Here is a 55,002-nt window from a genome sequence, read left to right as displayed (position 1 = left end):
CCGGATCCCTTCGGCACCTCGGCGCCCGCCTCGAACGCCGTGAGCGGCAGGGTCGGCGTGACGAGCAGGTCGTAGGTGTCGTGGAAGCGGCCCATGCGGCGGCCCAGGTCCATCCGGACGTCCACCGCGGCCAGATAGTCCAGTGCCGAGTACCGGGCACCCCGCGCGCAGATCTCCCGCAGGCCCGGGTCCAGCAACTCCCGCTGGTGTGGGCGGAGATGCTGCGTCACCCGGGCCGCCCCGCTGAACCACAGGGTGTGGAAGGCCTCCACCGGGTCGGTCAGGTCCGGGTCGGTCTCCGTGACGTACGCGCCGAGTTCCGCCAGCCGCTCCACCGCCCGCCGTACCGCCCTCGCGACGGCCGGCTGCACCGCCACCTGCCCGCCCAGTGACGGCGAGTACGCCACCCGCAGCCCGCGCACCCCGCCCGCCAGACCGTCCGTGTACGGACCGGCCGGGGCCGTGAGCGCCGACCAGTCGCGCGAGTCCGGGTGACCGATGACGTCCATCAGCAGCGCCGCGTCCGCCGCGTCCCGGGTCATCGGCCCGACGTGCGCCAGCGTGCCGAACGCGCTCGCCGGGTACAGCGGCACCCGCCCGTATGTCGGCTTCAGCGCGAAGATCCCGCAGAACGACGCCGGGATGCGGACGCTGCCGCCGCCGTCCGTGCCCAGCGACAGCGGCCCCGCGCCGAGCGCCACGGCCGCCGCGCTGCCGCCGCTCGAACCGCCGGCGGTGCGCGAGGGGTCGTGCGGATTGCGCGTCACACCGCTGAGCGGCGAGTCCGTCACGCCCTTCCAGCCGTACTCGGGGGTCGTGGTCTTGCCGAGGAAGACCGCCCCGTGCTCGCGCAGCCGGGCCACGGACGGAGCGTCCTCGTCCCAGCGCCCCGCGGGGGCCACGGCCTTCGACCCGCGCAGGGTCGGCGCCCCGCGCAGCAGCAGGATGTCCTTGACGGTGACCGGCACCCCGTCGAGCAGCCCCCGTGGCTCACCGCGCCGCCATCGTTCCTGCGACTGCCGGGCCCGCTCCAGCGCGTCCTCGGCGGTCAGCCGGACGAAGGCGTTCACCTCCGGCTGGATCGCCTCGGCCCGCTCCAGCGCCGCCCGGGTCGCCTCCACGGGACTCCACTCGCCCTTGCGGTACCCGTCGAGGAGCCGTGCGGCGGTCAGCTCGGTGAGCTCGGTCATCAGACCTCCCAGAACGTCAGTGACCAGGTACGTACCCACGCTGCTTGTCGACCACGTTCCCCAGTGGCTCCCCGGCCGCCCACCGTTCGTACAGCTCCACGAACTGCGCGCCGAGTTCGTCGCGCCAGCCGACGGTGTCGCCGCTCATGTGCGGGGACACGATCAGGCCCGGGGCCCGCCACAACGCGCTGTCGGCGGGCAGGGGTTCGGCCTCGAAGACGTCCAGGGCGGCGCCCGCGATCCAGCGCTTGGCCAGGGCCTCGGCGAGAGCGTCCTCGACGACGAGCTGCCCGCGGCCGATGTTGACGAACCGCGCGGACGGCTGCATCAGGCCGAAGCGGCGGGCGTCGAACATCCCCCGCGTCTCGTCCGTGAGCGGCGCCGCCGCGATCACCCAGTCGGCGCGGGCCAGCAGCCGGTCCAGGTCCTCCGGGCCGTGCACGCCGGAGCGCGCGGAGCGGCCGACGAGCGCGGTCGTGATGCCCAGCGCCCCCAGCGTGCGCGCGATCGCCCGGCCGATCGGCCCGGAACCGACCACGACGGCCCGGCTTCCGGCGATCTTGTGCGTCTCGCGGTGCCGCCAGGTCCGCTCCCGCTGGAGTGCGAGCGTCCCCGGCAGGTCCTTGGCCATCGCCAGCACGAGTGCGGCGACGTACTCGGCGATCGGCTGGTCGAAGACGCCGCGCGCGTTCGTCACCACCGTGTCCGAGGCGGCGAGCTCCGGACACATCAGATGGTCCACACCGGCGCTCGCCGTGTGCACCCAGCGTGGCCGCGGCCCCTCGCCCGGCCAGGCGTCCCGTACGGCGCGCGAGGTGAAGTCCCACACCAGGAGTACATCCGCACGCGGGAGGCGCTCGGCGAGATGCGCCGCGTCGGTGTGTTCGATACGGGCGCGACCGGTGAGGCGGCCGAGGCGGGGGAGGGGTTCGGCGTCCAGGACGAGGAGGGTGGGGGTGGGCATGAGCAGCCGTTTCTCCAGCCGTTCGGCGGGGGCGGACGGCCTTGACGCGACCGCCGGTGACGACGAGTTAACCCGGTGTTGACCAAGGAGTGATCCGGGCGGATTGACCACGCTCGCACCCGAACCTACCGTCGTCAACACGGGCGTTCCCACGATCCGTTGCACACTCGTTGCCCAGCGTGAGGCCGGTGCCTGCCATGGACGTCTCATTTCTCGGCGGGCCCAGCCCGCAGCGTGGGGTCGGCGTCGTCGCCCCCTTCGACTTCGCCCTCGACCGTGAGCTGTGGCGCTGGGTGCCGGACGAGGTCTCCCTGCACATGACCCGCACCCCGTTCGTGCCGGTCGAGGTGAGTCTCGACCTGGCCCGCCTGGTCAGCGAGCACGAGACCCTGAGCGAGGCGGTCCGCACGCTCAACGCGATCGCCCCCGAGGTGGTGGCCTACGCCTGCACGTCGGGCAGTTTCGTCGGCGGCATGATGGGCGAGCGGGCGATGTGCGAGGCGATGAGCCGGGCCGGTGCCGTACCGGCCATCACCACCTCCGGCGCGCTGCTGGAGGCCCTGGTCGAGCTGGACGTACGGCGGGTGGCCCTGGTGACGCCGTACACGGTCTCGGTCACGCAGTCGCTGGAGGAGTACGTCGCCCAGGCCGGTGTCACGATCTCCGGCTGCGCCTTCATGGGGCTGACCCGGCACATCTGGAAGGTCCCCTACCGGGAGGTGGTGGACATGGCGCGGCAGGCCGTCCGGGACGACGCCGACGCGCTGTTCATCAGCTGCACCAACCTGCCCACCTACGACGTGATCCCCCAGCTGGAGGCCGAGCTGCGCATCCCGGTGATCTCGGCCAACCAAGTGACGATGTGGGCGGCATTGCGCCGACTGGGTACCCGTGCGGTGGGGCCGTACCAGGCGCTGATCAATCCGGCGGCGCGTTCCGGTCCCGTAGCGCCGGGGGCGGACCCCGGTCCCGTACTGCCGGAAGAAGAGCAGCAGCAGGAAGGCTGGACATGACAGCGCTGGGATTTCTCTACCCGGGCCACTCCGCCGAGGACGACTATCCGCGCATCGAGCAGTTGCTGGGCAGCGACATCCGGGTGGACCTGGTGCACACCGACATCGGCGCGGACGCGCACCGGGTGGACGCGCTGCTCGAGATGGGCTCCGCCGGCCGGCTGGCGGCGGGGGTGCAGGAACTGCGGCACGCCGGTGCGGACGCCGTGGTGTGGGCCTGCACGAGCGGCAGCTTCGTCTACGGCTGGGACGGCGCGCAGGAGCAGGTCCGCGCCCTGGCCCAGACGGCCGGCATGCCCGCCTCCTCCACGTCCTTCGCGTTCGCGCACGCGGTGCGGGAGCTGGGGGTGCGGCGGGTCGCCGTCGGAGCGACCTATCCGGAGGACGTGGCCCGGCTGTTCGCCGAGTTCCTCCGCTCGGCCGGCGTGGAGGTCGTCTCGGTCAACAGCTCCGGCATCATCACGGCCGCCGAGGTCGGCACGTGGGGCGAGGCGGAACTCCTCGCCCTGGCCCGGAACTCCGACCACCCCGACGCCGAGGCCCTCCTCCTGCCCGACACGGCCCTGCACACGGCGGCCCACATCCCCGCCCTGGAGAAGGAACTCGGCAAGCCGGTCCTCACCGCCAACCAGGTCACGGTCTGGGAGGCCCTGCGTCTGGCGGACCGGCGGGTGAACGCGCCGGAGCTGGGCGCACTCTTCACGAGGGAGCCGCTCGTCCAGGTCTGAGGCCGACGGTCAGGACCCGCGCCGCCCGCGACGACACCGCCGCGGGCGGCGCGCAGCGCTACGACCGATCACGCCGCTTCGCAGCGACGATCATCCACACGCAGACGAGCACGATGATCGCGACCGACACCCAGTCGGGCATCCCTCCCAACCCCTTGTAGGCCCAGGTGACATCGGCATGAGCCGGCACTTCCGGCATGGTTCATCCCCTTCGTTCCGGTGGTGGGGGCGGGGGGTACGGCGGTGGCGGGACGGCCGGCCGCTCCCGGCGGCGACACGGAAGGACGGCAGGGAAGGCGAAGCCGACGGCTCCGCCGGCGGCCGCCCCGACCGCCGAGGCCAGAAGGAAGTCCCCTCCGACACCCGAGTCGAGCAACCCCTGCGGCCCGGCGACCACCGCTCCGAAGAGGCCCGCCGCCCAGGCGCCTCGCCGGCGGTCGCGCAGACCGGGCCTGTTCCTGCTCATGGACGCCCGGTCCTCGTGCGACGCCACGGCAGCACACGCAGTACGACGTAGGTGACGAGGGCGACGGTGAAGATCATTCCCGCTGCCGACCGGGCCACCCGCCAGGCGATTCCGCCGGGGTCCCCCACGGCCTCGGCCAGATTCATGCCGACGGCCACCGTGAACGCCGCCTTGAGACATGCGGCCGCTCGCGCCACCCGGTAGGCCGGGGGCGCCGTACGCGTCGCGCCCCCTCCGTCGTGAGACTTCCCCCCGGCCGTCATGGAGTCCGGGTGCCCCCGGCGCACGGGCTGAAAGGCGCCATGCCCTCGAACGCGCGCTCCATACGGGCCGGAATCGGTCCCACCCCTTCTTCGGGGCGAAGCGGGGCATAGGTGCTCCAATACGCCACCCGGAGCTGAGGAATGTTCAACTCCGCCGCATCAGACGGCCCTTGGGTTGACCGAAAGCGCGTTCCCCTTTCGTTGTCCATCCCGTGCACACTGGCCACGTCCGCAGCCAGTCGTGCCGTGAAGGACTCCCCGATGGCCGAAACGGGCCCGTTCAGACCCTCTGCAAGCGCTGTCCAGCTGTCCGGTCGCCTGCTGTGCTGGAGTCTGGCCGCGGCCATGGCCTCCGCCGCAGCGGATGCCTTCCTCGACCCCCGGGTCGACTGGTGGGGCGCCGTGTGGCCGGTGCCCTGGTGGCTCGTCGGCGCGACCGCCCTCGCGTGGACCGTCCTGCGGGCCCGCGAGAAGGCCCACCGCCCACCCCCGCAGGGCAGTGTGCGCGGCGACTGGGAGCAGGCCGCCTGACGCCCGGGAGCAGCCGCCCGGAATAACCGGAGACAGTCCCCTGTTAGAGCCGGAACGACAGCACACGGCCCACAGCAGGAGGCACCCCACCGTGGCGGCAGACGAGATTCGCGGCGCAGCACAGGGCAGCGCCCCCGTCCCCCTCTCCGTACTGGACCTGGTCACCGTAGGGGCCGGCCGTACCGCCTCCGACGCCCTGCGCACCAGCGTCGACCTGGTCCGTCTGGCGGAGAACCGCGGCTTCCACCGGTACTGGGTCGCCGAGCACCACTCCATGCCGGGCGTGGCCTCCTCGTCCCCGGCCGTGATCCTGGCCCACCTCGCCGCGCACACCGACCGCATCCGGCTCGGCTCGGGCGGTGTGATGCTGCCCAACCACGCCCCGCTGGTGATCGCCGAGCAGTTCGGGACGCTGGAGGCCATGGCCCCGGGCCGGGTCGACCTCGGTCTCGGCCGCGCCCCGGGCACGGACGGCGCCACGGCCGCGGCCCTGCGCCGCACCGAACGGCTCAACGAGGGCGCCGACGACTTCCCGCAGCAGCTCGCCGAGCTGACCCGGTTCCTCGACGACGACTTCCCCGACGGGCACCCCTACCGCCGCATCCACGCGGTCCCCGGCCCCATCCAGGCCACGTCCCCCGGCGGCGTCCAGTCCCCGCACCGCCCGCCGATCTGGCTGCTCGGCTCCTCCGGCTTCAGCGCCCGCCTGGCCGGCGTCCTGGGGCTGCCCTTCGCCTTCGCGCACCACTTCTCGGCGCAGAACACCGTCCCGGCGCTCGACCTGTACCGCGAGTCCTTCCAGCCCTCCGCCGTGCTCGACGAGCCGTACGCCCTCATCGGTGTCTCCGCCCTCGCCGCCGACGAGGAGCGCGAGGCCCGCCGGCAGGTGCGGGCCGCCGCCCTGAGCATGGTCCGGCTGCGCACCGGGCGCCCCGGCCTCGTGCCCAGCCCGGAGGAGGCGGAGGCCCACGAGTTCAGCCCCATGGGGCGCGACTTCGTCGACTCCTGGAACGCCAACGTCATCCATGGCACCCCCGACGAGGTCCGCTCCGGCCTGGACGACCTCGCCAAGCGCACCGGCGCCGACGAGTTGATGATCACGGCCAACGCGCACGGCGGAGACGTCCGCGTCCGCTCCTATGAACTCATCGCCGACGCCTACGGGTTGCCGACGCCCGCCTGAACATCCGGCGTGCCCAGCAGCTCGGAGATGCGATCCGGCGGCACCGGACGTGAGTAGAGCCAGCCCTGTCCGGTGTCGCAGCCGATGCGGCGCAGCCGGGTCGCCTGGGCCGAGGTCTCCACGCACTCGGCGGTGACGGTCAGCCCGAGCCGGTGCGCGAGCTGGATCATCGCCTCGACGACGACCTCGTCGGCCGGGTTGGCGCGGGCGGCCGCCTCGCGGTCGTCGTACTGGAAGCCGCGCACGAACGATCCGTCGAGCTTCAGCACCGACACCGGCAGCCGGCTCAGGTAGGCGAGGTTGGAGTAGCCGGTGCCGAAGTCGTCGATGGCGATGCGGACGCCCATGTCGCTGAGGGCCTTCAGGGTCTGCAGCGGGCGGCCCGCCGAGCCCATCACCGCCGACTCGGTCAGCTCCAGCTGGAGCAGATGCGGCGCGAGTCCCGTCTCGGCCAGGGTCTCCGCGACGTCGGCCACCAGGTCGGAGTCCCAGACCTGGCGCACCGCCACGTTCACGCTCACGAAGATCGGCGGTTCGTCCGGGTGGTCCAGCTGCCACCGGCGGGCCTGCTCACAGGCCGTGCGCAGCACCCAGCGGCCCAGCGGGACGATCGAACCGTCCTCCTCCGCCAGTCCGATGAACCGATTCGGCGTCAGTACGCCGAACTGAGGATGATTCCAGCGGATGAGCGCCTCGACCCCGTGCAGCCGGTCGTCCTCCATGCCCACCAGCGGCTGGTACTCCAGCCGGAACTCACCCCGGTCGATGGCCGGGCGGAGTGTGGAGGCGAGGGCCTGGCGGGTCATGCGGTGGGCGTTGCGCTCCGGGTCGAACAGCGTCCAGCGGGCCTTGCCGTCGGCCTTCGCCCAGTAGAGCGTCGTGTCCGCCGCCTGCATCAGCGCGGTGGGGGTGGTGCCCGCCGCGTGCCGCTCCACGACGCCGATCGACGCCGAGACCGACAGGCGCTGGCCGGAGATGTCGAACGGGTCCTGGACCGCCCGCAGCGCCGACTCGGCCAGTTCGGCCAGCTGTTCGGTGCCCGTGGAGTCCTCGACGAGCAGCGCGAACTCGTCACCGCCGAGCCGGGCCACCAGCGGGATGCTGGTCCGTGAGTGGCCGGCCTCGTCCGCGCAGCGCGTCAGGCGCTCGGCGACGGCGGCCAGCAGCCGGTCGCCGACACGGTGGCCGAGGGTGTCGTTGATGGCCTTGAAGCCGTCCAGGTCCAGGAAGCACAGCCCGATCCGGCCCGTGCCGCTCTGCTCGTACGACTCCGCCTCCAGCGCCGCCGACAGCCGCTCGAAGAACAGCGTGCGGTTGGGCAGCCGCGTCACCGGGTCGTGCATCTGCAAGTGCCGCAGCCGGGCCTGGAGTTCCCGGCGGGCGCTGATGTCGGCGACGGACAGCAGCACACCGCTGTCCTCGGCGGGCAGCGGGGCGATCATCACCTGCACCCACAGCGAGTGCCCGTCGGGGTGCTTGAGCCGGCGCGTGCAGCGCAGCCGTGACTGCCGGCCACGCAGCACCTCGCGGTACGCGTGCCAGGTGCGGGCGTCGGAGGTCAGGTCGACCAGGTCGGCGGCGACGGACCCGGCGAGCTCGTCCGGGGTGCCGCCGAGCAGCGCGGCGAGCGCGTCGTTGGCGCTGACGACCGAGCCCTCGCGATCCACGACGGCCATGGCGAGCGGGGCGGCCGTGAAGACGGAGCGATAGGGCTGCCGGGACGGGGGCTCGGTACGAGGAGACGTGTCGATCTCACTGCCTGTGACGACCGGCCGGTCCAGGTCTGCCGCGGGCGCCGGCCCTTCGGAGGTTCCGCTCACCGCTCGCTCCCGCATGTATTCGATCTCTGTCCGTGCAGGAAAGGTCAGGAAAGTGTGCCGATCATAGAGGCTGGCCCCAGGGCCTTCCAGCCGGTGTTCAGTCTTCCCGGCCAACCGGCCCTTCTGCCAGATCGTTTCTGCACGCGCCTGGACGGCTCCTTCAGGGCCCCGACCAGTTGTGACGTTCTGTGAGTGCTTCGGGGGTGTCGGCTTCCGTGATTTTTCGCCCCGTTCACCCGACCGGTGCAGGCAAACAGGACGCGGTAGGACAAATCATCACAGGCTGGGTGCGGTGTCCCGCGAACCGCACCCGGAGGTCCCCGTGCCGCGTCCGTTTCCGCGCGCCCGACTGCGCAGCACCGCGGCCGTGTTCACCACCATGTCCGCGCTCGCCGCCACCTCCCTGGGCGCCGGTCCCTCGGCCGCCGGGCCCGACTCGGCCGTGCCCTGCGCCCTGACGCGCACCGACGCCCACCACTCGGAGGGCCTGGACACCTGGAACGCCGCCTATCCGCGCCCGGCCAGGGCCCTGGACGCGGTCATGGTCTTCCTGTCCTTCCCGGACTCCCACCCGCTGACCACCCCGCAGGAGCTGACCGCCGACCACTTCCCGGCCACCACCCGCTTCTTCGAACGCGCCTCCTACGGCCGCTTCACCCTGCGCCCGCATGCGCTGCGGCACTGGATCGGGATGCCGCAGCCGTCCACCGCCTACGACATACGGCGCGACTGGAGCCCCGAGCACCGGGCCGCGTACCTGCGGGACGCCCTCTCCGTGGCCGACCCGCTGGTGGACTTCTCGCGCTACGACGTCGTGTACTTCGTCGCCGACCCGGACGCGCCCGGCGTGGACTCCGACGCGACCAAGGTGGTGAACCTGACCAGCCCGCTGCGGGCCGACGGCACCGACCTGCGCCGGATCGTCACGGTGTTCGAACAGCACCCGCCGGACCGGCTGGTCCTCGCCCACGAGACCGGGCACGTGTTCGACCTGCCCGACCTGTACCACCGGCCCGTGGACGGCAAGGGCGACTGGGACACACACGTCGGCGACTGGGACCTGATGGGCAGCCAGTTCGGACTCGCCCCCGACCTCTTCGCCTGGCACAAGTGGAAGCTGGGCTGGCTGGACCCGCGGCAGGTGCGGTGCGTGCAGGACGCCGGGCCCACCCGGCTGACCCTGGAACCGCTGGCGGCGGGACCCGGAGGGCCGATGACCGGGACCGCGGGCGCGCAGGCCTTCGGTCTCGGGCGGGGCACCAAGCTGGCGGTGGTGAGGACGGGGCCCGACAGTGTGCTCGCCTTCGAGGCGCGGGGGCCGGTGGGCAATGACGTGGCCGCCTGCCGGCAGGGGGTGCTCGTGTACCGGGTGCGCGGCGGGGCGCAGTCCGGGGGCGGACCCATCGAGGTGATCGACGCCCATCCCCGTACCGAGGCCTGCTGGGAGGACTCCGTCTACCCGCCCCTCGCGGACGCGCCGATCGGCATCGGGGAGAGCTTCACGGTGCCGGGGGAGGAGGTGCGGGTCGAGGTGGAGGGGCGTACGGCGTCGGGGTCCTGGACGGTGAAGATCGCGGTGGGGCGCTGAGGGGGCGGCGGTGCGGCGCCGAGAGGCGGGGGTGTGGGTGACGCGGCCCCGCGGCGCGCGGCGAAGCCGCGGACAAACGACGGTGGCGGGGGGGGGGGGGGGGGGGGGGGGGGGCGGGGGGGGCGGCGGGGCGGGGGGGGGGCGGGGGGGGGCGCGGGGGGGCGCGGTGGATGGGGGAGGGGGGGGGTGGGTGTTGGCGGGGGGGGGGGGCGCCCCCCGGGCCAAACTCGGGGGGGGGGTGTTTGTGGGGGTTTTCCCCCAAAACCCCCCCCGCCACCGTTACAGTGCGCCGCCAGGGACTCGAACCCCGGACCCGCTGATTAAGAGTCAGCTGCTCTAACCAACTGAGCTAGCGGCGCCTGCTGACGTCGTAGACCTTAGCACCCTGGTCGGCGGGAGGAAAAATCGAAATCCGCACGGTGGAGCGGGCCGCCCGGACGGCCGCCCAGAGCAGTACCTCGGGGCCGGGGAGCCAGGGCTGACGGGTGTCCGGGGCGACGAGCCAGCGGGAGCCGGAGCGGGACGGGGTGGCGGCTCGGCCGGACCCCGGCCCGGTGTGCGCGGCGGGCGCCGGGCCGGTGGCGGAGGTGCTCTGCGACGGGGCCGGGACGGTCACCGCGTCGCCGATGCCGTGGCACAGCAGCGGCGGCACCGCGTCCGTGCGGTTGGTCTCCCGGCCGTCCCGCGCGCCCCACTCCTCCCACTCCAGCAGCGCAGGGAGCCGCTGAGCCGTCCCCGGGGCGGCGAAGAGCAGCATCCGGCCCCGGAACTCCGCGACCGGCCCCGAGCCGGGCCCGTCGTCCCAGAGCCGGTCGAGCATCCGCCGGCCGAACGTCGCCGGTGCGCTGACCACGTCGAAGACCGAGCCGCAGGGCAGTACGACCGGCGCGTCCGGCCGCTCCTCCCAGAGGGCGAGCGTGCTTCGCGGATACGTTCCTGCCGAGGCGAGCCAGGCGGCCCCGTCCGGGGTGACATCGGAGGCGTTCCATGCGCTGCTCATGGCATCCAGGTCTACCCGCCGTGAGCGCCCGGTTTCCCTGGGTTGCGGGAAACCGGGACAGGAGGGGGCGGCGAGGGGTATCTTGCCCGCCTGGCATATGCCATGTGATCGGGAAGGGTCGGTGTCAGGCGGTCTCGCCGGGGCCCCGGCCCTCGGCGTCGCCCCGCATCAGGTCCCGCCCGAACTCGACCATCTTCTTGGCGTAGTCCTCGGTCCACTCGGCCCGCTCGGCGATGTCCGCGGTCGTCAGCCGGTCGAACCTGCGCGGGTCGGCCAGCTGCGCCGCCGCCATCGCCTGGAACTCCACCGCCCGGTCCGCCGCGGCCCGGAACGCCAGCGTCAGCTCCGTCGCCCGGGCCAGCAGTGCCTGGGGGTCGTCGATCGACTCGAGGTCGAAGAAGTGCTCAGGGTCGGAGGCCGCCTCCGCGGGCTCGAAGAGCAGGGGCGCGGGGCGTAGCCGCGGTTCGTTCCGACGCGGCGTGGGCTCCGCCATGTCTTCTCCTCCTCGTACGTCGCGCTGACCCTCCCGGTGGAGTGGGCCACCGTCCATTGTCTCGCGGGCGCGCAAGTGGGCATCGCGGTAGTGGGTACGGCCGCCCCACCACCCGGTGTTCGCCACGGCTCCCGGGACAGGCGAAGTCCGGCCACGCGGAAGGTGCTCGCGGGCGCCGGTCACGGGCGCCACACCACGCGGTGCTCCGCCAGATGCGCGAGCACCGCGTGATTGGCCTCCCAGCCGTCCGGGAACTTCACCACCGTCCCCAGCTGCACCGGCTCCGTCGACGGATAGTCGTCCAGCAGGTCGGTCACCCCCGCTCGGCAGACCACGATGCAGGCGTGCCGGTGGCGGGAGGCCAGGACACAGAGGCGGCCGGTTTCCAGGTGGAAGGCCGTGGCGTCGGGACGGCCGGACAGGGGGTGGAGGACCACCGTCACGTCGTACTCGCGGCCCTGCAGCCGGTTGGCCGTGTCCACGACCACGTCGGTGACGCCGAGGCCGGCCAGGGCCGCGCGGACCGCCGCCGCCTGGTCCCGGTGGGCCGTGCCGACGGCGATCCGGTCGGCGGTCAGCGCGGAGGGAACGGGAGAGCGCTCGGAGGTCGCCGCGCCCGCCCGGTCCAGCAGGCGCCGTACGACCGCGGCCACCGCCCGCACCGCCTCCGGGTCCGTGCGCGGGGTGTGCCGGGCGGGCAGTTCCAGCAGGCCCCAGCCCGACCCGGCCGCCTCGTCGATCACCCGGTCGGGGCCCGAGCCGTCCGACGGCACCCCGAAGGCCAGGGTCCGGTCCCCGTGGCCGGTGCCGCTGCGGAACGGCGTGTAGGGGTAGAACGCGTCCGAGACCAGGGGCGCCGCGGAGGCCGGGAGCCGCCAGGAGACCGGCAGCCGGTGCTGTGGAAGGTCCGGGTTGTGCGCCAGCAGGGTCGTCACCGCCGAGGCCGACGGGTCGTACGTCAGGCCCGCCCACTGTTCGCTGCCCACGATCGCGAACGGATCCAGCTGCCCCGGGTCGCCCACGAACAGCGCCCGCTCGAACAGCCCGGCCACCGCGAGCAGCGCGTCCGAGCGCATCTGGTAGGCCTCGTCGACGATCGCGTGCCGCCACGGTTCGTCGACCTTCACATGCGCCCACTTCGCGGCGGTCGAGATCACCACGGCCAGTCCGGCGAGGTCGGCCGCCTTGGCCGACTTGCGCACGCTCGGCAGCTCGTCGAGCGCCTTGTCGTACGGGTCCGAGTCGCTGCTGTGCAGCCGGCCCACCGGCAGCTCGGGGTTCTTCTCGGCGAGCCGCAGGACCAGGTCGTCGACCTGAGCGTTGGTTTGCGCGACCACCATCAACGGGTGGCCCGCCTCGGCCAGTTCCAGGGCCGCGCGGACCACCAGCGTGGACTTGCCCGCGCCCGGCGGGGAGTCCACGACGACACCGCGCGCGGTGCCCCGCAGCGTGTCGCGCAGGATCGCGTCGGTCGCCTGCGCCGCGGCGGCCGAGGGGTCGAACACCGTGGTCACAGCACATCCTCCTCGGTCGCCGGGTCGGCGGCCTCCAGGGTCGCCTCACCGGGCGGCCCGCCGTGCGTCCACGGCGTCTGGTCCGGGTCGGGCAGCTTCGCGCCGCCCCGCTGCTCGTGCTCGAAGAGCGTGAAGCACACCCGGTCGCCCTTCTCCGGCACCGAACCCGGTTCGGGCTCCTTGCCGCGGCCCATCTTGTCGAGGACCCGCAGCACCACGTACGCGCCGTCCTCCTCGGCCGCGACGAACTCCGCCGACTGCGGCTTCCCGCCCAGCGACCGGTACACCTTCGTCCGCTCGCCCAGATGCGGCCGGTCGTCCGTGCGGACCGTGACCAGGGGGCGCGGGCTGGGGCGCTTGCCCTCGCTGTACGCCATGACGACGTCGGTGACCTCACCCGCGAACGCCTCCCCGGACAGCCGGCGGCCCGCCATCACCAGCGGGTCGTCGAGGGCCTCCTGCGCCTCCAGCCGGGCCTGTTCGCGCTCGCGCGTGGCGAGCTTGTTCGCCGCGGTGACGGCGTCGTCGCGGCGTGGCTGCGGGGGCTCGCCGGCCAGGACGCGGTCGCGGTGGCCGGTGAACGACCAGCGGTCGCGGGTCCACCGCTCCTCGACCCGCGTCCCCTCGGGCAGCTCCCGCAGCAGGTCGAGGCCGCGCCAGACCGCGTCCCAGGTGGGGCGGGTGCGGCTGAGCACCAGGTCGCGGATCTCCCGCTCGGCGGCGGTCAGCGCCCCGAGCCGGTCGTCGGCCTCCAGGCCGTCCCCGGCGGCGGCGAGGGCGGTGCGGGCACGGTCGTAGCGCTCGATGGCCGGGGCGAGCAACTTGTTGTCGAACGCCGGGTCGGTGGCCGGGCCGGCCGGCGGGCAGATCAGCTGGCCCCGCGCGTCCCTCTCCAGCTCGGCGCGCAGCGCGGCCTCCGCGCCGGTGACGCCCTCCGGCGGGTCGATCCAGGCGAGCAGCGCCCCCAGGTGCTGGTCCTCCAGGGAGGACTGTCCGGTCACCCAGTGCCGGCCCAGCACGTCGGTCATCGCCAGCAGCAGCGAGGAGCCGGGCACCCGGGCCCGCTCCCCGAAGTGCGTCAGCCACCGCCCGAGCAGCGGCACCCGGGGCGGCGCCGGATAGGGGGCCTGCGGATCCTGCTCCGCCGTACGCCGGAACCGCATCGAGCGCCCGAGCAGCCGCACGAGGTCGATGCCCGCGCGGCTCGGCACGATCAGCTGGGGCGCGTCGGCGCACAGGTCGACCTCGACCTTGACGCGCTTGCCGGTCTCCGGGTCGGTCTCGGTGCGCTCGGCGGCCTCCACGGCCTCGGCGTACGCGTCGACGTAGGGCAGCACGATGTCGGCCAGCTCGGCCAGGAACGCGAACCTGAGGTCGCGGTCGCGGGGCTGCGGGACGGCCAGCAGGCGCGGCGCCTCCCGGTCGGTGCCCACCAGCGCGCCGAGCGGGGCACCGGCCTCACCGGCGGTGGTCAGCGGCACGAACACCAGGGGGCGCTCGCCGAGATGCCGGTGCCGGACGGTGGCGGCGGGCTGGGCACGGCCGGTGCTGACGGCTTCCAGGCGGGCCAGGGTGGAGATCAGCGACACGCCGCCTCCAGCGCCTCGGCGCGCAGCGCGGCCGCCCGCCGCAGGGCCGCCACGGCCGGGTCGTCGGGATCGCCCGCCTCGCCGCGCGCGGCCGCGAGGACGTCCTCCACGGTCGTCAGACCGCCCAGCTCCGCCCGGACCGGACGCCCGAGCGTGGTCACCGCGCCCTCTCGGCGGGACCGGGCCCGGCAGTGGAAGGCCAGCTCGCACGCGGACAGGCACTCGGGCGCGTAGGCCGCCGGGACCGACTCCACGGCCGCCGACAAGTCCTCCGCGGGAAGCTCGGGCGAGAAGCAGGTGCCCTCGGGGAGCGCGTCGGCGATCTCCTCGATACGGGTCAGCCGGGCCAGCTGGCGGGCCGTCACCGCCCGCTGCTTGCGGATGTCGACGGCGGACGCGGCCGGCAGGTTGGAGAAGTCCCGCGGGCAGACCAGCAGGATCCGGTGCCGCACGCGCGGGGCCGGGGCCCCGTCCGGGGCGCGCCCCTCCCGCTCCGCGCCGAGACGCGCCGCGACCTCCTCCAGGGCCAGCACGTACACCGCCGCCTGCCGGGCCGCCGCCCCGACCTTCGCCGGGTCCGCCGAACCGTCCAGCAGCGGGAACGACTTGATCTCCACCACCGTCCAGCTGCCGTCCGGATGCACCACCACCGCGTCGGGCTCCAGGAAGGCGGGGGAACCCGCCACGTCCAGCGCGAGCATCGGATGGTCGAGCAGCGTCCACGCGCCCGGGTGCGCGGCGGCCTCCCGCAGCTCCAGCTCCGTACGGGCCGTGCGCCCCTGGGGGCCGGTCGCCGTCAGGTCGGGCACGCGCGCCTGTGCGGGCGGCTCGGCGGACCGGTCGAGCTTCTCGTGCACCAGCCGCAGCAGCTCCGCGCCGCCGTCGGCCTTGACCTTCGCCTCGAAGGCGTTGCCTCTGGTGAGCGCGAACTGGGACTGCCCGAAGGCGGACGGCGAGCCCAGGGCGCTCGCCAGCGCCGCCTTGTTCACCCCGGCCCCGTCGAGGATCGCGCGCCGCGCACAACCGGGGTTGGCGGCCAGGGCGGCCAGGGCGCGCGCGTCCAGCGCCTTCGCGGGTACGTCGGGGCCGCGCAGCTCAGCGAGCCGGTGCCGGAGCGCCGTCCCCCGCGTCCTTGGGAGAGGCACCCGGCTCGGCTCCCGCTCCGACCGACTCGCGCTGCCGTGGAATTCGCTCACCCGCGGAAGTCTGGCATCCGGCACTGACAATCGAGGAACCCGCGGCGGAAGAGTCCGCCGCGACCGGTGCGGCAGACGGCACGAACCGTGCCTTGACCCGGTCCGCGGTGCGCATCACGAGGGGGGCCAGCAGCAGCCCGACGCCCATGACGGCCACGCCCGCGACCGCGTCGAGGAAGTAGTGGTTGGCGGTGCCCATGACCACGATCGTGGTGATCAGGGGGTAGCCGACACCGGCCGCCTTCGTCAGGCGCGTCCCGCCGTGACGCCACAGCATCACCCCGCACCACAGGGCCCAGCCCACGTGCAGACTCGGCATGGCCGCGTACTGGTTGGTCATGTCCCCCATGCCGCGCGGCGCGCTCGCCGCGCCGCCCCACCAGCCGTACGAGCTGTACTGCGCCATCGTGTCCACGAAGCCGTGGTTCGCGTCGAGGAGCCGGGGCGGGCAGGTCGGCAGCAGCGTGAAGCCGATCAGGCCGATGAGGGTGGACGTCATCAGCCAGGTGCGCGCGGCCCGGTAGCGCACGGCGTGGGAGCGGAAGAGCCACACCAGGACGGCCGGTGTGACCAGGTAGTGCAGCGAGGCGTACCAGAAGTCGGCGGGTATGCCGATCCACGCCTCGCGTGTGAAGAGGCGGTTGAGCGGGTGCTCGAAGTTGAGATACAGCGCCTTCTCGAAGCGCAGGATCGTCAGACCGTGGTCGACCGCGCCGGAGACGTCACCGCGGGCGAGGAGCCGGCCGGCCGAATAGCACGCGTACACCAGCAGGATCAGCGGCAGCTCGGTCCACCAGCGCAGCCTGGGCGCGGGGGCCGCCTCGGTGCCCGGTGTCTCGGTGTGCGGCATCCGATCGTCCTCCCCCTTCAATCTCACGCGTAGCCCGGTCGGCCGTGCCACTTTACGGTGTGCGCGCCCGTCACGGGGGGCGCCTCCGGACCTCAAAGACGCGGAGATCGCCCCCCGGGTTGCCCGCGGCGGGCGTGCGCGATGATGGAGGGGTTCCCCTTGCGTTCCTCTTCCGGAAAGGTGCCTCATGGCCGCGCGCATCCTGCTGGCCCGCCACGGACAGACCGAGTGGTCCCTGTCCGGCAAGCACACGGGCAGGACCGACGTGCCGCTCCTGGAGGAGGGCCGGCGCGGCGCCAAGCTGCTCGGCGAGCGCCTGCACCGGGCGCCCTACGAGGGCCTGGCCGGGGTCGAGGTGCGCACCAGCCCGCTGGCACGCGCGCGTGAGACCTGCGAGCTGGCCGGCTTCGGCGAGCGCGCCCGGACCTGGGACGTGCTGCTGGAATGGGACTACGGGGCGTACGAGGGCATGACCCCCGCGGACATCCAGGCCGTCCGGCCCGGCTGGCTGATTTGGCGCGACGGCGTCCCGGACGGGGAGTCGCTCGCCGAGGTCACCGCCCGGGCCGACGAGGTGGTCTCCTGGGCACGCTCCGAGGACCGCGACGTCCTGGTCTTCGCCCACGGGCACATCCTGCGCTCCATCGGGGCGCGGTGGCTCGGCCTCCCGGTCGACTTCGCGGCCCGGATACGGCTGAACCCGACGTCGCTGTCCGTGCTGGGCTGGGCCTACGGGGAGCCGGCGATCGAGAGCTGGAACGACCTGGGGCACCTCGCCTAGGGCGTGCCCGCGACGCCCTCTAGGTCATCCGCGGGGCCGAGGCGTGCCTCTCCAGGAACGCCGACACCCCGGACGCCCTGCGATGCGGCAGCAGGACCCGCGCCGTGGCCGCCAGCATGGTCTGCACGCGGGACGACTGGACCTCCTCCAGCAGATCCAGCACCCGCATCCCCGCCACCGCGGCCTCGTCCGGCCGGCCTCCGCGCGCGAGGTCGTCCGCCAGCTCCGCCGTGTACAGGGCGATGTTCCGGGTGAAGTGCGGATCCTGGAGCTCGGCCGCCCGCCGTGCGTGCCGGGCCGCCCGGGGCCAGTCGCCGAGCGTGGACCAGCACTGCGCCTCCAGACCCTCCAGTTCGGCCTCCCCGTAGAAGCTCATCCACTCGGGGTCGGCGTCCGCGGGGCCCCGTTCGAAGAAGGCCTGCGCCCGGGCCAGCGCCTGCTCGCAGCCCACCCGGTCGGCGAGCCCCGCCCAGCCGCCCGCCTCGCGCAGGGCGAGCAGCGACATGAGCCGGGCCGAGCCCACCGGCCGGGCCACGCGCTGCGCGGCCTGGGCGGCCCGGACCGCCTCGCGCGGCCGGCCCGCGTCGCGTGCGAGGAACGCCGTGTTGCAGAAGGCGTGCGCCTCCAGGCCCGGGTCGCCGGTCATCCGGGCGGTCGCCAGCGCCTCCGCGTAGTGGGAGCGGGCGTCGTCGAAGCGCCCCGAGTCGTGGGCCAGCCAGCCCACGGAGATGGCCAGTTCACCGGCGCCCGAATAGAGCCGGTCCGCGGTCGTCTGCCGGGTCGCGCCGGCGTCCAGCAGGGCGTAGGCGGCCCGCAGCGGGGCGGCAGCGCGGCGGTAGAGACCGTCGGCCCCGTGCCGGTCGTCCAGCAGCCGGATCCGGCGGACGGCTTCTTCCAGGGCGCCCGCGTCACTCGCCCCGGCGCGGTGCACGGGGCGCTGCGCCGCCGTCGCGTCGAGGGCGAGGCCGACAGGCCCCAGTGAGGCGGCGGCCACGGTGGCTCCTCCGCCGGTCATGAACGCGCGACGTAGCACGTCGCTCTCCTCGTAGGTGTCGTGCGGGTGGTGCGGGTCGTACGGGTTCTGCGTTTCATACGGTTTGCACGCTCCGCTGGTCTCACTCGTGGCGTTCGCCGGGTTCGCGGTGCGCGTCAGGGGCGCGTCCTCGGTGTCGCGCGCCCGGCGTCCGCGTACCGACGAGCGGGGCGCGAACCCGAGATCGGTGAGCGTGCGGCCTGGGAACATGTGCAGGAACACCCGTTCGTACGCGTAGTTGGGGCAGCGGATCTCGCCCGCCTCCACCCGGCCGATGTACCGCGCGTCACAGCTGACCTGCTCGCCGATCTCGAGTCCGGCCCGGCGGATCGCCGCGGCGAACTCGGCCGGTGAGCGCTGTCCGCGCAGTCGCCGGAAGACGAGGTTCGGCCGTGCCGGTCGATCGGGTGGAGACGAGGTCAGTGGTGACGACGCCATGGCCGGGTCCTCTCGTGCGAACCGTCGAACCATGCCGGATTCGAGGCGAACTGCTGTGAGTTGTCCCACATGGTCTGCCCCGTGTCCGGCGGGCAAGAACGTACCTGCTGTGATGGAGCCACCACGCTGGGTTTGGCTACAAACCGGATATCTCATCCGTGATCTGCCATGAAGTGCCATCCTTTGCGGCTGACTTCCGCCGTAGCCGTTGACGGTCTGCCGCGTTGAACTCTGCGGACCGGGAGGCCCCCGACTCCCGACCGCTCGTCCAAGCAGGGGTTTTCGTGGTGGAGGCCGGGATGAAGACCAGCCGGATCAACGATCCTCGTCCGCAACCGGGCAGACCGCCGGGCGCACCGGCCGTCGGCTGCGATGTGGTGACGGTGCCGGCGCGGCAGGGGCTGGAGGCGGTCGACATCCTGCGGCGCGGGCCGGGCGACGCCGTGGGACCCGTACTGCACGACGACGGCGGTGACACCCTCGGCTTCCTGGTCCCGCCGGGGACGGCAGCCGCGTGGGACGTGCCGGGGAGCACCTGCACCGAGACCGACGGACGCGGACCGACCCTGACGCCCGAGCCCCCCGTGGAGGGTTCGGACTGGCTGCTGCCGCCCGGCGAGGCCGACCTCGCGACGGACCCCGCGGTGCTGCGCGAGGCCCTGGGGGAGGCGGCCCGGATGATCAGGGCGGCGGACAGCTGCCGCTGAGGCCTCCTCCGATGCCGGGCCGCCGGAGCGTGCGCCGCGCTCGGCGGCCCACCCCGATAATGACCCCATGGGAAAGTCCAGGGGCGGCCGGCGCAGACAGGCCGAAGCGGAGGCCGTCGTCGAGAGCGTCGACGGCGGGCTCGCCGAGCTCGTCCCCGACCGCGAGCGGGCCCGGGCCTGGACCCTGGTGATCGACGGGGCCCCGCAGTCGCACGTCGACCTGGACGATCCGTCCTACCTGTCCTTCGAGTACCAGCGCCGCCTCGGGCACGTGATCGACCTCGCCGCCCCGCCCGGCCGGCCCGTGCACGCCGTGCACCTCGGCGGCGGCGCGCTCACCCTCGCCCGCTACGTCGCCGCCACGCGGCCCCGCTCCACCCAGCAGGTCGTCGAACGGGACGGCGCCCTCGTCCAGTTGGTCCGCCGCGCCCTGCCGCTGGACCCGAACGCGCGCATCCGGGTGCGGTCCGCCGACGCCCGCGAGGGCCTCGCCAAGGTGCCGGACGGCTGGGCCGACCTCGTCATCACCGACGTGTTCAGCGGGGCGCGGACACCGGCACACCTGACCTCCACCGAGTTCCTCGACGACGTGCGCAGGGCCCTCAAGCCCGGCGGTGTCCACGCCGCCAACCTCGCCGACGGACCGCCGCTCGCCCACCTGCGCGGCCAGATCGCCACCGCCGCCGCCCGCTTCGAGCAGCTCGCGCTGGTCGCGGACGCGGCGATGCTGCGCGGCAAGCGCTTCGGCAACGCCGTCCTGGTCGCCTCCGACCGTCCGCTGCCGGTCGCCGAGCTGACCCGCCTGGCCGCCTCCGACCCGCACCCCGCCCGCGTCGAGCACGGCAGGACGCTCACCGACTTCACCGGCGGGGCCGCGCCCGTCACGGACCTCGCGGCGGTGGCGTCGCCGGTCCCGCCCCCGTCGGTGTTCGGATGACCGGGTACGGCACTCGGGGGCCGATGACCGCCCGCGGCGGTCAGTAGGTCCCGATCTCCACCCGGGGCGGCCCGTCGTGCCAGGTGCAGAACACCGACACCCGGTCCGCGCCCGAGGCGAACTCCACGCGGATCCACGACTCCGTCTTCCACACCTGCATCGACCAGCCCGCCCCGGGCGTCGCCGAGACGAGCGTGGCAGAGGCCTTCCCCAGGTCGAAGACCGCCCGCCCGCCGTCGGTGTCATAACTCCTGACCCGGCTGGTGGAGCCGGGGGCGGTGCTCGGCGAGGGCGAGGGCGACGGCGAGGACGTGGGGGCGGGGCTCGGTTTCGCGGACGTGGACGGCGGAGGCGTGCTCGGCTCCCGCCGCTTCGGCGAAGGCGTCCGTTCCGGAACGGTGGCCGGCGCCTTCGGCTCCCGCGTGGACGCGTCGGCGGCCTTGACGGGCAGGGCGCGCGGCGGATCGTAGGCCGTCCCCGCCATCACGGTGTGGACTCCCCACCACGACAGCGTGACCGCCGCGCCCGTGGCGAGCAGCCAGGCCAGTACGTGTACGAGTCCTCTGCGCATCGCGGGCCATACTGCCGCACGGGCCCCACGCGTTGTCCACAATCGGCCTCGTACGGGGGCCGGTTGTCCCCGGGCGGGGAGTTGTCCACAGGCCCGCACCCGGCTGTTCGAGATGGCGTACGGTGCGGCGCATGGCAAGTGTGCTCGTGGTCGAGGACGACCAGTTCGTACGTTCGGCGCTGATCCGGCACCTGACCGACGCCGCGCACACCGTGCGCAGTGTGGGGACGGCACTGGAGGCGCTGCGCGAGGTCGCCCATTTCCGCTTCGACGTGGTGATCCTGGACCTCGGACTGCCCGATCTCGACGGGTCCGAGGCACTGAAGATGCTGCGCGGGATCACGGACGTGCCGGTGATCGTGGCCACGGCCCGGGACGACGAGACGGAGATCGTCCGGCTGCTGAACGCCGGGGCGGACGACTACCTGACCAAGCCGTTCTCCGTCGAGCACCTGTCGGCCCGCATGGCGGCCGTGCTGCGCCGCGCCCGCTCCGGCGCCGGGGACGGGGAGCCGTCCCCCGTGATCCGGGTCGGCGGCCTGACCGTCGACCCACTGCGCCGCCGGGCCGAGCTGGACGGCGCGCGGCTCGACCTCACCCGCCGCGAGTTCGACCTGCTCGCCTTCCTGGCCCGCCGGCCCGGCGTCGTCGTGCCCCGCAAGGAGCTGCTCGCCGAGGTGTGGCAGCAGTCGTACGGCGACGACCAGACCATCGACGTCCATCTCTCCTGGCTGCGCAGGAAGCTGGGCGAGACGGCGGCCAGTCCGCGTTATCTGCACACCCTCCGGGGCGTCGGAGTGAAGCTCGAACCACCGGGGGCGGGGGCGCCGCGATGAGATGGGCCCTGGTCAAGGTGTCGCTGGCGGTGACCACCATGGTCGTGGTCGCCTTCGCGGTTCCGCTCGGACTCGTCATCCGCGAGATGGCCCGCGACCGCGCGTTCTCGGGCGCCGAGCGGGAGGCCGCGGCCGTCGCCCCCGCCCTGTCCATCACCACCGACCGCGACCAGCTCGAACGGGTCGTCGCCTCCGCCGGCTCCGACGCCGGGATGGCCGTGCACCTCCCCGCGGGCGACGGCCAGGAGGCCCTCGAACTCGGGCGGCGCCGCGCCGCCGACGAGGACATCGCGGCCGTACGGAAGCTGGGCCGGGCCTCCACCACCGGCGTCCCCGGCGGCTCGGCGCTGCTCCAGCCGGTCGCGCTCAGCACCGGCAAGATCGCGGTCGTCGAGGTGTACGTGCCGGAGTCCGAGGTCACCAACGGCGTGGGCACGGCCTGGGCGGTGCTGGCCGGGGTCGGGGTGGCGCTGATCCTCGGCTCGGTCGCGGTCGCCGACCGGCTGGGCGTCCGCATGGTCCGCCCCGCGCAGCGCCTCGCCGAAGGCGCGCACGACCTGGGGGAGGGCCGCCTGGGCGCCCGCGTGCCCGAGGAGGGCCCGACCGAGCTGCGGCTCGCGGCGGTCGCGTTCAACTCGATGGCCGACCAGGTCGTCCAGCTCCTGGCGAACGAGCGGGAGCTGGCGGCCGACCTGTCCCACCGGCTGCGGACGCCCCTGACCGTGCTGCGGCTCAACACCGCCTCGCTCGGCGGGGGACCGGCCGCCGACCAGACCCGGACCGCCGTCGAGCAGCTGGAGCGCGAGGTCGACACCATCATCCGTACGGCGCGGGAGGCCAAGCCGCAGACGACCGCGGCCGGTCCGGGCGCGGGATGTGACGCGGCCGAGGTGGTCCGGGAGCGGATGGCGTTCTGGTCCGCGCTCGCGGAGGACGAGGGCCGCAAGTGGCGGGTGGCCGGGGCCGACCGGCCGGTGCGCATACCCGTGGCCCGCGCCGATCTGGCCGCCGCGCTCGACGCGCTGCTCGGCAACGTCTTCCGGCACACCGCGGAGGGCACCGCCTTCGCGGTCGACGTGCACAACAGCGAGGACGCGGTGATCGTCCTCGTCTCCGACGCGGGCCCCGGCATACCCGACCCCGAGACGGCGATGGCGCGGGGCCGCGGCTCCGGGACCGACGGCTCGACCGGACTCGGCCTGGACATCGTGCGCCGGCTCGCGGAGTCCACCGGCGGAGACGTACGGATCGGCTCCTCGGTGCTCGGCGGCACCGAGGTGCGGATCTGGATCCAGCTGGACGGCCGCGCCCCCGCGGGCCGAGGGCACCGTCAGATGCGGCGTCGCCGCCCCGGCAGGCTCACTGCCGTATACAGCCGTTCCCGGTCCCACTGACCGCTCTCGTGAGGGCCTTCACGTGTCGGTCACGTTTCGACAAATGAAGGGAACGGCTCTTGACGCATGACCGGACATGGGGCTGTCATTGCGCCACCGTGTTCGGTCAAGTTGATTTCTGGTCGATTGCGACTGGAATCACGCCACACCCTCGTGGCCGAACCCTGCCTTCAGGAGCCGTTCATGCACGACCTCTCTTCCTCCGGTTTCTCCCTCCCCGCACCCAGCCGCCGCACCCTGCTGCGCGGAGTGGGCGGTGCGGCTCTGCTCGGCGCCGGCATACCCCTGCTGAGCGCCTGCGGCGGCAGCGGTTCGTCCGCCGACCCGAAGACGGTCAGCCTCGGCTCCAACTCGTCGGACGCCGTGCCGAAGAAGGCGTTCGCCGAGATCTACGCCGCCTTCACCAAGAAGTCCGGCATCAAGGTCGACGTGAACACCAAGGACCACAACACCTTCCAGGAGCAGATCAACTCCTATCTGCAGGGCACGCCCGACGACGTGTTCACCTGGTTCGCCGGCTACCGCATGCAGTTCTTCGCCTCGAAGAAGCTGGCCACGCCGATCGACGACGTGTGGCAGAAGATCGGCGGCAACTTCCCCGAGGCGATGCACAAGCTCAGCAAGGGCGAGGACGGCAAGTACTACTTCGTGCCGCTGTACACGTACCCGTGGGCGGTGTTCTACCGCAAGAGCGTCTTCGCCCAGCACGGCTACAAGGTCCCCACCACCTGGGACGACTTCGTCGCCCTGTGCAAGCGGATGCAGAAGGACGGGCTGGTCCCGATCGCCTTCGGCGACAAGGACGCCTGGCCCGCGATGGGGACATTCGACCAGATCAACTTCCGCACCAACGGCTACGACTTCCACGTCGAGCTGATGGCCGGCAAGGCCTCCTGGACCGACCCCAAGGTGCGCAAGGTCTTCGACCACTGGACGGAGATCCTGCCCTACCACCAGGAGGGCGCGGTCGGCCGCACCTGGCAGGACGCGGCGCAGACACTGGTGGCCAAGAAGGCCGGCATGTACCTCCTGGGCACCTTCGTCGGCCAGCAGTTCACCGACAAGGCCGACCTGGACGACCTGGACTTCTTCGCCTTCCCGGAGATCGACCCGCAGTTCGGGCAGGACACCGTCGAGGCGCCGACCGACGGCTTCATGCTCTCCAAGGCGCCGAAGAACCGCGCGGGCGCCGTCAAGCTCCTGGAGTACCTGGGCACGCCCGAGGCCGAGCAGATCTACCTCAAGGCCGACTCCAGCGTGGTGGCCGCCTCCACCAAGGCCGACACCTCCTCCTACACCGCGCTGCAGAAGAAGTCCTACGAGATGATCTCCGGCGCGAAGAGCCTGACGCAGTTCATGGACCGCGACTCCCGCCCGGACTTCACCTCCACGGTGATGCAGCCCGCGCTGCAGAACTTCGTCCGCAACCCGAAGAACATCGACAGCATCCTCTCGTCGATCGAACGACAGAAGAAGACGATCTTCGCCTCCTCCTGACCGGAAACGGAGACTCGACGACTCGGATCTGACATGACTGCCACCCCCGCGAAGGCTCCGGAGCCGGCCACCCCGCCGGCTCCGGAGCCCGGCCCCACGTCCCCGCCCGCCAAGACGCCCCACGGGCACCGGCGCCTGCTCACCCGCCGCGACCGCATCACGCTCGGCCTGATGGCGGGCGTGCCGACGATCCTGCACGTCGCCCTGGTGTGGCTGACGGCGCTGGCCTCGATCGCGCTGGCCTTCACCACCTGGAACGGCATCGGCTTCGACTCCATCCAGTGGGTCGGGCTGCAGAACTTCAAGGAACTGTTCACCAGCAACCCGCAGTTCTGGCCCGCCGTCGAGCACAACGTCATCTGGTTCGTGGTGCTCATCCTGCTGCCCACGCCCTTCGGCCTGTTCCTCGCCGTGCAGCTGGACAAGAAGATCCGCTTCAGCCGCGTGTACCAGACCGCGTTCTTCCTGCCGGTGGTGATGTCGCTGGCGGTCATCGGATTCGTGTGGCAGCTGATCTACAACCCCGACACGGGCCTGATCAACAGCCTGATCGGCGCCAACAAGCCCGGCCACTACATCGACTGGATCGGCGACCCGGACCTCAACCTGTGGGCCGTGCTCGTCGCCGCCTCCTGGCGGCACGCCGGCTACATGATGATCCTGTACCTGGCCGGCCTGAAGAGCGTCGACCCCGCCCTGCGCGAGGCCTCCGCGCTGGACGGCGCGAGCGAGTGGCAGACGTTCAAGAACGTCATCTTCCCGACCCTGCGCCCGACCAACACCGTCGTCCTGGTCGTCACGATCATCGAGGCCTTGCGCGCCTTCGACCTGGTCTTCGTCTTCAACAAGGGCGCCCAGGGCACCGAACTGCTGTCGATCCTGGTCACCAACAACATCATCGGCGAGTCCAGCCGCATCGGGTACGGCTCCGCGATCGCCGTCGTCCTGCTGGTGATCTCCCTCGCGGTGATCATCCCGTACCTGATCGCCACCTTCCGGAAGGAGCGGCGCGCATGAGCTCCCACCCGTCGCCCACCGCCACCCTGAACGTGGCGCTTCGCGCCGCCCCTTTGAACTCTGGCGCCCCGCGCAAGCAGCGCGCCCCGATCCGCCCCGCCCGGGTCCTGCTGCACACCTTCCTCGTCGTCACCGCGCTGGCCTGGCTCGCGCCGCTGCTGTGGGCGCTGCTCGCGGCGATGCGCCCGTACGCGGAGACCAGCACCAAGGGCTACGTGTCCTGGCCCGACAAGCTCACCTTCGACAACTTCACAGGCGCCTTCCAGCAGTCGGAGATGCTGCACTACTTCGGCAACACCCTGCTCATCGCGGTCCCGGCCGTGCTGCTGACACTGCTGCTGTCGTCGATGGTCGCCTTCTACGTCAGCCGCTTCGACTTCCGCCTCAACCTGTTCCTGCTGCTGGTGTTCACGGCCGGCAACCTGCTGCCCCAGCAGGTGATCATCACCCCGCTGTACCGGCTCTACCTGCTGATCGACCTGCCCGGCATCACCATGAGCGGCAAGCTCTACGACTCCGCGCTCGGCCTGGTGCTCATCCACGTGGCGTTCCAGTCCGGCTTCTGCGCGTTCGTGCTGAGCAACTACATGCGCTCCCTGCCCCACGAGCTCACCGAGGCCGCCCTCGTCGACGGCGCCTCCGTCTGGCGGCTGTACTGGCAGGTCGTGCTGCCGCTGTGCAAGCCCGCGATGGCCGCCCTCGCCACCCTGCTCTCCATCTGGATCTACAACGACTTCTTCTGGGCCATCGTGCTGATCTCCACCGGCGAGAACATGCCGATCACCTCGGCCCTGAACAACCTCTCCGGCCAGTACTTCACCGACCCCAACCTGGTCGCCGCCGGCGCCCTGCTCACCGCCATCCCCACCCTGATCGTCTACTTCGCCCTCCAGCGCCAGTTCGTCAGCGGCCTCACCCTCGGCGCCAACAAGGGCTGACGCCCACGTTCCGAAAGAGAACCCCGTGCACCACCCCTTCACCCCGGTCGCCTCCGTGCCGGTCGATCCCCGCAGGGCGCGCGTCCACGAGGAGGGCTGGCAGTCCTGGAGCCCCAGCGGCGCCTACGCCCTGCACGCGATGCCCCACCGGCCGACCGACGCCAACTGGGCCACGGTCTGTTACCGCCCCGGCGTCACCGTCCCCGCCGGCACCTTCCAGGGCGAGGGCCTGCTGGCCCTCGACCCCGGCGACGGCTCACCGGTCCGGCTCTGGGCGGCGGCCGAACCGACGCGAGAAGTGCCGTCGATCCGGCTGGCCCGCGGGGACGGGCGGATCGCCGAGATCAGTGCCGACGGGCCGGTGAAGGAGTGGACGGGCACAGACCTCCAGTCGGTCCTGGGCGACTGGGCCGAAGGCCTCGGTCTGGACGCCCCCCGCCCGGCACCGACCGTCTGGTGCTCCTGGTACGAGTACTTCACGGCCGTCACCGAGGACGACATCCACGAGAACCTCCGCGCCATGGACACCCTCGACCTGCCCGTCGACGTCGTCCAGATCGACGACGGCTACCAGCGGGCCCTCGGCGACTGGCTCACCCTCTCCGGCCGCTTCCGCTCCCGCGCCGGCATCGCCGAGAAGATCCGCTCCCGCGGCCGCCGCGCCGGCATCTGGACGGCGCCGTTCCTCGTCGACCCGGCGAGCGAACTGGCCGCCGGGCACCCCGACTGGCTGGTGCGCGACACCACCGGCGGCTTCGCGCACGCCGGCCGCAACTGGGGCCACGACCTGCGCGTCCTGGACACCACCCACCCGGACGCGGCGGCGTACCTCACCGAGGTCTTCACGACCCTGCGCGCGGAGGGCTACGACTACTTCAAGACCGACTTCCTCTACGCGGGCGCCCTGGACGGTGTACGCCACGCGGACGTCGACGCCCTCACGGCCTACCGCAGCGGCATCGAGCTGATCCGCGCGGCGATCGGGCAGGACGCGTACCTGCTGGGCTGCGGCGCGCCCGTCCTGCCTTCCCTCGGCCTGTTCGACGCGATGCGCGTCAGCCCCGACACGGCTCCCCACCGCCGTCCCGAGGCCGGTGACTACAGCCAGCCCGGCCAGGACCCCGCCGAGTTCACGGGAGCGGCCCGCCAGTGGCAGCACAACCGCCTCTGGATCAACGACCCGGACTGCCTGATGGCCCGCCCGGCGGTCGAGACGCGCGAACGGTGGGCGGCCCATGTGGAGGCCACCGGGGGCCTGATGGCCTCGAGCGACCGGTTGCTGTCCCTGGACGGGTGGGGCGTGGAGACGACCCGCCGGCTCCTGTCGAGCACTCCCCACTGAGACGGAGCGGGGCGCGGCACTCCCCTAAGCGCGCCGCGCCCCCCATCCCCCGTCGGTCAGACCGCCTCCACCTCGGGCAGCGACCCGGTCCGCGCCGCCCGGCCGTACCACAGGGCGCTCGTCTTCGGCGTGCGCTCCAGCGTCGCGTAGTCCACGTAGACCGCGCCGAAGCGCTTGCCGTAGCCGTACGACCACTCGAAGTTGTCCATCAGCGACCACAGGTAGTAGCCGCGGACGTCCGCGCCGTCGGCGATCGCCCGGCGCACGGCCGACAGGTGGCCGTGCAGGTAGGCGACACGCTCCGGGTCGTGCACCCGGCCGTCGGAGTCGATCTTGTCGTCGTAGGCCGCGCCGTTCTCCGTGATGTAGAGCGGCAGGCCCGGCGCCTCCCGGGTGTAGCGCATGATCAGCTCGTGCAGTCCGGTCGGGTCGATCGTCCAGCCCATCTCCGTACGGTCGCCGGGCGTCTGGTGGAAGGCGACGTCGTCGGCGGCCGGCCACGGCGAGTGGTCGCTCGACCCGTGGCCGTCGGCGCGCGGCGCCTTCGCCGACGCGTCCGCGGCCGAGACCAGGGCGGGCGTGTAGTAGTTGAGACCCAGCGCGTCCAGCGGCTGGTTGATCAGCTCCAGGTCGCCGTCGAGGACGTAGTCCCAGTCCGTCAGGCCCGCCGTCGCCACGTACAGCGACTCCGGGTAGGCGCCGTGCAGCATCGGTCCGTGGAACACGCCGTTGGCCAGGTCGTCGATCCTGCGGGCCGCCGCCAGATCCGCCGGGTTCTGCGAAAGGGGCCGCACCACCGAGGAGTTGAGGCTGATCGCGACCGTGTTGCGGGCCGGCATCACCGACCGCAGCGCGGACGCGCCCAGCCCGTGCGCGAGGTTCAGATGGTGCGCGGCACGCAGCGAGGCCGCCGGGTCCGTACGGCCCGGGGCGTGCACTCCGGAGGCATAGCCCAGGAACGCGCTGCACCACGGCTCGTTGAGCGTGATCCACTGCTCCACCCGGTCGCCCAGCGCCTCGCCGACGATCTGCGCGTACTCCGCGAACCGGTACGCCGTGTCGCGCTCGGGCCAGCCGCCCGCGTCCTCCAGCTCCTGCGGCAGGTCCCAGTGGTAGAGGGTGACGGCCGGCTTGATGCCCTTGGACAGCAGCTCGTCCACCAGCCGGCGGTAGAAGTCCAGGCCCTTCTGCACGGCCGGGCCCCGGCCGGTCGGCTGCACCCGCGACCACGAGACGGAGAAGCGGTAGGCACCCAGGCCCAGCTCCGCCATCAGCGCCACGTCCTCGCGGTAGCGGTGATAGTGGTCGACAGCGATGTCACCGGTCTCACCACCGGCCGTCTTGCCCGGCGTGTGGCTGAAGGTGTCCCAGATCGACGGCGTCCGGCCGTCCTCCCGTACCGCACCCTCGATCTGGTACGCGGACGTCGCCGCGCCCCACAGGAAGGCGGGCGGGAAGGACACCGCGGTGGCCGGGTTCTCGGAGTCAGGCATGGAAGCGCTCCCAAGGGGGTCGTGTGGACCGACGAGTGGAGGGGGAAAGGGGCCGAGGAGGCTGTGGCTCGGCCCCCGGGAAGGCAGGACTCAGCCCTTGACGGCGCCCTGCATGATGCCGCCGACGATCTGCTTGCCGAAGATCGCGAAGACGATCAGCAGCGGCAGCGTGCCCAGCAGGGCACCGGCCATGATCAGCGACTGGTCCGGGGTGTAGCCGCGCCCCAGCCCCGCCACCGCCACCTGCACGGTCGGGTTGCCGGTCTGGGTCAGGACCAGGAAGGGCCACAGGAAGTCGTTCCAGGTCTGCACGAACATCAGCATGCCCAGGACGGCCATCGCGGGCCGCGCGGTCGGGAACACCACGTGCCACACCACGCGCCAGCTGCTCGCGCCGTCCACCCGGGCCGCCTCGATGATCTCGTCGGGCAGCGCCTGGATGAGGTACTGCCGCATGAAGAACACACCGAAGGCGCTCACCAGCGACGGGAAGATCACCGCCTGGAGCTGGTCCGTCCAGTCGAGCTTGGCGACCATCATGTACAGCGGGATGATGCTGAGCTGGGGCGGCACCATCATCGTGCCGATCACCACCAGCATCGCCGCGCCACGGCCCTTGAAGCGCAGCTTGGCGAAGGCGAATCCGGCGATCGTCGACAGGAACACGATGGTGAACGACGAAATGCCGGCCACCAGGGTGGTGTTGAGGAACGCCTCGCCCAGGTTGGCGTCCGTCCATGCCACTTCGAGCTTGTCGAAGAGGCCGGAGCCGAACCAGAACGGCGGCGGGGTCTGCGCCAGGCGCTGGTTGTCGCGCGAGGCGGCGATCGCCGTCCACACCAGCGGGAACAGCGAGATGACGGTGAAGAGGGCGAGGATGACGTAGGCCACCGGGCCGGCGTGCAGCTGCCCGCCCGCGCGTGCCGCCTTCATGCCACGTGACCGCTTCGGCGGCTCGGGGACCGCGTCGGCCGGGGGTTTCGTCAGGGTCGTCGTCACGGCCGGTTCTCCTTAGCTACTGGCGCGCAGCCGGCGCGAGATGACGTAGTTGACGACCCCGATCACGATGAGGATCAGGAACATCGTCCAGGCGATGGCGGAGGCGCGGCCCAGGTGCTGGTTGACCCAGCCCTGCTCGTACAGGTACAGGCCGAGCGTCTGGAACTGGTGCTGGGATCCGCCGGAGGCGCCCTTGTTCGCGTCGAACAGCAGCGGCTCACCGAACACCTGCGAGGCGCCGATGGTCGACACCACGACCGTGAACAGGATCGTCGGACGCAGCGAGGGCAGCGTGACGTGGAGGAACTGCCGCCAGCGGCTGGCTCCGTCCAGTGCCGCCGACTCGTACAGGTCCTGCGGGATCGCCTGCATCGCGGCCAGGTAGATCAGCGCGTTGTAGCCCGTCCAGCGCCAGATGATGATGCTGGACACGGCGATCTGGGACGGCCACTTGTCGTTCTGCCAGTCGACGTGGTCGATGCCGACGGCGTTCAGCACCCAGTTGATCATGCCGTAGTCGCGGCCGAAGAGCAGCACGAAGACCAGCGAGGCGGCGGCGATCGACGTGGCGTAGGGCGCCAGCATCACCACGCGGTAGAAAGTGGAGCCGCGCAGCTTGTAGTTGAGGATGTGCGCCAGGCCCATGGCCATCAGCAGCTGCGGAACCGTGGAGATGATGCCGATGGTCAGGGTGTTCTTCGCCGCGTTCCAGAAGAAGTCGTCGTCGAAGATACGGGTGTAGTTGCGCAGGCCCACCCAGGACATGTCCGTGGGCGCCGTCAGCTCCACCTGGTGCAGCGAGGCCCAGCCGGTGTACAGCAGCGGGAACAGGCCGAACGCGAGGAAGAGCAGGAAGAACGGCGAGACGAACGCGTACGGGCTCCACCGCATGTCGCGCTGCCAGCGGCGGGAGAGCCGGGCGCGCTTCTTGTTCGCCGCCTCGACGTCGGCCGGCGGGCGGCCCGGGGCCGCGCCCCCCTCCTTCACGGGGGACGCGGCGGTGTCGTGCCTGGTCGCCATTCCGGTCACTGGTCCAGGTTGTTGTCGATGGTCTTGACGGCCGTGTCCCACGCCTCCTTGGGCGACTTGCCCTGGGTGACGAGGATGACGCCGTTGTCCGTCAGGCCCTGCTGGATGATCTGGTCCTTCGGGCCGATCGTCTGCACCGGGCTGCTCTTGGCGGCGGCGGCGAAGATGGTGCCGATCGGCGCGTCACCGGTCATCTCGTTCTTGGCGCTCTTCACCGCGTCCGACTCGTAGGCGGCCGGGGTGCTCGGGAAGCTGCCCTGCACGGCGAACAGCTTGGCCTGCTGCTCGGGCGCGGTCAGCCAGGCGGCCAGCTTCGCGGCCTCCTCGGCGTTCTTGCCCGACTTGGGAACCGCCAGGAAGGAACCGCCCCAGTTGCCGGACTTCGGCGACGCGGCCACGTCCCACTTGCCCTTGGCGTCCGGCTTCGACTTGCCCTTGATGTAGCCGAGCATCCACGGCGGGCAGGACATCGCGGCGAACTTGCTGTTGGCGATCGTGGTGTCCCAGGCAGGCTGGAACTGTGTCTGGTTTCCGATCAGTCCGTCCTCGGCCGCCTTGGCGGTGAGGTCGAAGGCGGCCTTCACGGCCGGGTTCGACTTGTAGATGACCTTGCCGGAGGAGTCGTAGAAGCGGTCCTTCTCGCTGCTGAGGATCGCCTGGAGCAGACCGCCGGGGGAGTCCAGGAAGGTGGTGCCCTTCGGCGCCTTCTTCTTGTAGTCCTCGCCGACCTGGATGAGCTTGTTCCAGTCACCGGCCCACAGCTTGGCGACCTCCTCGCGGTCGGTGGGCAGACCGGCCTTCTCGAAGAGGTCCTTGCGGTAGCAGATGGCCATCGGGCCGACGTCCGTGCCCAGGCCGACGGTCTGACCGCCCTCGGTGGTGGCCTGCTGCCACTTCCACTCCAGGTAGTCGCTCTTCTTGCCGTACTTGGAGAGGTCCAGCAGCTTGGCGGACTGGGTCTTGACGATCTCGGCGATGTTGCCGACCTCGACGCCCTGGATGTCCTGCAGACCGCTGTTGGTGGTCAGGTGGTTGACCAGGGTGGGGTAGTAGTTCTCGTTCCGCTCGACGACCGTCTGCTGGATGTCGATGTCCGGGTGGAGCTTCTCGTACTCCTTGTAGAGGCCGGCCTCCTCGAACCCGAAGGTGCCGAAGAGCCCCAGAGTGATCTTGGTCTTGCCGCTGCCGCCGCCGCTGCCGCCCGACGAGGAGCCGTCGTCTCCGCCGTCGTCGGCACAGCCGGCCAGCAGCCCGGCGCCCAGCGACGCGACGGCCGCCACGACCATCGCCTTGCGGGCGGTTCGGATGCGTGCTCGCATGTCGTCCTCCTGTTGCCCTGACGTGCCGACCCCCCGGCCACCTGCATGGTCGGACCGTTTTACGCGCTTAAGGCTCGGGTGGGGAACGTGCGGGTTGTGTATGTGTCAGGTACTGTGGGAGCGCTCCCACCGGTGATGTGTTGAAGAGTCCCCGGTCGCGGCGGGGGTGTCAAGGGACCGGACAACGAGAGATGCGTTCAGTTATCGGGCTGTTAACTGGACCGGGCCCGGGACCGGTTGGGGTGCCGGGCCGGTGGTATCAAGCCAGCCGGGGCGCCGGTCGCAGCGGCTCGTCCGGCCGAACCGGAGGGCCGGAGGCGGCGCGCCCTCGGCGGCGGTCATACGGCTGACGAGCCTGTTAAATTCCAGGCCAGTCGCAGAGTGCGGGTGTGGACGGGAAGGCGGAGCCCATGGCAACCCACGGAGCGCGGGGCCGAAGCGGTGGCCGGCCCACTCTCGAAGAGGTGGCGGCGCGCGCCGGTGTCGGACGCGGCACCGTCTCGCGGGTGATCAACGGCTCGCCCCGGGTCAGCGACGCGACCCGCGCGGCCGTCGAGGCGGCGGTGGCGGAGCTCGGCTACGTCCCCAACACCGCGGCCCGGGCCCTGGCCGCCAACCGTACGGACGCGATCGCGCTGGTCGTCCCCGAGCCGGAGACCCGGTTCTTCGCGGAGCCGTACTTCTCGGACATGCTGAAGGGCGTCGGAGCGGCGCTGTCCGACACGGAGATGCAGCTGCTGCTGATCTTCGCGGGCAGCGACCGGGAGCGCCGCCGCCTCGCGCAGTACCTGGCGGCGCACCGGGTCGACGGTGTCCTGCTGGTGTCGGTGCACGCGGACGATCCGCTGCCCGACCTGCTGGCCCAGCTGGAGATTCCGGCGGTGATCAGCGGCCCGCGCTCCTCGGCGGAGACCCTGCCGTCGGTCGACTCGGACAACTACGGCGGCGCCCGCCAGGCCGTCGAGCATCTGCTGTCCCGGGGCCGGAGCCGGATCGCCCACATCACCGGCCGCCTCGACGTCTACGGCGCGCAGCGCCGGGTCGACGGCTTCCGCGAGGCCCTGATCGACGCCGGCTGCTGGGTGGACGAAGGGATGATCGAGGCGGGGGACTTCACCGAGGAGGGCGGGCACCGGGCCATGACCGCCCTGCTGGAGCGTCACCCGGACGTCGACGCGGTCTTCGCCGCCTCCGACGTCACCGCGTCCGGCGCCCGCCGGGCGCTGCGCGAGGCGGGCCGCCGCATCCCGGAGGACGTGGCGCTCGTCGGCTACGACGACTCCGCCATCGCCCGCCACATGGAGCCGCCCCTCACCAGCGTCCGCCAGCCCATAGAGGAGATGGGCCGCCGGATGATAGACCTCCTGCTCACGGAGGTCGCCGACCGCCGTCCCCTCGCGTCCCGGGGCCTGGAGCGCCGGCAGATGGTCCTGGCCACGGAGTTGGTGTCCCGGTCGTCGTCGTGACGGGCCGTGTCGTACGGGGTCCTGCCGGCGAACGGCGAGCGCTGGTTCGTGATCCGGACCCGCCCGGGTGAACGGTTCACCGGCCTGCGGGAGTTGACCACGGCCTGGCGGCGGCCGGCGGGCCGAGGTCGGGATGCCGCCGCAGGGCCTCCACACCGTCCGGTACGAACAGCCGCGTCCGGAGCGCCGCGTGAAGCTCCGCCGCGCCGAACCAGCCGTGCCAGGCGATCTCGGACGGGTCGGGGGAGAGGGGCTCCGAGACGACGGCCTCGTGCACTCCGAGCCAGTACGGGCTGATCGCCCCATGGCAGAAGAACGTGAAGAGAAGCCGCACCGGGGCCCGCACGCCCAGCTCCTCCGTCAGTTCCCGGGCCGCCGCCTCCTGGTACGACTCGCCGACCTCGACGCCCCCGCCGACCAGCCAGTCGTAGTGCCCCGGGAAACGCGACACGTGCTCCGGCCTGCGGTGCACCAGCACGCGCCCCCGCGGATCACGGCACACCGTGGTCGCGACCCGGTGCGGCCAGCCGTTGCGGATCGCCTCGTCGCGGTCGACCACGCCGAGCACCCGGTCCCGCTCGTCGACCCGCTCCACCAGCTCGCCCATGAGCTCACGATCGCACGTGCTCACGCCCGAGCCGGTGCCAGGCGGCGTACCAGGTAGGCCGCCGCCGTCACGACCAGAAGCGCCATGCACGCGATGAACACCAGCCCCGCGCCCTCCAGGCCGATCGGGCCGGTCAGGAGGCCGACGCCGATGACCGGGAGGGAGATGCCCGCGTAGGCCACCACGAACAGGGTCGAGATCACCGCCGCGCGCTGGTGCCCCGGAGAGGCCTCGGCCACGTCGGACAGGGCACCGCGGAACGCCAGGCCCTGGCCGATTCCGCCGACGAGGGCGCTGGCGATCAGCAGGGGCATCCGGTCCCACCACAGCGCACCGGCGAGCAGCGCCAGCCCGGCCAGGAGCCCGGCGCAGCCCAGCGGGAGGGAGCGCCGTACGCCGACCCGCCCGACCGCCAGTTGCCCCGCCGTCGACGAGAAGAAGGCCAGCGCGACGATCAGCCCGCTCACGGCGTGGTCGTCCACGTCCAGGGACTCCGCGAGGAAGGCCGGGCTGACCGAGGTGAACACCCCGAACAGGGCGAATCCGACGAAGGAGGCGGTGGCCGCGGGACCGAACACCGCACGCACCCGCGGGGGCAGCGCGGGCCGCTGCGGGCGTACGACGCGCAGCGGCCGCCGCTCCCGTACCCGTCTCCGCGAGCCGCAGCAGGACGGCGGCCGAGGCGGCCACCAGGGCGAGGTGGGCGACGAACGGCAGGTACAGCGGCCAGGGGGCGTACTCCGCGAGCACCCCGGACAGCAGGGGACCGCAGCCCAGTCCGCCCATGTTGGCGGCCGTCGCCACGAACGTGGCCCGCGAGGCACCGCCCTGCGGCGCCAGCTCCATCACGTACGCCGTGGCGGCCCCGGTGAACAGCCCGGCGGACAGTCCGGACAGCAGCCGCCCCGCGTACAGCCAGCCGAGCCCGGTGGCGCACAGGAAGCAGACGGCGCTCACCGCCGCGAAGCCCAGCCCGCACAGCAGCACCGGGCGCCTGCCCACGGCGTCCGAGGCGTTGCCGACCAGCAGCAGCACACCGATCACGGCGAAGGCGTACAGCGCGTACACCACGGTGACGGTCAGCTCGGAGAAGCCGAACTCGTCCCGGTACAGGGGATAGAGGGGAGTCGGCAGCGTGGTGCCGGCCATGCAGACGGCGAAGACCGCGCCGCCGAGCACACACGCGCGCCATCCCGGGCGTCCACCGTCCATGGCGCCGACGGTAGCCGCGCCCCGCGGACGTCACGTCCATCGGCGCGCTGGAAAACGCTTCAGCCGGTGGCCTCTTTCGAGGCCACCGGCTGAAGACTCAGGGTGAGTGACGGGACTCGAACCCGCGGCATCCTGGACCACAACCAGGTGCTCTACCAGCTGAGCTACACCCACCATGACCGGCTTGGGGATCAGTGTTGTCCCCGACCGGCCGAGAAAAAGTGTACAGGGTCCGAAGGGGTGCTCGCGCCAGGCTTTCGCGGCGGCCCCCGACGGGCCCCTCTCCCGCCTACTGAGCAGGCAGGACGTGCTTCGCGGCGATCGTCCGCGCCGTGTCCGAGTCGGGTCCGGGCTGCGGGACGAACACGGCCTCGCGGTAGTACCGCAGCTCCGCGATCGACTCACGGATGTCGGCGAGCGCGCGGTGGTTGCCGCTCTTCTGCGGGCTGTTGAAATACGCCCGCGGGTACCAGCGACGCGCCAGCTCCTTGATCGACGACACGTCGACGATCCGGTAGTGGAGGTAGTTCTCCAGCGTCGGCATGTCACGCAGCAGGAAACCGCGGTCCGTGCCGACGGAGTTCCCGCACAGCGGGGCCTTGCCCGGCTCCTTGACGAACTCCCTCACGTACGTCAGGACCTGGTCCTCGGCGTCCTTCAGCGTCGTGCCCCCGGCCAGCTCGGTGAGCAGCCCGGAGGAGGTGTGCATCTGACGCACCACGTCCGGCATCGTCTCCAGCGCCCGCTCCGGCGGCCGGATGACGATGTCCACGCCCTCGCCGAGCACGTTCAGCTCGGAGTCGGTCACGAGGGCGGCCACCTCGATGAGCGCGTCGTCCGACAGCGAGAGGCCGGTCATCTCGCAGTCGATCCACACCATGCGATCGTTCATGTGTCTCACCCTACGGCCCACCGCGTCGGCCGGGCCGCGGTGGGCCGGGAAAGCCGCGGGGCCCGCGAGGAGGCGTGCTCCTCGCGGGCCCCGCCGACCGATCACGGCGCGCTGCGCTGCCCGGGCAGGCTCGCCGACAGGGCCGGGGACTGGCCGACCGCGCTCGCCGCCGCCGTACGGCGGGACTGGAGCGGGACCGGGTGCTCCGGGTGCAGCGGCGACGGCACCTGGCCGGGCTGGCCCGGATGGTGTCCCGCGTGGCCCGGCATGCCGGACCCGGGACCGCCCGGTGCGCTCTCGGTGTCCTGAGGCCGCTCGCCCTGCGGGCGCCGGGCACGGTACGCCGCCCGGTACGCGGCCGGGGACGAGCCCAGCTGGCGGCGGAAGTGCCCGCGCAGGGCGACCGGTGACCGGAAGCCGCAGCGCCCCGCCACCTCGTCCACCGAGTAGTCCGACGTCTCCAGCAGGCGCTGCGCCTGGAGCACTCGCTGGGTGATCAGCCACTGCAGGGGAGCGCTCCCGGTCAGCGAGCGGAAGCGGCGGTCGAACGTACGCCGGCTCATGTACGCGCGTGCCGCCAGGGTCTCCACGTCGAACTGTTCGTGGAGGTGCTCCAGCGCCCAGGCGACGACCTCGGCGAGCGGGTCGGCGCCGATCTCCTCGGGTAAAGACCTGTCGAGGTAGCGCTCCTGCCCGCCGCTGCGGCGCGGCGGCACGACGAGCCGCCTGGCCAGGGCCCCGGCCGCCTCGTTGCCGTGGTCCGTGCGCACGATGTGCAGGCACAGGTCGATGCCCGCGGCGGTGCCCGCCGACGTCAGCACGTCGCCGTCGTCGACGAACAGCTCACGCGGGTCCACGTGCACCGACGGATAGCGCTTGGCCAGTGTCGGTGCGTACATCCAGTGTGTCGTCGCGGGACGGCCGTCCAGCAGGCCGGCCGCCGCGAGGACGAAGGCGCCGGTGCACAGGCCGACGATGCGGGCGCCCTCCTCGTGGGCACGGCGCAGCGCGTCGAGCGCCTCCTCCGGTGGCGGAGAAGTGATCGAACGCCAGGCCGGTACGACGACCGTGCCCGCGCGTGAGATCGCTTCCAGGCCATGTGGTGCGGTGAGTTCGAGTCCTCCTGTGGTCCGCAGCGGACCGTCCTCGCCCCCGCACACCAGTAGTCGGTAGCGCGGTACGCCGGCGTCCTGGCGGTCAACCCCGAACACCGACAGTGGTATGGAACTCTCGAAAATGGGGCCGCCGCTGAACAGCAGCACCGCGACGATCTCCTTGCGGCGTCGCCCGGACAGCTTCCGGGCCGCGGCTTCCGGCGCGGCAGTGGAGTCGTGGCTCATACTGCTAAGCCCCCCTCGGTGGTCGCGGCTCCTCGGTTGTGTCGCTCCTGCACGTTTCCCCTCGGTCCTGCACGAGTCCCCCGCCGTAGACAGTCAAGATCGAATCTACTGTGTCCCGTTGCGCCGAAGTGGCCGGTTCGGCACTCGGCACATTGTCGACTTGGCAACTTGGCGTGAAGCATTCGATCACGAAGCGTTGCACTCGTGGGGCGTGCAGGGAAGTGCGCCTTGTCGCGGTGGCCAATCCACGTAGGGTGCGCCGACCCCCTGAGGCCCTTTCCGTGCAGGTCGAACGGGGGTTGGGGGGTGGGGGGACCCACCGATGCACAGGTTCGAGAAGTTGGCTGAAAAGTAGCGTGCGCGTGCGCGGAAACCGGTCAGCCGACCGGTGTATCTCCTCCAGTGTGCCGTCCGCCACGGTGCGACCCCGTTCCGGTGCGGTGGCGCCGGCCCCGGTGGGGTGCCCGGTCCTCGGCCGCGAGCCGGGCCGCGCCGCGCTCGGACTGGCGCAGCAGGACCCGGCAGGCGCCCGTGACGGCCGCGAGCCCGAGGGCGGTGCCGGCGGCTCCGGCCAGAGAGGCGCCGTAGCCGAGGAGTACCACCGGGACGAGCAGGCAGCTGAAGGCGGCCCAGCGAACCACATCCGTCGCGGTGTCCCGCGGCGGCGGGGTCGCGCGGTCCGCCTCGGCGGCGGGGCGTGGTGCGGACATGCGTGCTCCCTGTGGCGTGACTCACGGGGTTCAACGCGCGGCGGGGGCGTCGGTCACTGGCTGTCCCGATCACCGCCACGGGTAAGTGAATCCCGTGCAAACCGCCTGTACAGCGCAGCAACCATTGCGTTACGGGCGGTGCCTCGTGCATGCTCCCTGGAACCCGCACGCACTGTGAGCGGGATCTGGGCTAAGGAGGCGTGCCGCCGTACCCTTGGGGGTATGGGGTTGGGAAGACCATTCCCGGACACAGCTCCGCCGCACACTGTTGTCCCTCCCGTATAAGGATCACAACGCCGAGACAGCCATGGCCGGTCACGAATTCTTCGAACCCGCGGACCGCAAGCGGCCCGTCGCCGATCCCACGGCGGCCGAGCCCCTGGCGGCGGAAGAGCCACGCCATTCCTGCGACCCCGCTTTCAAGCACGGGGTCGTCGTCGGCTTCGACGGCTCCACGTCCAGTGAGCGCGCCCTGGCGTACGCGATCGGCATGGCCCATCGCTCCGGGTCGGGCCTGATCATCGTCCACGTCGCCAACCGGCTGCCGACCACGGTGTGGGCCGGCTGTGAGCCGCCCGTCTTCGTGGACGTACCGGACCACCGGACCGAGGTGCTCGGCCTGGAGCTGGCCTGTGCGGACTATCTCGCCGAGGTGCCCTGGATCCTGGTCGAGCGAGGCGGTGACATCTGCCACGAACTCGAAGAGGTCGGCCGGGAGTACGAGGCCGACGCGATCGTCGTCGGGTCCACCCACGGCCTCGTGGGCCGTCTCTTCGGCTCGGTCGCCGGGCGGCTCGCCAAGCGGGCGCAGCGGCCCGTCATCGTCATCCCCTGAGCTTCAACTCCTTTCGTGCCGCGTGAATCCACCCACGCGTAGAGGTGTTTGTGCCCTTGTGAAGGGCATATACGGAACACCGCACAACTGCACATGCACGAAGGGAGCCCGCCGTGGACAAAGACGTCTCCGCGGGAAGCGGAATCACGACCGTGGCCGGTCGACTCGCCCTCGGAATCACCCTGTTGGCCTTCGGGCTGGGCAACACCGCCGTGCTCGACGGCGTGTCAGCCGCTGACGCCACGTCAATCGCCCAGTACGTGGGCGGAGTCGCCCTGTTCGTCGCCGGGATGGTGGCCCTGCGCGAGGGCGACGCCGCCGGTGGTACGGCGTTCTCGGTGCTCGGGGCGCTGTGGTTCACCTGGGCCGTGTCCGAGGTGGCGTCCGGCAACGGGGCAGGGTTGTTCCTGCTGTTGTTCGCCCTCGTGGCGCTGTCTCTCACGCTCGCGGGCGGGGACCAGCTCGGACAGGGCGTGTACGGGCTGTTCTTCGTGTCGCTGGTGCTGCTCGCGATCGCCGTGTTCGCGGAGAGCGACGGGCCGGCGAAGGCCGGTGGGTGGTTCGCCGTGGCCGCGGGGGCTGTGGCCTGGTACGCGGCCACCGCGGCGCTCGCGCACTGGCCCACGGCGCTCCCGCGACGCGCTGCCGGCCGGGGAGTGACGGCCACCGGTTAGCCGCGCCGGCCGGGGAGTTGGGCGGCTCCTCGGCGATGAAGACGGACCCCCCGTGGGCACGGGGGGTCCGTCCTCTTCGTTCGGCCTGCGGGTGCGTCGGGGTCGCTTGCCCCTACGCGGCGGAGCCGCACATCGATACAGCCCCGCGCCCCCGAGAAGAAGGCCTCTACTCCACCGTCACCGACTTGGCCAGGTTCCTCGGCTTGTCGATGTCGCGGCCGAGGGCCAAGGCCGTGTGGTAGGCCAGGAGCTGGAGCGGGATGCCCATCAGGATCGGGTCCAGCTCGTCCTCGTTCTTCGGGACGACGATCGTCTCGTCGGCCTTCTCCTGGTGCTGGTGGGCCACCGCGAGGATCTTGCCGCTGCGGGCCTTGATCTCCTCCATGGCGGCGCGGTTCTTCTCCAGCAGGTCGTCGTCGGGGACGATCGCGACCGTCGGGAGGGCCGGCTCGATCAGGGCCAGCGGGCCGTGCTTGAGCTCCGAGGCGGGGTAGGCCTCGGCGTGGATGTAGGAGACCTCCTTGAGCTTCAGGGAGGCCTCGCGGGCCACCGGGTAGCCCCGGACACGGCCGATGAAGAGCATCGAGCGGGCATCGGCGAACTGCTGGGCCAGCTTCTTGACGTCCTCCTCCTGCTCCATGATCTCGGCGATCTGCGCGGGCAGCTTGCGCAGGCCCTCGATGATGCGCTTGCCGTCGCGGACCGACAGGTCGCGGGTGCGGCCCAGGTGGAGGGCGAGGAGGGCGAAGGCGACCGTGGTGTTGGTGAAGCACTTGGTGGAGACCACGCAGACCTCGGGGCCGGCGTGCACGTAGATGCCGCCGTCCGCCTCGCGGGCGATCGCCGAGCCGACCACGTTCACCACGCCCAGGACGCGGGCGCCCTTGCGCTTGAGCTCCTGCACGGCGGCCAGCACGTCGTAGGTCTCACCGGACTGGGAGACGGCGACGTAGAGGGTGTCGGGGTCGACGACCGCGTTGCGGTAGCGGAACTCCGAGGCGGGCTCGGCGTCGGCGGGGATGCGGGCCAGCTCCTCGATCATCTGGGCGCCGATCATGCCCGCGTGGTACGAGGTGCCGCAGCCGAGGATCTTCACGCGGCGGATCCGCCGGGCCTCGCGGGCGTCCAGGTTCAGGCCGCCCAGGTGCACGGTGGAGAAGCGGTCGTCGATGCGGCCGCGCAGCACGCGGTCCACGGCGTCGGCCTGCTCGTGGATCTCCTTGTGCATGTAGGTGTCGTGGCCGCCCATGTCGTAGGAGGCGGCCTCCCACTCGACGGTGGTGGGCTCGGCGGTGGTGCGGGTGCCCTCGGTGGTGTACGTGCGGAAATCGTCGGCCTTGAGGGTGGCCATCTCGCCGTCGTCCAGGGTGACGATCTGGCGGGTGTGGGCGACCAGCGCGGCGATGTCGGAGGCGACGAACATCTCCTTCTCGCCGATGCCGAGGACGACCGGCGAGCCGTTGCGGGCGACCACGATGCGGTCGGAGAAGTCGGCGTGCATGACGGCGATGCCGTACGTGCCCTCGATGAGCCGGAGGGTCTCGCGGACCTTGTCCTCCAGCTTGGGCGCCTGCGAGCGGGCGATGAGGTGGACCAGGACCTCGGTGTCGGTCTCGGAGAGGAACTCGACGCCGTCCGCCTCCAGCTTGCGGCGCAGGTCGGAGGCGTTGTCGATGATGCCGTTGTGGACGACGGCGACCTTGCCCTCGGCGTCCAGGTGCGGGTGGGCGTTCACGTCGGACGGGGCGCCGTGCGTGGCCCACCGGGTGTGGGCGATGCCGGTCGTGCCCTTGAAGCGGGCCGGGACCTTGGCCTCCAGGTCGCGCACGCGGCCCTTGGCCTTGACCATCTTCAGGCCGGACGTCTTCGGGGACGTGACGACGATGCCCGCCGAGTCGTAGCCGCGGTACTCCAGGCGCTGGAGGCCCTCCAGGAGCAGGGGCGCGACGTCACGCTTCCCGATGTAACCGACGATTCCGCACATGTATACGTATTCCTAGCCGTAGACGATGCGCCGCAGCTGCCGGAGCGAGAGCTCCGGCGGGGCCACCGCGCGGTATTTGAGATCCGCCTCGATCCGCTCGAAGATCGCCGCGTTGACCAGGCCCTGGGCCTGGAGCTCGCGGTGGCGGCGACGGACGTACTCCTCGGTCGTCTCGTCGAAGTAGGCGAGCACGTCCTGGATCACGCGCAGCGCCTCGCCCCGGCTGAGGGCGGTGGACCGCGTCAGATGATCAACGAGTTCGTCGTGCACTCGCTAGATCCTGGGGCACCGGCGCCGCTTTCGCAAGAAATCTGCCCGGTTTCGGGCAGAGGGCCGTGGGGAGCCTTTGGGGGAACGTTGAACGTGTCATGAGGCCTTGTTCGTGACGCGTCCACCGGACGTCCGGCATCCCGTTGCCCGGGGCGTCGATTTTTGGACGCCATGGACACACCTCGTATGGGCGTACCCGAGCGGCTCGCCGCGCGCATGAGCATGGCCGAGCAGCACGAGTACCTGCGCGCCAGGTTCTCCCGGCGCACGATGATCAGAGGCGGTGCCGTCACCCTCGGCGCCGTCGCGGGTGGCGCGTTCGTGCCCGGCGCCACCGCCCAGGCCGCCGTTCCGAGCGGCCGCCCCCGCACCGAGACCGTCGACGGCGCCCACGCGGCCCCCTTCGGCCGCCACCTCGCCTACGGCACCGACCCGCGCACGCAGATGACCGTCTCCTGGCAGGTCCCGGTCGCCGTCAAGAAGCCGTTCATCCGGATCGGCGCCCACCCCTGGGACCTCTCCCGCAAGATCGACGCCGAGGTCCGCACCCTCTTCACGCCCGCCGGTGTCGGCGCGAGCGGCAACCACACCCAGTACTACGTCCACGCCAAGCTGACCCACCTGCGTCCGGGCCGGACGTACTACTACGGCGTCGGCCACCAGGGCTTCGACCCGGCCGAGCCGCACCTGCTGGGCACCCTCGGCACCTTCACCACCGCCCCCGCGCACAAGGAGCCGTTCACCTTCACGGCCTTCGGCGACGAGGGCGTCAGCTATCACGCGCTGGCCAACAACAGCCTGCTGCTCGGCCAGAACCCGGCCTTCCACCTGCACGCCGGTGACATCGCGTACGGCGACCCGACCGGCCAGGGCAGGACCGACGACACCGGCTTCGACTCGCGCGTGTGGGACCAGTTCCTCGCCCAGACCGAGTCGGTCGCCAAGTCCGTGCCGTGGATGCCCGCCTACGGCAACCACGACATGGAGGCCTGGTACTCGCCCAACGGCTACGGCGGCGAGGAGGCCCGCTGGACGCTGCCGGACAACGGCCCCGACAAGAAGAACCTGCCGGGCGTCTACTCCTTCGTCCACGGCAACACGGCCGTCATCTCGCTCGACGCCAACGACATCTCCTTCGAGATCCCGGCCAACCTCGGCATCTCGGGCGGCACCCAGACGAAGTGGCTGGAGACGCAGCTCAAGAAGTACCGGGCCGCGCACGACATCGACTTCATCGTCGTGTTCTTCCACCACTGCGCCTACTGCACCTCGACCTCCCACGCCTCCGAGGGCGGGGTCCGGCAGGAGTGGGTGCCGCTGTTCGAGAAGTACACCGTGGACCTGGTCATCAACGGTCACAACCACCAGTACGAGCGCACCGACGTGATCAAGGGGAACAAGGTCACCAAGAAGCTCCCCATCGGCGGTACGGCCTACCCCGAGACCGACGGCGTGGTCTATGTGACGGCCGGTGCGGCGGGCCGCAGCCTCTACGCGTTCAGCGCCCCGCTGTCCTACGAGGGCAACGAACACGACGTGGACTCCGTGGCCTCGTTCGTCAACGTCAAGGGCGGCAAACAGAACGAGACCGTCACCTGGTCCCGCGTGCGCTACCTCGACTACTCCTTCCTGCGCGTGGACGTCACCCCCGCGCCGAAGGGACACCTGGCCACGCTGACGGTGCGCGGCATCGCCGAGACCGGTGACCAGGTCGACCACTTCACGGTGGCGCGCCGGGCGAAGTAGCGCCTCCGGCCGCCCCGGGGCGTCACATCCGCTTGAGGACCGCCTGCTTGGCCAGGGCGAACTCCTCGTCCGTCAGCACGCCGGTGCGGTGCAGCTCACCGAGCTCGCGCAGGCGGCGCAGCAGGGCGTCGTGGTCGTCCTCGGCGGACGCGACCGGAGGAGAGGGCAGCTCCGGTCGCGCGTCCACCGGGTGGATGGCGGCGGCCCGGGCCGGGTGCGGAAGCCTGGCCTGGACCGCCGCCGCCACCAGCGCCATCAGCGGGTCCTTCTTGAAGCCCCACAACTCCACGGCGTTGGGGTCGTACTTGGGCGGGGTCTTGGTGGGCGCGTGCCGCACGGTGAAGCGCAGGTGGCCGTTCTCCAGGCCGGCCGCCGGGTGCCACTCCACGCCCGTGATGTCGGCGAGCGCGAGCGTGCGGGCGCCGGCGGCGGCCTTGGCGTCCTCCGTCTTCCAGTTCCACTCCAGGCGTATGCGCTCTCCGTCGAAACCGGCCGTGCCGTCCCCGGCGGAGACCGACAGGGGGACGGAGGGGCCCGGCAGCAGGTACGCGTCGACCGGGCCGGCGGGGACCTGGTCGAGGAGCAGGGCACTGCGGACCTCGTCCACGAAGTACTCGGCGACGCCGTAGCGGTCGGACTCCACGATCAGCTGGTACGGGTCGTGGGGCTCGGTGAGCCGGCCGCCGGTGGCGAGCAGCAGCGGGTCGGCGCCGTCGCGCAGCCGCAGCCTGAGCCGCCCCGCCTTCTTGCCCTGCTCGAAGGAGATGCCGGCCAACGCCCCCAGCGGCACGACCAGTTCACCCAGCTCCTTGCGCAGCAGGCTGACGTTCTTGTCCCGCCCGGGAGTCAGCCGCAACGCGTCCCCGTCGAAGGCCCACGTGCCGTCCTTCTGGATGATTTCCGCCATGGGGTGGATTGTTCCACCCGTCTCACGAGAGAGTGGTCCAGACCTCTTGGAGCTCAACGGCTCGTGAAGGGACACGCTTGTGAGAGATGGCCGTAGACAGCCCCACAGAACGTTTCGCCTTCTCGGTTCCCTGCTGCTGGTCGCGATGGCCGCCTCGGTGACCGGGGCCGCTCCCGCGCCGGCGGCAACGCCCACCCCGCTCGACCGGGTGGTCCCCGCGCCCGCCTCCCTCGCCCCGGGCGGATCCCCGTACCGGATCACCCGCGGCACCCAGATCCGCGTCGACGGCTCCCGCGAGACGCGCGGCGTCGGCGAGTACCTCGCGGGCATCCTGCGCCCCTCGACCGGCTACCGCCTCCCCGTCACCGCCCACGGAGCCGGTGGCATTCGACTGCGGCTCACCAAGGGCCCCTTCGGTGCCGAGGGGTACCGGCTCGACAGCGGCCGGGGCGGCGTCACGATCACCGCCGCCCGGCCCGCCGGCCTCTTCCACGGCGTGCAGACCCTGCGCCAGCTGCTCCCCGCGGCCGTCGAGAAGGACTCCGCCCAGCCCGGCCCCTGGCTCGTCGCGGGCGGCACGATCACGGACACCCCGCGCTACGGCTGGCGCGGCGCCATGCTCGACGTCTCGCGCCACTTCTTCACCGTCGACCAGGTCAAGCGCTACATCGACCAGCTCGCCCTCTACAAGATCAACAAGCTGCATCTGCACCTCAGCGACGACCAGGGCTGGCGCATCGCCGTCGACTCCTGGCCGCGCCTGGCGACGTACGGCGGCTCCACACAGGTCGGGGGCGGTCCCGGCGGCTTCTACACCAAGGCCGACTACCAGGAGCTCGTGCGGTACGCCGCCTCCCGCTACCTGGAGGTCGTGCCCGAGATCGACATGCCCGGCCACACCAACGCGGCCCTCGCCTCCTACGCCGACCTGAACTGCGACGGGGTGGCGCCCCCGCTCTACACCGGCACCGAGGTCGGCTTCAGCTCGCTGTGCGCCGGCAAGGAGATCACGTACGACTTCGTGGACGACGTGATCCGGGAACTCGCCGCGCTCACGCCGGGCAGGTACCTCCACATCGGGGGCGACGAGGCGCACTCCACCAGCCATGAGGACTACGTGACGTTCATGGACCGGGTGCAGCCGATCGTCGCGAAGTACGGCAAGACGGTCGTCGGCTGGCACCAGCTGACCGGGGCGGCCCCGGTGAAGGGGGCCCTCGCGCAGTACTGGGGTCTGGACGGCACCGGCGCCGAGGAGAAGGCCCGGGTCGTGAAGGCCGCACAGAGCGGGACCGGGCTGATCCTGTCCCCGGCGGACCGGGTCTATCTCGACATGAAGTACACGAAGGACACGCCGCTGGGGTTGTCCTGGGCGGGGTACGTCGAGGTGCGGCGGTCCTACGACTGGGACCCCGGCGCGTATCTGTCGGGGGTGCCGGACGGGGCCGTGAAGGGGGTCGAGGCGCCGATGTGGTCGGAGACGCTCGAGAACTCCGGGCACATCGAGTTCATGGCGTTTCCGCGGTTGCCCGGTGTCGCGGAACTGGGGTGGTCGCCGGCGGCCTCGCACGACTGGGAGCGGTACAAGGTGCGGCTTGCCGCGCAGGCTCCGCGGTGGGATGCCCTGGGGATCGAGTGGTACCGGTCGCCGCAGGTGCCGTGGGGCTCCGCCGGGCAGTGATGTGTCCGCGGGCCGGTGGGGGCTTGTCGCGCAGTTCCCCGCGCCGCTGAAATACCGCGCAGATCCCCGCGCCCTACAAAGACGCGCACCCCGGAGGACCGTACTCCGGGGTGCGCGTCTGTCTGTGGGTCAGAATCCCGCGATCGGGTTCTCCAGGGTGCCCACCAGCTGGAGGGCGCCGGACGGGTCCGACAGGTCGACCATCTGCTCGTTGTTGCGGAGTTGGAGGCGGTTGAGGCAGGAGAGGGCGAACTCGGGGGCGAACATGTCGTACTGCCTGAACCTGTCGGCGAGTTCCGGCTTCGACTCCTGGTAGGCGCGGGTGACCTCCGCGACCGTGCGCCAGAAGTCGTCCTCCTCCAGGATGCCCTCCGTGGCGAGGTTCGCCGCGAGGAAGCGGAAGAAGCAGTCGAAGACGTCCGTGAAGATCGACAGGAGCTTCTTGTCCTCCGGGACCTCCACCCGCAGCCGCTCCACCGTCGGCGGCAGCACCGCGTCCGGGTCCATGACCGCGATCTCCTCGGCGATGTCCTTGTAGATCGCGCGCTGCACGACCCCGTCCTTCAGCACCAGGATGACGTTCTCGCCGTGCGGCATGAACACCAGGTCGTAGGCGTAGAAGCTGTGGAGGAGAGGCGTGAAGTAGGCCTGGAGGTAGTGGCGCAGCCACTCCTTCGGGGTGAGGCCCGACCGTTCGATGAGCGCGCCCGCCACGGACGCCCCCTGGTGGTCGACATGGACCAGGGCCGCCATGGTGGCCAGGGACTCGCCCTCTTGGAGGGAGGGCACCGGGCTCTCCCGCCACAGCGCGGCGAGCATCTTGCGGTACGGCGAGTAACGGTCCGTCGCCTGCTCGTACTCCAGGTGCCGGTAACCGACCGCCGCACGCTCCCGGATGATCGACAGACCCGTGGACTTCAGCACCGGATCGCCCTCGATCAGCTGGGCCAGCCAGTCGTTGATCGCCGGGGTGGCCTCCATGTAGGCCGCCGACAGGCCGCGCATGAAGCCCATGTTGATGACCGACAGGGCCGTTTTGACGTAGTGCTTCTGCGGGCTCGTCCTGTTGAAGAAGGTCCGGATGGACTGCTGGGCCAGGTACTCGTCGTCGCCCTCGCCCAGGCACACGAGGTGCTTGCGGGCCACCTCGGCCGCGAAGGTGACGGTGAGCTTGTTCCACCACTGCCAGGGGTGGACCGGGATGAACAGGTAGTCGGCCGGGTCCAGGTCCTGGTCGCGCAGGACGCCGTGGAAGCGCTCGACCGTCTCCGCGCCCAGCTCCTCGCGCAGGAAGGACTCGTACTCGATGCCGACCCCGGCCGTGAACGCGGCCCGTGACCTGTGCGCGGCCAGCCACACCAGGCGGACCGGGCTCGCCGTCTCCGGCGCGTACGACAGGTACTCGTGGATGCCGAAGCCCAGCCGCCCGTTGTTGGCGACGAAGCAGGGGTGGCCCTCGGTCATCGAGGTCTCGATGGTCTGGAAGTCGCCGCGCGCCAGCTCGGCCGCCGTGGTGTCCGGCTTGGTGAGCTTGTAACAGGTGCCGGAGAGGGTGGAGGAGATCTCCTCCAGGTAGACCGGCAGGATGGCGTCGCTCAGACCGAGGGACTTCTGCAGTTCGATGAAGAAGTCCAGGGCGGCGAGCGGGACTTCGGTGCCGTCCCGGTGCCGGGTGATGGAGTCGGCGTCGACCTGCCAGTGGTCCAGGGCCCGGCGGGCCGCGGAGAAGCGGTAGCTCGTCAGGCCGTCGTCGCTGCGGACGACGTACTGCTCGCCGTCCTTCTCGGGGGTGATCAGCCGCTCGTGCGCGAACTCGGCGAGCGCTTTGCGGATCAGGAGGCGGTTGGCCCGCGCCCAGCGGTGGGGGGACAGATGCGCTACGGCGTCGGACAGGGTCATACGGATACTCCTCGGGCGGCCAGGAACTGCGCACGCGTGCAGAAGCTCAGCAGCGCGCGCTTCTCCGGCTTGTCGATCTCGCGCTCGGCCACGAAGCCGACGGCCTCGTTCAGCGCGTGGACTGCCTTGTTGCTCACGTCGGGCTCCACCACGACCCGGCGGGTGCGCGGGTCGGCGAACAGCTCGTCCATCACGGCGGTGATGACGGCCTTGGTGAAGCCGTGGATCGGCCGGTCGGTCGGCGCGACCAGGAAGTGCATGCCGACATCGCCGGGCTCCGGGTCGTACAGCCCCACCAGCTCCACGTACCGGGGGTCGTACGTCTCCATCAGGAACGCGGGCCGGCCCTCGTGCAGACCGAGGTACGCGTGGTGGTGCTCGTGCGCCGCGATCCGCATGTACTCGCGCTCGACGTCCTGGAGTTTGGCGTCCTGCATCATCCAGTAGGCCGCCTTGGGGTGGGTGACCCAGGAGTGCAGCAGCCCGGCGTCCTTCAGGGGGTCGAGCGGGCGGACGGTGAGCGTTCCGATGCCGGTGGTGGCGCTCATACGGCGAACTCCTGGAACGCGATCGTCTTCTCCACCGGGTAGTACTCGCTGCCGAGCAGCTCGCGGATGATGTACGCGTTCCGGTACGGGCCCATGCCCAGGTCGGGGCTGGTGATGCTGTGCGTGTGGACGCCGGCGTTCTGGAGGAAGATCCCCCGGCCGGTGACGTCGATCGCGTAGTTGCGGGCGACGTCGAAGTTGCCCTGCGAGTCGTAGACCAGGCGGTCCTTGACGGGCGCCAGGAACTCCGGCTCGGCGTACCGGTAGCCGGTGGCCAGGACCAGGCCCTGTGAGTCCAGTTCGAAGTCCTTGCCCTGCTCCTCCTGGCGGAAGCCCAGGGTGTAGGTGCCGTTCTCGTAGCGGGCGCTGTTCAGCGAGCAGTTGGTGAGCAGCCGGGTGGGGACCGGGCCACCGAGGTTCTTCTGGTAGAGCAGGTCGAAGATTTCGTTGATGAGGTCGCCGTCGATGCCCTTGAACAGGCCCTTCTGCTCGGCCGTGAGACGGTAGCGGGTCGCCTCGGGCAGCTCGCGGAAGTAGTCGACGTACTCCGGGGACGTCATCTCCAGCGTGAGCTTGGTGTACTCCAGCGGGAAGAAGCGCGGGGAGCGGGTGACCCAGTTCAGCCGGTAGCCGTGGACGTCGATCTCGCTGAGCAGGTCGTAGTAGATCTCGGCGGCCGACTGGCCCGAGCCGACCAGCGTGATGGAGTCCTTCTTCCGGAGCTCCGCCTTGTGGCTCAGGTAGCGGGAGTTGTGCAGGAAGTCGCCGCCCAGGCCCTGGCAGGCCTCGGGTATGTAGGGCGGGGTGCCGGTGCCGAGCACGAGGTGACGGGCCCGGTAGGTGTCTCCGGCGGTGGTCCTCACGACGTAGAGCTCGTCCTCGTACGTCACCTCGGCGACCGTCGTGGAGAAGCGGACGCTGCTCAGTTTGTTCGCGGCCCAGCGGCAGTAGTCGTCGTACTCGACGCGCAGCGGGTAGAAGTTCTCGCGGATGTAGAACGAGTAGAGCCGGCCCTTCTCCTTCAGGTAGTTCAGGAAGGAGTACGGGGAGGTCGGGTCGGCGAGGGTGACCAGGTCCGACATGAACGGGGTCTGGAGGTGGGCGCCGTCCAGGAACATGCCCGCGTGCCACTCGAAGTCGGGCTTCGACTCCAGGAAGACGCCGTCGAGCTCGTCGATGGGCTCGGTGAGGCAGGCCAGGCCGAGGTTGAAGGGGCCGAGCCCGATCCCCACGAAGTCATGGGTTCTGGTCGGGTTGTCAGGACGCGCGGTCAAGGGACTCTCCCAGGTACTGCTCGGCGTGGCCGGCGATCAGATCGAGGACGGCGGCGATGTCGGACGCCTGCGTCTCGGGGTTGAGCAGGGTGAACTTCAGGTAGTGGCGGCCGCCGACCTTGGTGCCCGCGACGATGGCGTCACCGGAGGCGAACAGGGCCTTGCGGGCGTAGAGGTTGGCGCGGTCGATCTCGGCGGGGTCGGTGACGGCCGCCGGGATGTAGCGGAAGACCAGGGTGGACAGGCTGGGGCGGACGACGACGTCGAAGCGCGGGTCGGCGGCGAGCAGCCGCCAGCCCTCCTGGGCCAGGTCGCACACCTCGTCGAAGAGCTGCCCGATGCCGTCGGCGCCCATGGTCCGCAGGGTCATCCACAGCTTCAGGGCGTCGAAGCGGCGGGTGGTCTGGAGGGACTTGTCCACCTGGTTGGGGATGCGCTCCTCCACCATGCGGCGTGGGTTGAGGTACTCGGCGTGGTAGGTGGCGTGGCGCAGCGTGGCGGCGTCCCGCACCAGCACGGCCGAGGAACTCACCGGCTGGAAGAAGGACTTGTGGTAGTCGACGGTGACGGAGTCGGCGCGCTCGATGCCGCTGATGCGGTCCCGGTGCTTCAGGGAGGCGAGCAGGCCGCAGCCGTAGGCGGCGTCGACGTGCATCCAGGTGCCGAACTGCTCGCACAGTTCGGCGATCTCCGGAAGGGGGTCGATGGAGCCGAAGTCGGTGGTGCCGGCGGTGGCGACGACGGCCATGGGGACGAGGCCGTCCTGCGCGCAGCGCTCCAGCTCGCGGGCGAGCGTGACGGTCTGCATGCGCTTGTCGTGGTCGACGGGTATGGAGACCACGGCGTCCGGGCCGAGGCCGAGCAGCTTCGCGGACTTCTTCACGCTGAAGTGGCTGACCTCGGAGGCGAAGATGCGCAGTTCGGCGAGGGAGTCCGTCTTGGCCTCCTCGCGGGCGAGCAGGAGCGCCTGGAGGTTGGACTGGGTGCCGCCGGAGGTGAACACGCCGTCGGCGGCGGGGCCGAGGCCGATGCGGTCGGTCGTCCAGTCGATCAGTTTGCGCTCGATGAGCGTGCCGCCGGCCGACTGGTCCCAGGTGTCCAGCGAGGAGTTCACGGCGGACAGGACGGCCTCGCCGAGCACGGCCGGGATGACGACCGGGCAGTTGAGGTGCGCCAGGTAGCGGGGGTGGTGGAAGTAGATCGCGTCCCGGAGGTAGACGTCCTCCAGTTCGTCGAGCACCGCGGTGGTGTCGTGCAGCGGCCGGTCGAGGTCGATCGCGTCGATGCGCGGGGAGAGGGCGTCGACGGTGATGCCGGTGAACGGCCGTTCGGTGGCGGCGAGTTTGGCGGCCACCCGCTCGACTCCGTCGGTCACGGAGCGGCGGTACTGCTCCGCGGTGGTGTCATTGAGCAGGTGCGAGCGCATGCGGGGGTCCTCCGGTGGGGACGGTCCGGTGTGGGACGGGATGGGTTGGTCTCCGGCGTCCAAAACTTAGGTAAGCCTAACCTAAGTTGATCGAGGTTGGAGCAGGGCGTGCCGTGACCGTGGTCACTCGTGTCACCGTGGTCCTGGTGTGGCCGCGGCTATGCCTCGGCCCGCAGCTGCTCCTCGCTCACGCCATGCCGCCAATAGCCGACGAACGTCACCCTGCGGCGGTCGATGCCGCGCTCGCGCACGAAGTGCCGGCGCAGCTCCTTCACACACCCGGACTCACCGGCGATCCACACGTAGGGCCGCTCGGCGGGCGGCAACGGGGCGTCCCGGAGGGCGCCGAGGGCCATGGGGTGCCCCTCGGCGCTCCGCTCGTCCCGCACGAGCCAGGTGATCTCGGCGTCGGCCTCGGTCGCCAGGTCCTGGATGTCGCCGACGTGCGGGACCTCCAGCCAGACCCGGGCGCGGGTGCCGGCCGGCAGCGCCTCGACGATGGCCGAGGCGGCGGGTACGGCCGTCTCGTCGCCCCAGACGACCACGAGGTCGGTGTCCCGCGGCGGCCGGAAGCGGATCGCCCGGTTGTCGGCGACGGCCGGCCCGAGCAGCAGCACCCGGTCCCCGGCGGCGGCCCGGGCGGCCCAGCGGGAGGCCGGGCCGGCCTGGACGGAGGCGCCCGGACCGATGCCGTGCAGGGCGAAGTCGATGTCGATCTCGTCCGGGTCCCGGCGCAGACCGCGCAGGGTGTACGACCGCATCACGGCCCGTACGTCGTCCGGGAGTTCCCGCCAACCCTGCCACCAGCCGTCCCCGAGCTCGAGCGGCACGACCGGCTCGCTCTGTCCCGGGTGCGGCAGGAACAGCGACAGCGACTGGTCCTGCCCGTCGGAATGAAAGGCGTGCAGATCGGGCCCGGCGAAGGTGACCCGCACCAGAGACGGCCCGAGCCGCCTCGTCCGCACGACCTGGAGGGAGAAGAAACGGAACGGGGCGGCTACGGCGGTGGTCACGTACGGCTCCTGGACGTCAGGAAGGGAGAGGGGGTCAGGCGACCTTCTTGGCCGACTCGATGGCCTTGGCGAGGTTCTCCACCAGAGGCGTGCACTTGTCGTACGACAGGATCGGCTCGGGCGAACGGGAGATGACCTGACCGGCCTTGACCGCGGGCAGCTTCTTCCAGGTGGCCTCGGTGATGTCGGCCGGCTGGATGGTCGAGGCGCGGTCGTCCATCATGATGATGTCCGCCGGGTACTTGTCGACGTTCTCCCAGCTGAGGTTCTCGAACCAGCCGCCGTTGGCCTCCTTGGCCTTCTCGGGCGGCTCGACGAGGTTCACGCCGAGGGCCTTGAAGTACTCCAGGTCGATGGAGAAGTTGGAGCCGGAGACGTAGAAGATGGCGTCCGAGGCGGAACCGGCCAGCACCTTGATCTCGGGGCGGGACTTGGCGGCCTTGCGCAGCCGCTCGGAGGCGGCCTCGAAACGCTTCTTCGCCTCGGCGATCTTCGCGGCCTTCGGGTCGGCGCCGAGCGACTCGGCGAGCTCGGCCATGCGCTGCAGAGGCTTCGGCATCTGGCGGTCGAAGACCGAGATCGCGACGCTCGGGGCGAGCTTGGCGATCTTGTCCTTGGACGTCTCCGGGACGTACCAGAGGCTGCCCGCGGCGTCGAAGGTCGTGGTGATGAGCACCTCGGGCTGGAAGGCGGCGTACTGCTCGACGTTGAACTGGTCGAACCGGTTGCCGAAGACGGTCAGCTTGCTGACGTCCATGTCGCCGGCCTGGACATCGGCCTTGCCGTCCTTGGTCTTGGTCGGCCCGAAGACGCCCTTGACCTCGATGCCGTAGTCGTACAGGGCGGCGGCGACACCGGTGAACGCGACGATGTTCGAGGGGACCTTGTCGAGCTTCACGGTCTTGCCGCGGTCGTCCTCGAAGGACCAGGGGCCGGACTTGGCGGCACCCTTCGCGTCCGAGCCGCCGTCCTTGGAGTCTTCACTGCCACACGCGGTCACGAGGGCGCCGAGCCCGAGAGCACCACCGGCGGCGAGCAGGCCGCGGCGGGAGAAACGGGCGGTTCTGGCGTTCGACATGACTGGGTCTGCTTTCGTACGTACGGAGCCACTGCGGGCACGGCTGACAGCCGCTTGGCTGGAAACAAGCTTAGGTTAGCCTAACCTGCATTTGTGTCCAGGGGGTCCTGGGGTGTCTGCCCGGGGTGGATCGGGGCAATGCCCGGCAGCGCGGTGATCCGAATCACGAGGACCCAGGGGTGATGGCGGCTCAATTCAGCCCAGGCGTAGAGGGGTTCTTTCAAGCGAGCTCGAATCGCGCGAGGTTTATGGGCCGTTGCGCGGCAAGGTCATGGATGGTCTCTGAAACCGCCGCCGCTGGGGGGACGTTGGCCCGCTCGGCAGTGCGTGGCCTGTGTGACATGTGATCCCGCTGTGGAAATCGTGAGTGACACGCAGCGTGGCGGACTGATACGTTTCAAGTGACCACTGAACCGAACATCGGTTCCCAACGCGCGCTTTTCACGGGGGAATGCTGCGCTATGTCCCACGACGCCCTGCGTGTCACCCGGCCTTGCCGCCCGTCGCACAGCTGCGTCCGGCGCGGCCGCGACCTGACCGGCGCGGGCCGGTGACCACGTGATCTCTCGCCCTGCGTGACGGGCCGTCGGCCCAGTCGTCCCCCTCCGAAGACCGGCGGCACCGGCCTGCACGCCGACTCCCTGGAGCGCTCCCCTCGCCGGCGTGGGCCCGTGAGCCCACCGCCGCCCAGAAGCCCCGCACGGACGGGGCCCCACTCGAC

General features: G+C 71.5%; 49 protein-coding genes, 2 tRNA genes and 1 pseudogene (1 of these 52 only partly in view). 19 read left to right on the top strand and 33 right to left on the bottom strand.

Annotated elements, in window-relative coordinates:
• Together ACFY9E_RS11380 and ACFY9E_RS11375 are read right to left on the bottom strand one after the other, a co-directional pair.
• Positions 1-1,190: the 5' portion of an amidase gene (locus ACFY9E_RS11380; RefSeq protein ID WP_390981637.1), read on the bottom strand. It extends 220 nt beyond the left edge of the window; 1,190 of the gene's 1,410 nt are visible here — the first part of the coding sequence; its start codon is at positions 1,188-1,190; its stop codon lies off the left edge, out of view.
• 16 nt (positions 1,191-1,206) lie between these two features.
• Positions 1,207-2,154 (bottom strand): NAD(P)-dependent oxidoreductase, encoded by a 948-nt coding sequence (locus ACFY9E_RS11375; RefSeq protein WP_390981635.1) that lies wholly within the window; start codon positions 2,152-2,154, stop codon positions 1,207-1,209.
• 197 nt (positions 2,155-2,351) lie between these two features.
• Here ACFY9E_RS11375 and ACFY9E_RS11370 point away from each other — a divergent pair, with 197 nt between their 5' ends.
• Entirely contained in the window at positions 2,352-3,167 is an 816-nt protein-coding gene (locus tag ACFY9E_RS11370) for an aspartate/glutamate racemase family protein (protein WP_390981633.1), read from the top strand.
• Complete coding sequence (locus tag ACFY9E_RS11365; protein WP_390981631.1) at positions 3,164-3,895, top strand: aspartate/glutamate racemase family protein; 732 nt, start codon at positions 3,164-3,166, stop codon at positions 3,893-3,895. The genes ACFY9E_RS11370 and ACFY9E_RS11365 overlap by 4 nt, the downstream gene beginning before the upstream one ends.
• 58 nt (positions 3,896-3,953) lie before the next feature.
• On the opposite strand, the gene ACFY9E_RS11360 is transcribed toward ACFY9E_RS11365, so the two are convergent.
• Positions 3,954-4,094: a hypothetical protein gene (locus ACFY9E_RS11360; protein ID WP_390981629.1), complete on the bottom strand. Its 141-nt coding sequence runs from the start codon at positions 4,092-4,094 to the stop codon at positions 3,954-3,956.
• A 263-nt stretch (positions 4,095-4,357) separates the two neighbouring features.
• Positions 4,358-4,507, bottom strand: coding sequence for a hypothetical protein (locus ACFY9E_RS11355; protein ID WP_390981627.1), 150 nt, complete (start codon positions 4,505-4,507; stop codon positions 4,358-4,360).
• A 462-nt stretch (positions 4,508-4,969) separates the two neighbouring features.
• Here ACFY9E_RS11355 and ACFY9E_RS11350 point away from each other — a divergent pair, with 462 nt between their 5' ends.
• Together ACFY9E_RS11350 and ACFY9E_RS11345 are read left to right on the top strand one after the other, a co-directional pair.
• On the top strand, positions 4,970-5,155 hold the full coding sequence (locus ACFY9E_RS11350; protein WP_390981625.1) for a hypothetical protein: 186 nt from the start codon (positions 4,970-4,972) through the stop codon (positions 5,153-5,155).
• A 91-nt stretch (positions 5,156-5,246) separates the two neighbouring features.
• Entirely contained in the window at positions 5,247-6,338 is a 1,092-nt protein-coding gene (locus tag ACFY9E_RS11345; RefSeq protein WP_390981623.1) for an MsnO8 family LLM class oxidoreductase, read from the top strand.
• Here the strand turns inward: ACFY9E_RS11345 and ACFY9E_RS11340 are convergent.
• Positions 6,314-8,173: an EAL domain-containing protein gene (locus ACFY9E_RS11340; RefSeq protein ID WP_390981621.1), complete on the bottom strand. Its 1,860-nt coding sequence runs from the start codon at positions 8,171-8,173 to the stop codon at positions 6,314-6,316. The two genes, ACFY9E_RS11345 and ACFY9E_RS11340, sit on opposite strands and share 25 nt — an antisense overlap.
• A gap of 307 nt (positions 8,174-8,480) precedes the next feature.
• Between ACFY9E_RS11340 and ACFY9E_RS11335 the strand changes: the two genes are divergently transcribed.
• Positions 8,481-9,746, top strand: coding sequence for a M6 family metalloprotease domain-containing protein (locus ACFY9E_RS11335; RefSeq protein ID WP_390981619.1), 1,266 nt, complete (start codon positions 8,481-8,483; stop codon positions 9,744-9,746).
• 285 nt (positions 9,747-10,031) lie between these two features.
• Here ACFY9E_RS11335 and ACFY9E_RS11330 read toward each other — a convergent pair.
• From ACFY9E_RS11330 to ACFY9E_RS11300, 7 genes are all read right to left on the bottom strand, one after another.
• Positions 10,032-10,105: transfer RNA gene (locus tag ACFY9E_RS11330), tRNA-Lys, on the bottom strand.
• Positions 10,096-10,746, bottom strand: coding sequence for a bifunctional DNA primase/polymerase (locus ACFY9E_RS11325; protein WP_390981617.1), 651 nt, complete (start codon positions 10,744-10,746; stop codon positions 10,096-10,098). Before ACFY9E_RS11325 ends, ACFY9E_RS11330 begins: the two co-directional genes overlap by 10 nt.
• A 124-nt stretch (positions 10,747-10,870) precedes the next feature.
• Entirely contained in the window at positions 10,871-11,239 is a 369-nt protein-coding gene (locus ACFY9E_RS11320; RefSeq protein WP_390981615.1) for a hypothetical protein, read from the bottom strand.
• A 179-nt stretch (positions 11,240-11,418) separates the two neighbouring features.
• Positions 11,419-12,753 (bottom strand): AAA domain-containing protein, encoded by a 1,335-nt coding sequence (locus tag ACFY9E_RS11315; RefSeq protein ID WP_390981613.1) that lies wholly within the window; start codon positions 12,751-12,753, stop codon positions 11,419-11,421.
• The gene (locus tag ACFY9E_RS11310; RefSeq protein ID WP_390981611.1) at positions 12,750-14,342 is read right to left on the bottom strand and encodes a hypothetical protein; all 1,593 of its coding nucleotides are present in this window, start codon (positions 14,340-14,342) and stop codon (positions 12,750-12,752) included. The genes ACFY9E_RS11315 and ACFY9E_RS11310 overlap by 4 nt, the downstream gene beginning before the upstream one ends.
• Entirely contained in the window at positions 14,333-15,487 is a 1,155-nt protein-coding gene (locus ACFY9E_RS11305) for a hypothetical protein (RefSeq protein WP_390981609.1), read from the bottom strand. Before ACFY9E_RS11305 ends, ACFY9E_RS11310 begins: the two co-directional genes overlap by 10 nt.
• Complete coding sequence (locus tag ACFY9E_RS11300) at positions 15,438-16,388, bottom strand: phosphatase PAP2 family protein (RefSeq protein ID WP_390981607.1); 951 nt, start codon at positions 16,386-16,388, stop codon at positions 15,438-15,440. The genes ACFY9E_RS11305 and ACFY9E_RS11300 overlap by 50 nt, the downstream gene beginning before the upstream one ends.
• Positions 16,389-16,575: 187 nt before the next feature.
• Here ACFY9E_RS11300 and ACFY9E_RS11295 point away from each other — a divergent pair, with 187 nt between their 5' ends.
• Positions 16,576-17,169: a histidine phosphatase family protein gene (locus tag ACFY9E_RS11295; protein WP_390981605.1), complete on the top strand. Its 594-nt coding sequence runs from the start codon at positions 16,576-16,578 to the stop codon at positions 17,167-17,169.
• Positions 17,170-17,188: 19 nt separating this feature from the next.
• On the opposite strand, the gene ACFY9E_RS11290 is transcribed toward ACFY9E_RS11295, so the two are convergent.
• Positions 17,189-18,640, bottom strand: coding sequence for a hypothetical protein (locus ACFY9E_RS11290; protein WP_390981603.1), 1,452 nt, complete (start codon positions 18,638-18,640; stop codon positions 17,189-17,191).
• Between the two features lie 299 nt (positions 18,641-18,939).
• On the opposite strand from ACFY9E_RS11290, the gene ACFY9E_RS11285 reads away from it, so the two are divergent.
• Together ACFY9E_RS11285 and ACFY9E_RS11280 are read left to right on the top strand one after the other, a co-directional pair.
• Positions 18,940-19,347, top strand: a complete 408-nt coding sequence (locus ACFY9E_RS11285) for a hypothetical protein (protein ID WP_390981601.1) — start codon at positions 18,940-18,942, stop codon at positions 19,345-19,347.
• Positions 19,348-19,414: 67 nt separating this feature from the next.
• The gene (locus tag ACFY9E_RS11280; RefSeq protein ID WP_390981599.1) at positions 19,415-20,284 is read left to right on the top strand and encodes a fused MFS/spermidine synthase; all 870 of its coding nucleotides are present in this window, start codon (positions 19,415-19,417) and stop codon (positions 20,282-20,284) included.
• Between the two features lie 40 nt (positions 20,285-20,324).
• Here ACFY9E_RS11280 and ACFY9E_RS11275 read toward each other — a convergent pair whose 3' ends face one another.
• A complete protein-coding gene (locus tag ACFY9E_RS11275) occupies positions 20,325-20,855 on the bottom strand; it encodes a hypothetical protein (protein WP_390981597.1) in 531 nt (176 codons plus the stop codon).
• A gap of 131 nt (positions 20,856-20,986) precedes the next feature.
• On the opposite strand from ACFY9E_RS11275, the gene ACFY9E_RS11270 reads away from it, so the two are divergent.
• The 6 genes from ACFY9E_RS11270 (at position 20,987) to ACFY9E_RS11245 (ending at position 27,879) form a co-directional block, all read left to right on the top strand.
• A complete protein-coding gene (locus ACFY9E_RS11270; protein ID WP_390981595.1) occupies positions 20,987-21,691 on the top strand; it encodes a response regulator in 705 nt (234 codons plus the stop codon).
• Positions 21,688-23,085, top strand: a complete 1,398-nt coding sequence (locus ACFY9E_RS11265) for an ATP-binding protein (protein ID WP_390981593.1) — start codon at positions 21,688-21,690, stop codon at positions 23,083-23,085. The genes ACFY9E_RS11270 and ACFY9E_RS11265 overlap by 4 nt, the downstream gene beginning before the upstream one ends.
• 183 nt (positions 23,086-23,268) lie before the next feature.
• Entirely contained in the window at positions 23,269-24,582 is a 1,314-nt protein-coding gene (locus ACFY9E_RS11260; protein WP_390981591.1) for an extracellular solute-binding protein, read from the top strand.
• A 33-nt stretch (positions 24,583-24,615) separates the two neighbouring features.
• Positions 24,616-25,599: an ABC transporter permease subunit gene (locus ACFY9E_RS11255; RefSeq protein WP_390981585.1), complete on the top strand. Its 984-nt coding sequence runs from the start codon at positions 24,616-24,618 to the stop codon at positions 25,597-25,599.
• The gene (locus ACFY9E_RS11250; protein ID WP_390981583.1) at positions 25,596-26,537 is read left to right on the top strand and encodes an ABC transporter permease subunit; all 942 of its coding nucleotides are present in this window, start codon (positions 25,596-25,598) and stop codon (positions 26,535-26,537) included. Before ACFY9E_RS11255 ends, ACFY9E_RS11250 begins: the two co-directional genes overlap by 4 nt.
• A 25-nt stretch (positions 26,538-26,562) precedes the next feature.
• The gene (locus ACFY9E_RS11245) at positions 26,563-27,879 is read left to right on the top strand and encodes an alpha-galactosidase (protein WP_390981581.1); all 1,317 of its coding nucleotides are present in this window, start codon (positions 26,563-26,565) and stop codon (positions 27,877-27,879) included.
• Between the two features lie 56 nt (positions 27,880-27,935).
• Here ACFY9E_RS11245 and ACFY9E_RS11240 read toward each other — a convergent pair whose 3' ends face one another.
• The 4 genes from ACFY9E_RS11240 to ACFY9E_RS11225 form a co-directional block, all read right to left on the bottom strand.
• Positions 27,936-29,372, bottom strand: a complete 1,437-nt coding sequence (locus ACFY9E_RS11240) for a GH1 family beta-glucosidase (protein WP_390981579.1) — start codon at positions 29,370-29,372, stop codon at positions 27,936-27,938.
• Positions 29,373-29,462: 90 nt separating this feature from the next.
• Positions 29,463-30,371 carry a carbohydrate ABC transporter permease gene (locus ACFY9E_RS11235; RefSeq protein ID WP_102912406.1) on the bottom strand — a complete coding sequence of 303 codons (909 nt, stop codon included), beginning with the start codon at positions 30,369-30,371 and terminating at the stop codon, positions 29,463-29,465.
• A 12-nt stretch (positions 30,372-30,383) separates the two neighbouring features.
• Positions 30,384-31,391 carry an ABC transporter permease subunit gene (locus ACFY9E_RS11230; RefSeq protein ID WP_390982073.1) on the bottom strand — a complete coding sequence of 336 codons (1,008 nt, stop codon included), beginning with the start codon at positions 31,389-31,391 and terminating at the stop codon, positions 30,384-30,386.
• Between the two features lie 5 nt (positions 31,392-31,396).
• On the bottom strand, positions 31,397-32,719 hold the full coding sequence (locus ACFY9E_RS11225) for an extracellular solute-binding protein (RefSeq protein WP_390981577.1): 1,323 nt from the start codon (positions 32,717-32,719) through the stop codon (positions 31,397-31,399).
• Positions 32,720-33,129: 410 nt separating this feature from the next.
• Between ACFY9E_RS11225 and ACFY9E_RS11220 the strand changes: the two genes are divergently transcribed.
• On the top strand, positions 33,130-34,185 hold the full coding sequence (locus ACFY9E_RS11220) for a substrate-binding domain-containing protein (RefSeq protein WP_390981575.1): 1,056 nt from the start codon (positions 33,130-33,132) through the stop codon (positions 34,183-34,185).
• 76 nt (positions 34,186-34,261) lie between these two features.
• Here ACFY9E_RS11220 and ACFY9E_RS11215 read toward each other — a convergent pair whose 3' ends face one another.
• The 6 genes and pseudogenes from ACFY9E_RS11215 to ACFY9E_RS11190 form a co-directional block, all read right to left on the bottom strand.
• A complete protein-coding gene (locus ACFY9E_RS11215; protein ID WP_390981573.1) occupies positions 34,262-34,792 on the bottom strand; it encodes an NUDIX domain-containing protein in 531 nt (176 codons plus the stop codon).
• Positions 34,793-34,812: 20 nt separating this feature from the next.
• Positions 34,813-36,004: pseudogene (locus ACFY9E_RS11210) on the bottom strand (MFS transporter).
• 101 nt (positions 36,005-36,105) lie between these two features.
• Positions 36,106-36,178, bottom strand: a tRNA-His gene (locus ACFY9E_RS11205).
• A gap of 115 nt (positions 36,179-36,293) precedes the next feature.
• The gene (gene orn / locus ACFY9E_RS11200) at positions 36,294-36,896 is read right to left on the bottom strand and encodes an oligoribonuclease (protein WP_390981571.1); all 603 of its coding nucleotides are present in this window, start codon (positions 36,894-36,896) and stop codon (positions 36,294-36,296) included.
• Positions 36,897-36,997: 101 nt separating this feature from the next.
• Positions 36,998-38,236 carry a helix-turn-helix domain-containing protein gene (locus ACFY9E_RS11195; RefSeq protein ID WP_390981569.1) on the bottom strand — a complete coding sequence of 413 codons (1,239 nt, stop codon included), beginning with the start codon at positions 38,234-38,236 and terminating at the stop codon, positions 36,998-37,000.
• Positions 38,237-38,613: 377 nt separating this feature from the next.
• Positions 38,614-38,946 carry a hypothetical protein gene (locus ACFY9E_RS11190; protein WP_189588726.1) on the bottom strand — a complete coding sequence of 111 codons (333 nt, stop codon included), beginning with the start codon at positions 38,944-38,946 and terminating at the stop codon, positions 38,614-38,616.
• A 307-nt stretch (positions 38,947-39,253) separates the two neighbouring features.
• Between ACFY9E_RS11190 and ACFY9E_RS11185 the strand changes: the two genes are divergently transcribed.
• The gene (locus tag ACFY9E_RS11185; protein WP_298555056.1) at positions 39,254-39,781 is read left to right on the top strand and encodes a universal stress protein; all 528 of its coding nucleotides are present in this window, start codon (positions 39,254-39,256) and stop codon (positions 39,779-39,781) included.
• 113 nt (positions 39,782-39,894) lie between these two features.
• Positions 39,895-40,455, top strand: a complete 561-nt coding sequence (locus ACFY9E_RS11180) for a GPR1/FUN34/YaaH family transporter (RefSeq protein WP_390981566.1) — start codon at positions 39,895-39,897, stop codon at positions 40,453-40,455.
• Between the two features lie 166 nt (positions 40,456-40,621).
• Here the strand turns inward: ACFY9E_RS11180 and glmS are convergent, their stop codons facing one another.
• Together glmS and ACFY9E_RS11170 are read right to left on the bottom strand one after the other, a co-directional pair.
• On the bottom strand, positions 40,622-42,439 hold the full coding sequence (glmS, locus tag ACFY9E_RS11175; RefSeq protein ID WP_390981564.1) for a glutamine--fructose-6-phosphate transaminase (isomerizing): 1,818 nt from the start codon (positions 42,437-42,439) through the stop codon (positions 40,622-40,624).
• Between the two features lie 12 nt (positions 42,440-42,451).
• Positions 42,452-42,709 carry a hypothetical protein gene (locus ACFY9E_RS11170; RefSeq protein WP_031130491.1) on the bottom strand — a complete coding sequence of 86 codons (258 nt, stop codon included), beginning with the start codon at positions 42,707-42,709 and terminating at the stop codon, positions 42,452-42,454.
• Positions 42,710-42,895: 186 nt separating this feature from the next.
• On the opposite strand from ACFY9E_RS11170, the gene ACFY9E_RS11165 reads away from it, so the two are divergent.
• Positions 42,896-44,455: a fibronectin type III domain-containing protein gene (locus ACFY9E_RS11165; protein ID WP_390982070.1), complete on the top strand. Its 1,560-nt coding sequence runs from the start codon at positions 42,896-42,898 to the stop codon at positions 44,453-44,455.
• Between the two features lie 22 nt (positions 44,456-44,477).
• Here the strand turns inward: ACFY9E_RS11165 and ACFY9E_RS11160 are convergent, their stop codons facing one another.
• Entirely contained in the window at positions 44,478-45,362 is an 885-nt protein-coding gene (locus tag ACFY9E_RS11160; RefSeq protein WP_390981562.1) for a DUF4429 domain-containing protein, read from the bottom strand.
• 145 nt (positions 45,363-45,507) lie between these two features.
• On the opposite strand from ACFY9E_RS11160, the gene ACFY9E_RS11155 reads away from it, so the two are divergent.
• The gene (locus ACFY9E_RS11155) at positions 45,508-47,043 is read left to right on the top strand and encodes a family 20 glycosylhydrolase (RefSeq protein WP_390981560.1); all 1,536 of its coding nucleotides are present in this window, start codon (positions 45,508-45,510) and stop codon (positions 47,041-47,043) included.
• Between the two features lie 129 nt (positions 47,044-47,172).
• Here ACFY9E_RS11155 and ACFY9E_RS11150 read toward each other — a convergent pair whose 3' ends face one another.
• The 6 genes from ACFY9E_RS11150 to ACFY9E_RS11125 all read right to left on the bottom strand — a co-directional run bounded on the left by ACFY9E_RS11150 (position 47,173) and on the right by ACFY9E_RS11125 (position 54,281).
• Positions 47,173-48,942 carry an IucA/IucC family protein gene (locus tag ACFY9E_RS11150; RefSeq protein ID WP_390981558.1) on the bottom strand — a complete coding sequence of 590 codons (1,770 nt, stop codon included), beginning with the start codon at positions 48,940-48,942 and terminating at the stop codon, positions 47,173-47,175.
• Positions 48,939-49,490, bottom strand: a complete 552-nt coding sequence (locus ACFY9E_RS11145) for a GNAT family N-acetyltransferase (protein ID WP_390981556.1) — start codon at positions 49,488-49,490, stop codon at positions 48,939-48,941. The genes ACFY9E_RS11150 and ACFY9E_RS11145 overlap by 4 nt, the downstream gene beginning before the upstream one ends.
• Positions 49,487-50,764: a SidA/IucD/PvdA family monooxygenase gene (locus tag ACFY9E_RS11140; protein WP_390981554.1), complete on the bottom strand. Its 1,278-nt coding sequence runs from the start codon at positions 50,762-50,764 to the stop codon at positions 49,487-49,489. The genes ACFY9E_RS11145 and ACFY9E_RS11140 overlap by 4 nt, the downstream gene beginning before the upstream one ends.
• The gene (desA, locus tag ACFY9E_RS11135; RefSeq protein WP_390981552.1) at positions 50,748-52,190 is read right to left on the bottom strand and encodes a lysine decarboxylase DesA; all 1,443 of its coding nucleotides are present in this window, start codon (positions 52,188-52,190) and stop codon (positions 50,748-50,750) included. The genes ACFY9E_RS11140 and desA overlap by 17 nt, the downstream gene beginning before the upstream one ends.
• 158 nt (positions 52,191-52,348) lie before the next feature.
• A complete protein-coding gene (locus tag ACFY9E_RS11130) occupies positions 52,349-53,203 on the bottom strand; it encodes a siderophore-interacting protein (protein WP_390981550.1) in 855 nt (284 codons plus the stop codon).
• A gap of 34 nt (positions 53,204-53,237) precedes the next feature.
• Positions 53,238-54,281 (bottom strand): ABC transporter substrate-binding protein, encoded by a 1,044-nt coding sequence (locus ACFY9E_RS11125; RefSeq protein WP_390981548.1) that lies wholly within the window; start codon positions 54,279-54,281, stop codon positions 53,238-53,240.
• Positions 54,282-55,002 lie beyond the last annotated feature (721 nt).

The organism is Streptomyces sp. NPDC012466 (assembly GCF_042955215.1).
Lineage (GTDB): Bacteria > Actinomycetota > Actinomycetes > Streptomycetales > Streptomycetaceae > Streptomyces.
Note: the sequence above shows the minus strand (reverse complement) of the source record. Positions and strands in the feature narration are given on the sequence as shown.

Bases quoted from the DNA above. Each gene is read 5' to 3' on its own strand.
- ACFY9E_RS11375 (WP_390981635.1), bottom strand. From the start codon at position 2,154: ATGCCCACCCCCACCCTCCTCGTCCTGGACGCCGAACCCCTCCCCCGC.
- ACFY9E_RS11370 (WP_390981633.1), top strand. From the start codon at position 2,352: ATGGACGTCTCATTTCTCGGCGGGCCCAGCCCGCAGCGTGGGGTCGGC.
- ACFY9E_RS11365 (WP_390981631.1), top strand. From the start codon at position 3,164: ATGACAGCGCTGGGATTTCTCTACCCGGGCCACTCCGCCGAGGACGAC.
- ACFY9E_RS11360 (WP_390981629.1), bottom strand. From the start codon at position 4,094: ATGCCGGAAGTGCCGGCTCATGCCGATGTCACCTGGGCCTACAAGGGG.
- ACFY9E_RS11355 (WP_390981627.1), bottom strand. From the start codon at position 4,507: ATGAATCTGGCCGAGGCCGTGGGGGACCCCGGCGGAATCGCCTGGCGG.
- ACFY9E_RS11350 (WP_390981625.1), top strand. From the start codon at position 4,970: ATGGCCTCCGCCGCAGCGGATGCCTTCCTCGACCCCCGGGTCGACTGG.
- ACFY9E_RS11340 (WP_390981621.1), bottom strand. From the start codon at position 8,173: ATGCGGGAGCGAGCGGTGAGCGGAACCTCCGAAGGGCCGGCGCCCGCG.
- ACFY9E_RS11325 (WP_390981617.1), bottom strand. From the start codon at position 10,746: ATGAGCAGCGCATGGAACGCCTCCGATGTCACCCCGGACGGGGCCGCC.
- ACFY9E_RS11320 (WP_390981615.1), bottom strand. From the start codon at position 11,239: ATGGCGGAGCCCACGCCGCGTCGGAACGAACCGCGGCTACGCCCCGCG.
- ACFY9E_RS11300 (WP_390981607.1), bottom strand. From the start codon at position 16,388: ATGCCGCACACCGAGACACCGGGCACCGAGGCGGCCCCCGCGCCCAGG.
- ACFY9E_RS11295 (WP_390981605.1), top strand. From the start codon at position 16,576: ATGGCCGCGCGCATCCTGCTGGCCCGCCACGGACAGACCGAGTGGTCC.
- ACFY9E_RS11290 (WP_390981603.1), bottom strand. From the start codon at position 18,640: ATGGCGTCGTCACCACTGACCTCGTCTCCACCCGATCGACCGGCACGG.
- ACFY9E_RS11285 (WP_390981601.1), top strand. From the start codon at position 18,940: ATGAAGACCAGCCGGATCAACGATCCTCGTCCGCAACCGGGCAGACCG.
- ACFY9E_RS11280 (WP_390981599.1), top strand. From the start codon at position 19,415: ATGGGAAAGTCCAGGGGCGGCCGGCGCAGACAGGCCGAAGCGGAGGCC.
- ACFY9E_RS11275 (WP_390981597.1), bottom strand. From the start codon at position 20,855: ATGCGCAGAGGACTCGTACACGTACTGGCCTGGCTGCTCGCCACGGGC.
- ACFY9E_RS11270 (WP_390981595.1), top strand. From the start codon at position 20,987: ATGGCAAGTGTGCTCGTGGTCGAGGACGACCAGTTCGTACGTTCGGCG.
- ACFY9E_RS11265 (WP_390981593.1), top strand. From the start codon at position 21,688: ATGAGATGGGCCCTGGTCAAGGTGTCGCTGGCGGTGACCACCATGGTC.
- ACFY9E_RS11260 (WP_390981591.1), top strand. From the start codon at position 23,269: ATGCACGACCTCTCTTCCTCCGGTTTCTCCCTCCCCGCACCCAGCCGC.
- ACFY9E_RS11255 (WP_390981585.1), top strand. From the start codon at position 24,616: ATGACTGCCACCCCCGCGAAGGCTCCGGAGCCGGCCACCCCGCCGGCT.
- ACFY9E_RS11250 (WP_390981583.1), top strand. From the start codon at position 25,596: ATGAGCTCCCACCCGTCGCCCACCGCCACCCTGAACGTGGCGCTTCGC.
- ACFY9E_RS11240 (WP_390981579.1), bottom strand. From the start codon at position 29,372: ATGCCTGACTCCGAGAACCCGGCCACCGCGGTGTCCTTCCCGCCCGCC.
- ACFY9E_RS11230 (WP_390982073.1), bottom strand. From the start codon at position 31,391: ATGGCGACCAGGCACGACACCGCCGCGTCCCCCGTGAAGGAGGGGGGC.
- ACFY9E_RS11225 (WP_390981577.1), bottom strand. From the start codon at position 32,719: ATGCGAGCACGCATCCGAACCGCCCGCAAGGCGATGGTCGTGGCGGCC.
- ACFY9E_RS11220 (WP_390981575.1), top strand. From the start codon at position 33,130: ATGGCAACCCACGGAGCGCGGGGCCGAAGCGGTGGCCGGCCCACTCTC.
- ACFY9E_RS11215 (WP_390981573.1), bottom strand. From the start codon at position 34,792: ATGGGCGAGCTGGTGGAGCGGGTCGACGAGCGGGACCGGGTGCTCGGC.
- orn (WP_390981571.1), bottom strand. From the start codon at position 36,896: ATGAACGATCGCATGGTGTGGATCGACTGCGAGATGACCGGCCTCTCG.
- ACFY9E_RS11195 (WP_390981569.1), bottom strand. From the start codon at position 38,236: ATGAGCCACGACTCCACTGCCGCGCCGGAAGCCGCGGCCCGGAAGCTG.
- ACFY9E_RS11190 (WP_189588726.1), bottom strand. From the start codon at position 38,946: ATGTCCGCACCACGCCCCGCCGCCGAGGCGGACCGCGCGACCCCGCCG.
- ACFY9E_RS11185 (WP_298555056.1), top strand. From the start codon at position 39,254: ATGGCCGGTCACGAATTCTTCGAACCCGCGGACCGCAAGCGGCCCGTC.
- glmS (WP_390981564.1), bottom strand. From the start codon at position 42,439: ATGTGCGGAATCGTCGGTTACATCGGGAAGCGTGACGTCGCGCCCCTG.
- ACFY9E_RS11165 (WP_390982070.1), top strand. From the start codon at position 42,896: ATGGGCGTACCCGAGCGGCTCGCCGCGCGCATGAGCATGGCCGAGCAG.
- ACFY9E_RS11160 (WP_390981562.1), bottom strand. From the start codon at position 45,362: ATGGCGGAAATCATCCAGAAGGACGGCACGTGGGCCTTCGACGGGGAC.
- ACFY9E_RS11155 (WP_390981560.1), top strand. From the start codon at position 45,508: ATGGCCGCCTCGGTGACCGGGGCCGCTCCCGCGCCGGCGGCAACGCCC.
- ACFY9E_RS11150 (WP_390981558.1), bottom strand. From the start codon at position 48,942: ATGACCCTGTCCGACGCCGTAGCGCATCTGTCCCCCCACCGCTGGGCG.
- ACFY9E_RS11145 (WP_390981556.1), bottom strand. From the start codon at position 49,490: ATGAGCGCCACCACCGGCATCGGAACGCTCACCGTCCGCCCGCTCGAC.
- desA (WP_390981552.1), bottom strand. From the start codon at position 52,190: ATGCGCTCGCACCTGCTCAATGACACCACCGCGGAGCAGTACCGCCGC.
- ACFY9E_RS11125 (WP_390981548.1), bottom strand. From the start codon at position 54,281: ATGTCGAACGCCAGAACCGCCCGTTTCTCCCGCCGCGGCCTGCTCGCC.